Below are 57,671 nucleotides of genomic sequence, written 5' to 3' on the forward strand. Positions count from 1 at the left end.
GCCGTCCGTCTTCGCGATTCCGCACGACGCGCGGGGCGTCGAGCGCAGCGACGATCTCGACCTGATCGGCCTGCGCGCGAGCAATACGGCCGCGCTGCGCGTGAGCGATACCGTCCTCGACGAATCGTACCGCCTCGCGGCCGACGCACCGGCCTGGCTCGCGCACGTGCGCCCGGCGTTTCTCGGCTTGCAATGCGGGATGTCGATCGGGCTGGCGCGGCGCGCGTTGCTCGCCACGCTGGATGCCAGCGAGCCGTCGCGCGCGTCGATCGGCGCGGAAATTCGCGAACTCGAAACGACGCTCGCCGATCAGGCCGCGCAGTTGAAGCGAGGTGTGCTCGACGGCACCTTCTTCCACGCGCCCGCGACGATGTTCGAACTGCGCATCGCGCTCGTCGAGACCGTCTCGCAGGCGGTCTCGCTCGAAGTGCAAGCCACCGGAGGGCGCGGCTATCTGCGCGGCCAGAGCGGCAGCGCGCGGCGCGTGCGCGAAGCGTCGTTCATCCCGATCGTGACGCCGAGCCTCGTGCAGTTGAAATCGCAGCTCGCGCGGCATCGACGGGCGGCGGCAGCATGACGCAAGGCGCGCACATCGTCGCGAACGGCGTCACGTTGCGGTACGGATCGCGCAGCGTGCTGAACGGCGTCGACCTGTCGGTTGCGCCCGGCGAACTCGTTGCGCTGCTCGGGCCGAGCGGTTGCGGGAAGTCGTCGCTGCTGCGGGCCATCGCCGGCCTGACGAGAACCGCATCCGGCACGATTCGCGTCGATGGCGAGCCCGTCGACGGCCCGCGCCCGGAGGTCGCCCTCGCGTTTCAGGACCCGTGCCTGCTGCCGTGGCTCACGGTCGAGCGGAACGTGGGGTTCGGGCTGACCTTCGCGCGTCAACCGCGCCTGACACGTGCAGACCGCAAGGAACGCGTGACGAACGCATTGGCCGCCGTCGGGCTCGACCATGCACGGCACGCGCTGCCTTCGCAGTTGTCGGGCGGCATGGCACAGCGCGCGGCGCTGGCGCGCTGCCTGGCGCGGGCGCCGCGCGCGCTGCTGCTCGACGAACCGTTCGGCGCGCTCGACGAAGTGACCCGCGCCGACATGCAGCAGCTCCTGATTGCCGCGGTGCGCAACACCGGCGCGTCTGCGCTTCTCGTCACGCACGATATCGACGAAGCGCTGCTCGTCGCCGATCGGATCGTGCTGCTCGGCAAGCGCGGCACGCTGGTCGGACGCTGGACCGTCGAACTGCCGCAGCCGCGGCACACGCAAGTGCGCTCGCTCGGCGAGCTGCGCATCTCCATTCTCCAGGCGCTGCAGAACTCGATTTCAGCAGCCGCCTGAATCCGGCCGATACCCGCGGGGAATCCTCATGTGCAACGTACCGATGTCACGACGCGAATGGCTGAAGCTCGCGTCGCTCTTTACCGTCGCGGGCGCGGCGCCGCTGCTGAAAGCATCCGGCGCGCGCGCGGCAGCCGATCCGAATGCGCCCGTGCGCATCGGCTACCTGCCGATCACCGATGCGGCGCCGCTGCTCGTCGCACACAACAACGGCTACTTCGACGCGGCCGGCATCCAGGCGGAGAAGCCGACGCTGCTGCGAAGCTGGGCGCAGCTGGTCGAGGCGTTTCTGTCGGGACAGGTCAACGTCGTGCATCTGCTGTCGCCGATGACCGTGTGGGCGCGCTACGGCAGCAAGGCGCCCGCGAAGGTCGTCGCATGGAATCACGTGAACGGCTCTGCGCTGACGGTTGCGCCCGACATCAACACCGTGGCGGACCTCGGTGGCAAGACGGTTGCGGTGCCGTTCTGGTATTCGGTGCATAACGTCGTGCTGCAGGACCTGCTGCGCGCGCAGGGTCTCGCGCCCGTGCTCAAGCAGTCGGGGCAGCCGGGGCCGAAGGAAGTCAACCTGGTCGTGATGGCGCCGTCCGACATGCCGCCCGCGCTGGCGTCGAAAAAGATCGCCGGATATATCGTCGCCGAGCCGTTCAACGCGGCCGCCGAGCAGCTGAACGTCGGCAAGATTCTCCGCTTCACCGGCGACGTGTGGCGCAACCACGCGTGCTGCGTGATCTTCATGCACGAGCAGGACCTGACGCAACGCGCGGCGTGGTCGCAGAAGGTCGTCGATGCGATCGTCAATGCCCAGCTGTGGACGCGCGCCCATCCGCAAGAGGCGGCCAGGCTGCTGTCGAAGGAAGGCCCGAACCGCTACACGCCGCATCCTTCGCAACTGCTCGCACGCGTGCTCGCGCCGCAAGCAGCCGATCAGGGGCGCTATCTCGGCGATCGCGCGATCCAGCACGCGAGCTGGGGCGTGAAACGCATCGACTTCCAGCCGTATCCGTATCCGAGCTATACGGAAGAACTCGTGCGCCGGTTGAAGACGACCAAGGTGGAAGGCGCGAGCCAGTTCCTCGCGTCGCTCGATCCGAAACGGGTGGCCAGCGATCTGGTCGACGACCGGTTCGTGAAGAAGAGCATCGAAGCGCTGGGCGGCTTGTCGGCGTTCGGCCAGGATGGCGGCTATGCACGCAAGGAGACGATCGTTGTCTAGCGTGCTCGTTCGGGAAACGTCGGCGGCGGCGCGGCGTCCGGTGCCCGCATCCGCGCATTGGCGCAGCATCGTGCTGGGCGGTGCGGGACTGGCGGCCGCCCTGGCGCTGTGGTGGCTCGCCGTCACGCTGCTCGCGGGCCACAACGCGATGGCCGCGCAGTTCGCGCCGCAGCGTGCGTTCGAAGCGCTGCCGTCGCTCGTCACCGAGGATCAGCTGCTCGTGCATGCGGCGACCAGCCTCAGGCGCATCGCCGTCGGGCTGGCGTGGGCGCTCGTGGTCGGCGTGCCGTTGGGATTCGCGATCGGCCGTCTGCGCTGGCTCGAACGGACGCTGTCGCCGACGCTGCAGTTTCTTCGCATGATCTCGCCGCTTTCGTGGATGCCGCTTGCGGTGATGTCGCTCGGCGTCGGCGATCGCGCGGTGTATTTCCTGCTCGCTTTCGCCGCGGTCTGGCCGCTGGTGATGAGCACCGCATCGGGTGTCGCGCATCTCGACCGGCGCTGGGTCCAGCTTGGCGAAAGCCTTGCCGCCACGCGCGCGGAAATGCTCTGGCATGTCTACGTGCCGGGCATCGCCGCGCATGTGCTCACCGGCGTGCGCCTCGCGATCGGCATCTTGTGGATCGTGCTGGTCCCGGCGGAAATGCTCGGCGTGAGCGCGGTGCTCGGCTACCTGATTCTCGACACGCGCGACCGGCTCGCGTATTCGGAGTTGACGGCCGTGATCCTCGTGATCGGCGTGCTCGGTTTCCTGCTCGATCTGGCCGCGCGCGCGATCGCGGCCCGGCTGTCGAGCGATATGCCGGGGGGTGATCGGTAGGTTGCTGAAGCGAAGACCTAGTAACGTTCGACATCTACCGTGTCCAGCAGTGTTTGCAATGATCCTGGCAGGTGGCTGTCGACGAAAGCTTGCGCGACTTGAAACGGATCAAGCATTGTTTCAGTACGCAACTGTTTCCGTGCCGGATAGTGCCGATGGAGTATTTGCCGGAAAGACGCCCGACAACGTCGTGCCCAATGGCGCGGACCTCGACACCGCCCGCGCAGGAGATGCATCGTGGCCGGACACGGTTTATCCAGCTCCGGCGATACGATCACACGCCTTTCGCTCGATCGCATCGGCTGCTTCAGTGTCGGTCGAAGAGGTACGTGTCTTATCTTCGGTGAGCGGCATGACGATGCGGCCGTCCTGACACTTCGAACTCAATCGACCAGCAATTGGCGTTGTACTCAGTGATAGTTCCAGCAACCGGATAGCCGTCAATTTCTTCCCGGATGTGATGGTATTTCGCTGCCATGCATATCTCCCGAGTCACTCTCGATGGATCGTAGCGTGACCGAACGCCCTATCCTTTTCAGCGGCCCGATGGTGCGCGCCCTCCTCGAAGGCGGCAAGACGCAGACGCGGTGCGAATTCAAGGTGCCGCCCAAAGCATCAATTGAATTGGTCTTGCAGCATCTCCAGCAAAATCACGATCACGAGCCAAATAAGCGGCCCAAATGCGATCAGCAGCGTCAATCCGAGTCGCTTTCGCATCCGATACTTCCGGAAGCACCAGAACATGAAGACGCTAAAGACGAGCCATATTGCCGCCAATCCAAGAAGCAGATCGATCGCAAGACCCGCCGCACAGCTACCGTCACCGCACGCGTATGCAATCCTCGGGATAATCAACGCGAGACCGGGCACGAAACATAAGAGCCGGGCTGCTTTAGCTGCGGCACCCATATCGAATTTGAATGCAATGGACATGACCCGCGAGGACATTCGATTCATGTTATTCGTAGCGGCAATCAAGGCTCGCCGGAAATCGGGCCACCTGAGGGTGAGGTTTCACGATCTCCGCCATAGCGCCGCCTCAGAAATGATCAATACCGGCATCGACCTCTATACGGTCTCTGAGGTACCGGGACACGAGACGACTACGTCGACCAAGCGATACGCTCACCTGGTGACCGACCGCCTCGCAGAAGCCGTCAAGAAGATCGGACGGTCGTGATCCAGTTGCACGAATCGGGCAGAAAAACCCACCCCCTTAGCGTAAGGCCGCCCCGTTCGGAGCAGCCCAAATCGCCCGAAACCATTGTGGCGGAAGGCAGCAGACTCCAACAATCGTCCGGGGAGCCCCGTCAGGTTTGACTCCCACTCTGCCAGACCATGCCCTACCCATCATCCTACCCATACTGCAAGATCAATGGCGGCGAGAGACCAGAACCTGGCACACATGGCGCTTCCGATCCAGTCGTCGTGGCGCAACCCCAAATCCCACTTGATCGCCAATCGTGGCGACAGAGCCCATGCGAGGCGGCGGTCCGCCCAGTCGTTTCGCGCCAATACCGTAAGCAATATAAAAGTGTCCCACTTGGCCCAAATTCGTGCACGGCCGAGGCATATCGGCGCTTCGTGCTTATACCAGTTCATCTTTGAAATAGCTGCATGGCGTTAACCGGGTCGTGGCGACGATGCCCCGGAAACAGACGTGGAGATGCGTGCGTCATCCCGCGTATCACGGGCCAACTAGGACTGGTAACGCTGTTCGACGCGACGGCCAGTAGGAAATGGGTGATCGCCAGTTGATACCTCGGGCTCGCCGCCGACCTCTCGACGCGACCGGCCTGCTCAGGAAAGCAGGCCTATGATCATGAAGCGGTTAAGCTGCGTGCCACCAAAGACGGCAATGCACCAGATCGGTCAATATGTCCGCCATCTCGTCGACACCGTAAGCTGCGGCGAACAGTGGCGCGAGCGCCTCGAGCATCGCGTCGATCTGGCTACGACTCGACACGCCCATGCAATCGACGAGACAGCAGAGCGCCGCCTGCGCCGCCTCATGCCATCGTTCGACCCCGGAGTTAGCATACAGCGCGAGTACGGCAAACGCAAAATCGCGTTTGGCCGGGCTATCTTCGGCTTCTTCCAAAAGCAGGATAGCCTGCTGGGGGTTATCGGCAGCAGGCGCCCCGAGAATATCGATAAACAACCTCTTGCGGCCGCCGTCGTCTGCCCACTTGCTGCTAAGCGCGAATACGCTTTCGATACTTTGCGGAGACAGCCTGATCGCCGACGCCAATAGTCCATCGGGAACGCTGTCTCCGAGGGTCGCGCACTTGACAATTTCACGCGCGAACGCAACACCGTCCAGTTCCAATGCCAGGTAACCAAATGGCGCTCGTCGCCGCTCCGGGATATTGACAAACAGCCGTTCAGCCCCCTCGATAAGCGAATTGGTTCTCGTCATCGGCGCAGCAAACCAGCGGCTGACAAGGTCGGCCTCGATTCCCCATCTCATTCGGTCGGCGATGCGTGTGAAGACGGCCCTGTTCCACTCCGCCCGCGAATTACCGCCGCGCATGGCCCGGAGGATTATCACCGACGCCTTTGCCCGCACCGGAGCGTCCCGAATGCCCAACGTCAATATCAAACCTTCGATCATCACGTCTGTTGGAGCATGCGAACACCATTCGGCGAATGCCGAGGCCAAAGGCGAATCATTCCGGGAGATCAGATGGTCGGCCATCGACTTGAGCAGCCATTCCCACATATCCAACGAAATGCGCGACAGCCGGCTGGCGAACCTCGATTCGTCGATCTTTGCGTCCTCGCGATCCTTCTGCTCTTCGGCGACAGCGATCCGTGCCGTGATGATCAAACGAAGCATGGTCTCGGACTCGACACGCTCGACATGTTCCGTCATGCACGAGATTGAACCTAACTCATCGAGGCTAAGACGCGTTGAAGCAGCGTGCAAGGCAAGCGCCGATTGCTCGACCAGCGAGAACATCCCTAACCCGGCAAACGTTCGTGCATTGGCGTCTACCGTCTCAGTCACCGCTTTATAAAAGCCTGTCGACTCCTGGTAGACCAGTCCAATCAGTTCCTCTTCAATCGACCGGCAGCGATTGCCGGCACACGCGCGTGCTAGCGCGGCAGCGCCACGCGCCAGTGCAACTGGCACAAGATGATTCGGTATGTTCTCTAGCGTCCAGCGCAGCCATTCGCTCCGGCCTATATGGCTGTACTCGTCCAGCCCAAACGCCGGATGAACGTCGGGCTGTGATTTCACGTATCCGACATGCTCTACATCCAACCAGGACAGGATCTGGAATGTCCGTTCATCGACACACCAACGGCTCGCGCGATCCAGCACCGCCTCGAACGTTTCAGCATCCATAAAGTTAGCTATGAAACAGAGAACAGGCTCCGTCAGCACATAGCCGTCCGACTCGAGCACGTCGAGCCAGGAACGAGCGCCCTCATTGTGCCAGCGCCGAAAAAGTTCGAAAGCAGTCGCGTATTGCTCATCGACAACGTGATACTCGAGGAATCGCAGCAACGCCCACCGCGTCGAATGCGATGAAGTCGCCGCCATCCGGCGCGCGACTGTCTCGATCGATTTCGCATCCAGATGGGGCACGCGACCGATGAGCGCGACGAGACTGCTTTCGTCGATGTACCGCACAAAACGCCGCCCCACGTTCTCATCGCAAAGTTTGCCGTCGCGATCGAACAGAAGTCGAACCCAACTCTCGGACTCGTCCTCCCCGCAAACGCTGTCGACCTTCTCGAACAACTTAGTCGCGTGGGCCGCCTGCAGCAATCCGGTTTCACCCAATGCAACGAGGCATTGCATGGTCTGCCTGCTTCGTAGCAGTGAATCGGGCAGGACGCCCAGCAATGAATCCAAGGATTCCTCATCACTCTGCTCAAGCAGCAATTCCTCCACCCGTATGCTCGACACTAAAGTGGCGACGCGCGAAACGAAGCTCCGCAATCGCTTGACCGAATCCTCCAGACGCGGACACTTGCGCGGCGACAGCACAGCCGCAAGCATGCCTCGTGCAATGTGCCTTACGATGATGTCGCGGCCGCTAAAATCGAACGATTCCCCGTGCAGGAAAGGACTGGCATCGAGCAACTTCACCACGTCGTCGCGAGACGCAAGCGTTCTAGCCGCAATATCCAGTTCATCTGTCCGGATCCTCGCTCCCTGTCCGAGCCGCAGCTTGACCAGCTCCTCCGCCAGTTCCGGCCGTGCGGTACTCAAAGCATTGAGCAAAGGTGCGATCTCAACGAGCGACGCGTATCCGGACTCTCTCCTCCAGTTGACGATTTGCGATCGCGGCAGTAGCGTTATAAACGCTATCTCCATCCGGATCCGTAGTTCCACCAGCCGCTCAGGAATCAGGCCCAAAAGAAAATCGGCATCCGCGGGCTCAATCCATCGACCGAGCCATTCCCCAATGCTGACTATCTCCGTTTCGCGCAGACTACGGTTCCTGAATTGAGGCAGCAACACAGCCAACGCATCGCGCCGCATCGCATGGTCCACGTGGCAGAATACATCGCTAAAAGCTTCGGCGCGATACAGCGGATCGTTGATCGTCTGCGCGACAGCAAAACATGCTTCGGGGTTCGCTCCATGCCTGACCAGCAGCCTTAGCATATAGGCGCGCCACGGTTCGCTCCACGACGATACAACCGCGCCGACATAATCGCTTCCGCCTGCAAAAACAGACGGCTCAAGGAGCCAGTGAAACACTGTCATGAAAGGAGAGGTCCGATCGGCATTGAGTTCGTCAACTGCATCTCGCACTTGCGCGCGAACCGACACGTGCCGGAGCTGCACGGCCGCCGTCAGAACCGCCTCACTGACCTTGCCCTCACTCTCTTCCGCTACGCACGCCACGAGCCAGTGGCAAACGGTCGAACCAAGTGGATTACCCGCCAGTGTATCCAGTCCGGCGAATGCTGCCGGCAGTTGGCGCCCCCTGACCCGGACGCGGCTGATACCGATCTCGCACAGCGAATCGCACACCAGATCCGTGTTTGCGGCAACCGTCCCGACGACCAGAGCAAGAAGGGGCCGGCCGCTACCCAGCCATCCGCGACCGGCCGCGACAACCCGCTCATCCTGTGCGACCGCGGTGCCAGCAATCCGTAGCACCCGTTCACATTCCGACGGATACTCCACCGCTTCGAGTACCGAAACCCACCAATCGACCGGTGCCTCGATGGCTTGCCGCTCGAACAGGTCGAGCGCGACGCTTAGCACCGACACCGCGCGTAGCTTTTCGATACTGTTACGCAGATTCCCATGCGCAAGCTCCAGAAGCGACAACCGTGCAAGGGCGGTGCTCTTGTCACGTGCGCTCGCGGACGGCAAACCCAGGTAGCCCTCCAACTCTTTTGCGATTGCTTCGCGCTGCGCAGCACCCGCATGGGCCATCAGCGCACAGCACGCCTGTATGCGCATATCTGCGGCATCGAGCGAACGAGCTAAATCTCTTGCGAACAGCCAGTTTTGCGAGTCATCGCCCAGAAACGGCGCGATTGACACGAGAATGTCTCTACGCCGGAGCAGATCCAGACCGAGTCGCGCCTCGGCCAGTGCGCGCTTCGTCGTCCAAATGCCTTTCTCGCACAGTGCGCAGACGACACCCACGGGCAAATTGTCTGCCCGCTGCTTGAACGACGCCAACAGATACCGGCCGAACAGCTCATCGCGGGTCGGCGTGCCTCCAGTCTCGCGGCGGCGCTTTGCGAGAGAAACAACCCATTCGCCAACGTTTGCAGCAAACCCCTCCGTGTTGCCGATTGCTGCGTTTTCCGCAAACCAGACCGGCTCGGAGAGCGTGGCTTGCGCCGAAAACCAAGGCAGTTCCAGGTGATCCGCCGGATAGCTTCCCGCGAACGGTCGCTCGACCACGACACGTCGTTGCATGCGCAAAACCGTACCGACCCTTTTCGGACGGGCACTGTTCAGGATGTGACCGATCAAGTGATTGATGCCATAAAGATAGAGGCCCGCGTCGCGCAGGTTCTCGCGTGCTTGCTCATCTTGCTCGCGGCCCGCATGCGCCTCAATCGAAAACAGCGCAAGAAATAGACGCGCTATGCGCTCATTGGCTTCACGGGTTGCATTCAATAGTTCGCGTGCGATGGCGCGTTCACCCGTCGTGAGTTCGTCGTGCGGGTAACTGCCGTTGAGAAACTCGCGCAGACTTGCGTGATATAGACGGTATTTCGCCGCTTCGCCGCTGACGGAGCCGCTCGCAATGACGAACGGTGCCCAAGTAGTCTCCAGCAGGCGCGTGACCGAGTATTCGTCGGCAACAAGAGGCGCCGGCCACATGGCGAGGATTTGCGCGACCGAAACATCTTCACGCGCGCTCGCCAGCAAGCCCAGCAACGGCAACGCAAGCGTGCGCCATTCATCGAGGTTGGCGTCTCGCCATGAGGCCCAGTGCTGTCCATAGTATTGCCAGATACCGTTCGGCAGGCCGTCCAAATCGAGCGGTGTCTTGAGCCCGGCTTCGATCTCAGCGACCACGTAATACAGATAGATCCACACGCCGCGGCTGATGGACAGCATACGCTCGACAAAGGCCTCGCAGCTAACCTGAAGCGCATCCAGCGAAGCCTTGGTACTCGGGTGTGACGACGCACACCTCACGTATTCGACGATATCGGCTTGATTCCTCGGATCGGAATTGTCCAGTTGAAATACTCTACGCGGAACGTTGCAAGCCCAGAAGACTGGCACGGGACGCATTGAAGCGACGATGTAAACATTGTCGGGAAGTACGGACGGCAGGCCAAGGACATTCTGGCGGTTAGGCGTTCCCGCCTCGTCGAGCGCATCGATGACCAACACGATCGGCTCGCCATGCGATATGCGATCGCGTGCCAACGCGGCATCGAACAGCAGGCGCTGCAAAAAATCTGGACGCGTCGCAAGACCCGGCAAGACCTCGTCAAGGAGCAGTGCGGGGAGTTCGTATCTTCCGATCAGTTGTGCCGCGATATTACGTAGCGCGGCAGCAACGCCGTCTGCACCCGGTGTGAGCTCACAAAAGTGACTCAGGTAGCCACGAGCGTGAACCAGATTAGCGAGCAAGGCCGACTTCCCCATACCGGCCATCGCCTCGATGACGAACACACCCGACGGCGTTGATGCCATGAATCGATCGAGTTCGTCGGTTACCCAGCGGCGTCCGACGAACCGGTCGAGATTGACCCGCCGGAAAACCGACCGTGGATCAATGACCGCGTCGGCTGGTCGCATCACCGTCGCGGCCTGCGCAAAGAATACGTTCGTACCGACAACAAGCGTGCTGCCGGTCACATCGCCCTCAACTGCTATAGTGTGCCTCTGCGCGACCGTCGGTGACGGATTCGACTTCTCGCCGGCATGGTCACCTTGCATGGCGTCAACGGCTTCCGCCCTGAACATTGACGTCCCTGCCGATGATCAGCGTCGAGCTATCGACGTTTCCACCGACGTGGATGTGCGCCTGCTGCACGTTTTGAGCTCGGGCTGACATGGCACGCTCCAGTTCCGCGACCATCGTTCCGAGATCCTGCGCCAGAGCCGGGTCGCTCTTGACGGCTGCCCCAACGATCATCCTGAACGCCGCCAAACTGTCGCGATCCTCGGGGTTCGCAGCCAATTGATCGACGATGGCTTTCGACGTGTCGTCCTTCTGCACGCGCGGTGACAACCGCTTCCATAGGCCGACCAATCCGTCCCAAGCTTCGCCAGCCGCTTTCTTGCCGAGCTCGGATGCACCGTCTTTGGCGGCGTCAATCAACAATGGCAACACGGGCGCAATCCACGACGTCACGGTCCCGATCAACGTATTCGCATCCACAGTTCGCTCCCGCTGTAGCTTATATGCACTAGGGTATCGGATATTTCACATCAACGCACTACGACGTCGGTACTACCCCTGACTTTGCAAACCACCCTCCCGCTCTAACGCAAGTCAGCATCGTTTTCAGGTCCTCGACCCATTGAGCAGCACTTTGCTGAGCTGTTTTGCACAGCTAGTCACGGGATGCGACCGCACAAGCCAATCATCGAAGGATACTGGGGTGCCCCCTTAGGGCAAACCAGCGCATTTGGGGGGCCTCAAACCCATCCACCGGCGCCCTCAACGCTGCCAAACAGCATAGGCGCATACCACGACACCCTCCTCCAGGCCAACTTTCACAGTTCTGTGGAGGACCGTCATATTTGACGCTAACGAACGCGGGCGTTGACTACCCCTAGGTTGGGTCGTCATCGTGGATCGAGCCCGGATGCATGCAAACTGCCAAGGTCACAAAAAATCGTTGACTGGAACGCAAAACCCCCTGTGTACCGTGGAAGTTATACTCCTTATAGACAGAGGGCGGTCACTGGAATCCCCTGTGCCGAATAGTTTCCACAGGCTATCGCGAATTCGACCATAGATCGCCCGACTTCTCGGCGTTTTCAAAGAACCAGATTCCTGGCTGAGATCGCCGGGTAGACAAAGCAACCGCATGCACCCGACAACCGGATCCGAAGATTCCCTCCCGCCGTCGCCATACTACGATGGGCAACGACTTCCACTCAGCTCGCTCAGCCCTCCGCAATTCGAGAGTTTTGTCTTCGCCTGTTTTCTAAAAATTCAGCGTGAGACAGGCATAAAGATCACGGGCAAACCATCCGGTTCCGGCGATGCCGGATTCGACGTCGAGGGAGAATCCGTAGCAACCCAACGGACCGTTTGCCTTCAGTGCAAACGACTGCAAAGTCCACTGGGTACTGCCCAGGTCGCTGAAGAACTGGCCAAGGTTGCCGCAACGTCGACGCTCGATGGTTCCAACATCGGGGTTCACCAATTCCTCTGCTCGTCCAGCATAAGCCAGACCCTGCGTAGGCAAATTCGCGAACATTCCCGCCAGCAGCTCATCGACGCGGCTTCGGCAAAGCTGATGGACGACGGACTCAAGCAGCTGGCGCGCTTGCGCGGGCGTCTTGAAGCGGTAGGTCGAGATCCCCGAGAGGTAGTCGAACAGTACGTGCGACAACTCGACCAACTTGTCGTATGGGGCGCAGACGAATTCGATGCTGCGCTTTCGTCAAACTGGATCGAGCTGCAAGATGTCGTCGAGCAACATTTTAAAGTGGCGACCGTCGTTCGAGAGCATCCAAGGGCGACCTTCAACCGGTCACGGTATCTTGCGACTCATCGCAATTTCGCGGTGGTTGTAGAGCCCCGGATTCGCAATACGGCCTTGCCGGAAGGCCTCGCCACGTCCTCTGCAGCCGATCCCCGGCCATACGGCACCATGTCAACGCACACGCTGAAGTCACTGGACGACATACGCCAGATGGACGACGGCGAGTTGGCCATCATTCTCGGCGACGGCGGCATCGGAAAAACTGCTGCACTCTCCCTTCTCCGCGCCAATACGGCACGAGAGTCATCCGACTCGATGCTTGCCGTGGTGATCAGCTTGGCGAACTATCTGCCGGGAAGTATCAACGCCACCATTCATCAGGAACTCGGCGTAGTTCATGGAAACTGGCAAACGCTTCCGGACAGGATATTGCTGCTTTGTGACGGATTGAATGAATGCCCCGCCCCACACATGCAGGCCTTCCTGAATGAGCTGAAGCCCCTGCTCGATCGCAATCGCGTCGTCTGCGTCATCGCAACCCGCGATTCCAGCCGGCGCAGCCGGCTGGTGTTGCCGAAGACGCCGTCTGCCTGCGTACAGCTTGAGGACCTCACCCCGATGGGAGTTCGTCGCCTCGCCCAGGCGGAGCTCCCCAATGATGAAGCCAGCGAATTTGTTCGCGCATACAGAGCTTTGTCGGACCGGTCTGGATCCCCACATTTCTGGACGCCGTTTGCCGTCCTAGCTGCGATCGGACTATGGCGCGAGGCGGCAGAACTGCCTGCAACTCTGGGCGAGATTTTGCAGGCACTGCTCCTGGGCCGCTGCAGGCGAAACAACGAGCTAGGGGACGAACTGGCCCCCGACGTTATCCTGCAACTAGCCGGCGCGTTAGCTTTTCACGGGATCTTTCACGACGGACGACTGGAGTGCCCGGCGACTCAGGCCGGCAAATGGATCGGGCAAGCGAGACAGTTGTGCTCTGACGCACTCGGCGTTTCGGACATGAAGGATACCGAGGTCGTTAATCTGCTCATCCAGCACGAACTTCTCCGCAAAACAGAGAATGGCCACCTCCATTTCGGACATCAGTTGATCGCTGGTGCACTCTCAGCCCGGTTCCTCGCTCGTAACTGGAGACAACATGGGCAAACTCTCGGAGAATCAGTTGCCGATGATGCGTGGGTTTTCGCAGCACAGCTGGTCCCGGATGGAGAACGGATTGATTTTCTGAAAGCCATTTTCGAGGCTGACGTAGTACTCGGATCACAAGCTGCCCTAGAAATGCCGCGGGAAATTCAGGCCAGCGCAGAACAATGGCTCCTCTACTCCGTTGCTCCGCAACATCCTGAGGTCGCGCGAGCCCGTGCGCTGCATGGGCTCGCGAATCTCAAATCAGAGAATGCGATCGGAAAGCTTCGCCAGCTTGCCATCGATAAACGCGATCCCGTCCACTATGCTGCGCGCAGGGCACTTTCAGCGAGTGGCGATGTTGCTTTCCTTCGCGCCTTGCTGGTTGAAATGGACCGTATCAAGTCAACGCCGATCACAATGACCGGAGGTAACGTAGCAGTATGGGAATGCGCCCCGCTTCCGGTCCGCCTGGACCTGGCAAGACAACGGCTGATCGAATCGTCACCCGGTGACCTGGTGGCGGAATCCCTGTTCCACGTCGCCTACGAACGCGATGCCGATGACGAAGAAATCGTGGTACGCCATCTCGATGCGGCATCCGATCTGGGGACGTGGCAGGTTGCCCTGTTCGCGCTCCAGCAAATCGCCCCACAGCGCGCAACCGAGAAGGCCAACGCGGCAATATCAGCCGAATTATCGATCACCGGAAAAGCCAACCTGATCCGGTCGGCGACATCGGCTGGAATTGAGATCGACGTATCTCTGGCATTTGCGTGTGCGACCGCAGACCTTTCCGATGTGGAAGCTTCCACGGAGTCCAATTTTCATCTCAGCCAGTTGATCGACGACGTACTTCGAAAAAAGATGCTCCCACCGGAGCTCGTCGAACAGGTGGAGAAAAAACTCCCCCCGAGCCTCGGCGAGCGCCGACTACGTTTATGGCAATTAGCTGCGCAATGCCCCAGTCTCATGCTCGCGAAATACTCGCTTGAATGTATCAGACAGTGGGGCGACGACGCAGGCTCGGCATGTGCGTTCTTCCTCGAACAACACAAGCTGCGCAATGAGTATGCCGACGAACTGTTGACCGCGTGCGAAACCGGTTTACGCTCGGAGCTTGACTGGCATTGCTGGCGAACAGAACGGGCACTTAAGTTGGTTGCAGAACTTGGATTCAGCGCAGATGTGGTCGAGCTGCTTTCTGCCGCAATCAGGCGTCTCTCTCGAGTGAGAGAAGTCGTCGAACGTGAGAGCGTTCACGAGCTTGACTTGGTTGAGCAAAATATCGCCAGCAAGATTTCGGCTAGCACTCCCCGGCATGGTTTCGAGTATCTTGTGTCGTCGCTCATACCCGCCGCCGCACTCGCGCGAAAGCTTCTCCCAAAGGAGCTCCTGCTCTCGTTTCTGTACTACGACACGCATTCGATCGCATACGTGCGGGATGATTTCCGGGCGATATTTTCCGACCTAGATGACCAAGAAATTGACACTATCCTAGTAGCGGTCACGGATGAGTGGACATTGTTGTCGGGCCTGCTCGCATTGAGTATCCGCCCGGCAACCCCTGTTCGCATCAATCTCTTGCGGCGTTGTTTGGAATCGGGCTACATGCACCCCGCTAAACTCCATCTTATCGAGCAAGCAATAGACGCATGTTGGAATGACGGGATCCTAGTCATGGTGACCGACGTCATTGCTCGAATCGAGGACTGGCCCGAAGCAGCGGCAAATCTGTTCTGGTCATTTGTACGGATGGTAGCCCGCCACTTGGGCGCCGGTGACGTCGCGGTGCTTGAGCAGGCGCTCGCCCGAGCTGTTACGCCCTTTGCGCGTCGGATCCTGACCATCTGGCGCGATGGTGTTTCCAGAGGCGAATTTAAGCTACCCTGACCCTGAACCAGAATTAGTCCCGGTCGGAAGTGGAGATTTCCGGCTTGGTTGAGTTGTCAGGCGAGGCGGATTCCCTTGCCTGACGGGCGAATTCGGCGGGCGTCATCCACTGCAATGCGGAGTGGGGACGAACCTCGTTATAGTACGTGCGCCAGTCGTCGATTTTGCTCTGCGCGTCGGCCAATGACAAGAACCAATGCGCGTTCAGACATTCTTGCCGGAAGCGCCCGTTGAAGCTTTCGACCTTGGCGTTGTCAGTAGGCGTGCCCGGCCGGCTGAAATCCAGTTCAACGCCATGTTCATACGCCCAGCGATCCATTGCCTTCGAGATGAACTCGCTGCCGTTGTCGACCTTGATCGTGGCAGGGTGCCCGCGCATGGCGGTGATACGCGTCAGCGCTTCAACCACATGCTCTCCCTTCAGGCTTTGTCCAACCTCGATGGCCAGGCATTCCCGTGTGTAGTTGTCGACGATGGTCAGAGTCCGAAGGCGTCGCCCATCGAACAGGGCATCTGCAACGAAATCCATGCTCCAGATTTCGTTGATCGCGGTCACGATATGCTTGGGCTGTCGCAGCCGAGCCGATTTGTTACGTCGTGGCCGCTTATGCCGCAGTGAAAGGCCCTCCGCCCGATACAGCCTGTAGACGCGCTTGCAGTTATCTCGCCAGCCTTCCCGTCGCAGGACCACGTGAACGCGCCGATACCCATAGTGCACGCGCGTGGCGGTGATTTCCTTGATACGCATGAGCAGCGCCGACGAATCACGCGCAACCGACTGATACCGATACAGCGAACGAGACATGCCAAACAACGCGCAAGTCTTCGTCAGGCTGGTTCGATAGCGATCACGCAATTCATCGATCAACATGCGCCGACGGGCAGGCTTCAGAGCTTTTTTGCGAGTACGTCCTGCAGCATGGCCTTGTCCAGGCTCAGGTCCGCCACAAGCCGCTTCAGCTTCGCGTTTTCTTCTTCGAGCTGGCGCAAGCGGCGCAGCTCAGAAGGCCCCAACCCTCCGAATTTCTTCTTCCAGTTGTAGAAAGTCGCCTCGCTTATTCCGAGTTTGCGGCAGATCTCCTCGACCTTCGTACCCAGCTCGGCTTGCTTCAGGGCGAATGCGATCTGCTCTTCCGTAAACTTGCTCGTCTTCATGGCATGGCCTTCGTGTCCGCTTGGACACATCATGCCGAATTTCTCAACTTTTGCACCGGACTATTTCTTGGGTCAGGGTCAACCCATGTCGCTACCCATCCTTCGTGTAGAAATTGTGCGGGACCTGGGGGAAGCGGCAATCATCCTGTTACCCACAAATCGCTTTGGAATCAGAGGCCTATGGGGCACCCAAAGAAGTCGACGGAACGACCGGGACGCCTTGACTGGCGGAAGGCAGCAGGAGTCGAACCTACCCGGGAGTGTCTGACACCCCCAACTGGATTTGAAGTCCAGCCGTACCACCGGATACGAATGCCTTCCGTCGTGGGAAAAAACAAAGAACAACGAGCGCCTACGCCTGAATACCCGCCCAACCGCTGTCAGGCCGCAGGAAGTGGAGATCGCGGTGGAAGCGAGTATACCCAACCCGATCGAAGAACTCGAGAATCTGGATCGCACGCTTGCGGCCGAGCCCCGTCGCGTCGCGGAACGTCGCGGCATCGAGCCCGCCGTCGCGCGACGGCGCGAGATGCGCAACCAGTTCCGCGAGTTCGCGCACGACGTCCGCGTGATAGAACAGGTCGCGCACGACCTGGTGCACGTCGCCGCGCCGTGCGAGCTTGCGCAGCAAGGTGCGCACCGCGTCCTCGGCCGCCCCCGTGTCGCGGGCCAGGTCGCGCACCCACGGCGGATCGAAGCGCCCCGCATGAATCAGCGGCAGCAGTTGCTGCGCCAGCGCTTCCTCGCGCGGCTCGAGGCTCACCGAATGCGACGGCAGGTGCAGCCACGGCCCGCTTCGGGCCACTTCGCCGCCGGTCACCAGCGCATCGACGAGCGCGCGCCACAGCGCATCGCCGGCGAGCGGCGCCGCCATCCGACGCAGCCGCGCGGCGTCGAGCCCCTGCTCGTCAGGCATGCGCTCGTGATACGCGCGCAGCGTATCGATCGCCCGCGTCTGCAGCGCACGCCAGTGCGCATGCGCAATCACCGCGCCGTCATTCGACGCGGCATCGCGCTGCCCGATCGCCAGCGCGTCATCCGGCAACACCAGCGCGTTCGGCGCAAAACCCGTCAGATGCGTGAGCATCGCGCGCGGGACGCCGAGCGGCGCCTGCGCGAGCAGCGCATCGAGACGTCCTGCGTCGAGCCATTCGGCCAGCGCGTCGAGCCACGCGCGGCGCTGGGGCGTACGACGCTTGCGCGCCGGCCCGAACGGGTCGAGCACGCGGCCGCCGCCGACCGTGCGCGTCGCCTGCGGATTGCGGACGATGAACCGGTCACCCGGCAACGCAAACACCGGCTCGTCGAATACCAGTTGCACGCGCATCCGCTGGCCGGCCGCAAGCGTATCGCCGTCGAGCAACGCGACATGCGCGACGCGATGCAGCGTGCCGAGATGCACGTGCAGCGGTGCCCAGTGCGTGAGCGTCAGCCCCGCATCTGCGAGCAGCGTCAATTCGACGTCGAGACGCGGCGACGTCGCGACGAGCCGCGCATCGGCCACGGTATCGCCGCGCTCGACATCGGCCTTGTCGACCCCGGCCAGATTCAGTGCGCAACGCTCACCCGCGCGGCCGGCCTCGACCGGCCGGTTCTGCGCATGGATGCTGCGCACGCGCGCCGCGCCGCCCGTGCGCACGATCGCGAGCGTATCGCCGGTCGCGACGCGGCCCGCGAACGCGGTGCCCGTCACGACGGTGCCCTGCCCCGTGAGCGTAAACACACGATCGACCGCGAGCCGGAACAGCCCGTCGTCGCGGCGTGCACGCCACGCGATCGCCGCATCGGCCAGGTGACGTTTCAACGCGGCGACACCCGGATCGTCCACGGCCGTCGCCCGCGTTTCGAAGATCGGCACGCCGGCCAGCGTCGAATCGTTCAGCCACGCGGCGATCTCGTCGCGCACCTCGGCCACGCGCGCGGCGTCGACGCGATCGCACTTCGTCAGCGCGACGGCGCCATGCGTGACGCCGAGCAGTTGCAGGATCGCGAGATGCTCGCGCGTCTGCGGCATCACGCCGTCGTCGGCGGCAATCACGAGCAGCGCGAAGTCGATCCCGCACGCGCCGGCCGCCATCGTGTGAATCAGCTTCTCGTGGCCCGGCACGTCGATCAGGCCGAGCACGTCGCCGTTGTCGAGCGGCGTATACGCATAACCGAGTTCGATCGAGATGCCGCGCGCCTTCTCTTCCTTCAGGCGATCGGTATCGACGCCCGTCAGCGCGCGCACCAGCGTCGTCTTGCCGTGGTCGATGTGTCCGGCGGTACCGACGATCATGCAGCGGGCCCCGCGAGCGGCACGCATTGCGCGATGAACGCCGCCTCGTCGGCCGCTTCGAGGCAGCGCAGGTCGAGCCGCAGCGCGTTGTCGGCCACGCGGCCGATCACCGGGCGCGGCCATTCGCGCAGCCGCTTCTCGAGCTGCGCGAGCGCGCGGCCGCCGCGCTTGCCGTCCGCCGTGCGCACGACGAGCCCGGCGCTCGGCAGCTGGTCGACCGGCAGCGCACCGCTGCCGATCTGGCTGAACATCGGCTCGACCGCTACGTCGAAACCGCCGCCGAGCGCGGCCTGCAGCGCCGGACGCACGCGTTCGGCGGCCTCGGCGATCTCGCCGTGCGGGCGCGTCAGCAGGCGCAGTGTCGTGAGCCGGTCGCGCAGGAACTCGGGGGACTGGTAGAGGCGCAGCACGGGTTCGAGCGCCGCGAGCGTCAGCTTGCCGACGCGCAGCGCGCGCTTGAGCGGATGTTTCTTGATCTTCGCGATCAGCGCGCGATCGCCGACGATCAGGCCGGCCTGCGGCCCGCCAAGCAGCTTGTCGCCGCTGAACGTGACAACGTTTGCGCCGGCGGCCACGGTTTCCTGCACGGTCGTCTCGTGCGGCAGGCCCCATTGCGTCAGGTCGGCGAGCGTGCCGCTGCCGAGATCGACGGCGACCGGCAGCCCATGCTCGCGCGCGAGCGGCGCGAGTTCGGCGAGCGACGTCTCCTTCGTGAAGCCGCTGATCGCGTAGTTGCTGCAATGCACCTTCATCAGCAGCGCGGTGCGCGGGCCGATCGCCTCCGCGTAGTCGCGCAGATGGGTGCGGTTGGTCGTGCCGACTTCGCGCAGCCTGGCGCCGGCGCGGCTCATGATGTCGGGGATGCGGAATGCGCCGCCGATCTCGACCAGCTCGCCGCGCGACACGACGACTTCCCGCTTCGTCGCCAGCGCCGACAGCGCCAGCAGCACGGCCGCCGCGTTGTTGTTGACGACGGTCGCGGCTTCCGCGCCCGTCAGTTCGCACAGCAGATCGTCGATCAGGTCGTCGCGATCGCCGCGGCGGCCCGTGGCGAGGTCGAATTCGAGGTTGACGGGGCGCGTGAGCGCGTCGACCACCGCGCGCACCGCGTCGTCGGGCAACAGCGCGCGCCCGAGGTTCGTGTGCAGCACGGTGCCGGTCAGGTTGAACACGGTGCGCACCGCGCCCGCGCTCTGCGCGGCCAGCGCGCGCGCGACGGCCGCGGCGATGCGCGGTTCGTCGAGCGGTTCGGCCCCCGCCGGATCGTGCTGCGCGGCGGTACGCCAGCGTTCGAGCTCCGCGCGCACCGCGTTCAGCACGCGCGTGCGGCCGTAGTCGGCGAGCAGCGGTTGCAGCGGCGCCGACGACAGCACGCGCTCGACCGACGGCACACGCGCCAGCACGGCATTCAGTTCATTCAAACCGGGTTCGGTCACGTCGTGGTGGCTCCAGTCTCATGCTTCGCAGTCGGCCGGCGCCGGCGCTCGCGCGCCGCCCCGGCCGATGTCGTCAATCCGCTTCCCGCGCGACGTCCGGCCACAGCAGCGGGTTCGGCGAACTGCGCTGGTAACCGGCCTCGTTCATCAGCAGGTCGAGCGTAAGGCTCGCGAGATCGTCCGCCAGCGGCTCGAACTCATAGTCCTTGTCCTGATAACCGATCTTGCGATAGGTCTTGCACTCGTCGCACGATTCGGCCTTGACGGCTTCGCTGCCGCCCTCGATCCCGTGATACGCGATGCCTTTCGTCGAATCGCAGTGCGAGCACTTCGTGCGCACCATGTGCCACTCGGTCGTGCACAGCCCGCACTGCAGGAAACGGTAGCCCTGGTACTGCCCGCCGACCCGCACGACGCTCGCGACCGGGTGCGTGCCGCACACGGGGCACAGCCCCGGCTGGTCGAGATACGGGACGTCGGCTGGCGCAACGCAGCTTGCGAGATCCGTCCAGACGACCTGCAGCGCGGCCATCAGGAACGGCGCGGTGGCCGGATCGACTTCGGCGAAGCGCAGTGCGAGGATCGCGTCGGCCTGCGCGTCGAGTTCGGCGGGCGCCATCAGGCGCAGCCGGTCGAGCAGCTTCGCGAGCTGCGGGTTGACGAGCCCGGCGCCTTCGACGCGGTCGAGCAGTTCGTACAGCACGGCACGCCATTGCGGGTTGCGCTCGCCGTCAAGCGCCGGTATGAGCGGCATCGAATGCTGCTGCGCGAGCGCGAGCGCTTCCTTCGACGGCAGCGGCAGTTCCAGCGTCTGCAGCGTCGCGTGCTGCGCATCGGCGACGGTGGCCATCAGCCGCAGATAGCCGCTGATCGGGTTCAGGTCGGCCAGCTTGCGCAGCCGCGCGGCGCGCGCCGAGAACGCGGTGGCGCGCTCCGGCAGGCGAAAGCGCGGGATGGCCGAATGATCGAGTGTCGAGATCTCGGTCGGTTCGAGGATGCGTTGTGTCACAAAAATGTCTTCCAAATAAACAAGCGCCGACGCATCGGCGCTTTCGGGCGATTCCGGCGGTTGGCGGAACGGCCCGCCGCAACTGGCGAGCCGCCCCGCTCCGGTGCGTTATTTCACGCTTTCACGGAACCACTTCGGGTGATGCTTGCGAGCCCAGCCCAGCGTGACGGTGCCGCGCACCATCGCGCCGATCGAGCCCTTCACCCACAACGCCGCGTAAATGTGCACGATGATGCTCGCGATCAGCACGAAGGCCGCCACGGCATGCACGACAGCGGCCGCGCGGATCACCCCGATCGGGAAGTAGAACGAGAAGTAACGCCGCCAGATCACGACTCCCGACAGCAGGAGCAGCAACAGGCACGCCACCAGCGTGAAGAATAGCAGCTTCTGCCCGGCGTTATAGCGCCCGACGGGCGGCAGCTTGTCTTCCTGGTTGGTCAGCACGTCGCCGATTTGCTTCAGCCATTGGCGATCGTCCGCATCGAGCGCATTGTGGTGCCAGAAGCGCACGACCAGGATCGCGAACGACACGAACATCACGAGGCCGACGAACGGGTGCAGGATCCGCGTCCACTGGCCGCCGCCGAACAGCGCGGTCAGCCAGAACATCGACGGATGAAACAGCGCGAGCCCGGACAACGCGAGCAGCACGAACGTGATCGCGGTGATCCAGTGGTTCGTGCGCTCGTTCGGCGTGTAGCGGACGATCAGGTTGGGGTCGTCGTGGTTCATTTCGCGTCCTCCTTGATGCGTCGCGCCTCGTCGCGCGCGGCCGATTCTTCCTCGTCGCTCACCTCGTTCGGACCGACCCGGACGTAGTGGAAGAACCCGGCGAGCGCGGTCAGCGCGATGCCGGCCACCGCGAGCGGTTTCGCAATGCCCTTCCACAGCTTCACCATCGGGCTGATCGACGGGTTGTCGGGCAGCCCGTGGTACAGCGACGGTTTATCGGCATGGTGCAGCACGTACATCACGTGCGTGCCGCCCACGCCCTGCGGGTCGTACAGCCCCGCATGCTCGAAGCCGCGCTCCTTCAGGTCCTCGATCCGCTCGGCCGCGTGCTGCTTCATGTCCTCCTTGGTGCCGAACACGATCGCGCCCGTCGGGCAGGTCTTCACGCAGGCCGGTTCCTGGCCGACCGCGACGCGGTCGGAACAGAGCGTGCACTTGTACGCGCGATGATCCTTCTTCGAGATCCGCGGAACGTTGAACGGGCAGCCGGTCACGCAATAGCCGCAACCGATGCAGTTCTCCTCGTGGAAATCGACGATCCCGTTGTTGTACTGCACGATCGCGCCCGGCGACGGGCACGCCTTCAGGCAGCCCGGATCCTCGCAGTGCATGCAGCCGTCCTTGCGGATCAGCCACTCGAGGTCGCCCGCCGGGTTCTCGTATTCGGCGAACCGCATCACCGTCCACGAGTGCTCGGAGAGATCGGCCGGGTTGTCGTACACGCCGACGTTGGTGCCGACTTCGTCGCGCAGGTCGTTCCACTCCATGCACGCCGTCTGGCATGCCTTGCAGCCGATGCACTTCGATACGTCGATCAGCTTCGCGACGCTCCCGGTCACCGGTTCGCGCACCGTGGGCGGTGGCGTCGTGGTGGCCGAGACGCGCTTGATATCCAGCGATTGCAATGCCATCTCTTTCCCCTTACGCCTTTTCGACCTTCACCAGGAACGACTTGAATTCCGGTGTATAGGAGTTGCCGTCACCCACGGACGGAGTCAGGGTATTCGCGAGATAGCCGGGCTTCGTCAGACCCTTGAAGCCCCAGTGCAACGGGACACCGACCGTCTGGACCTTCTTGCCGTCGACCATCAGCGGCTTGATCCGCTTCGTGACGAGGGCGACCGCGATGATGTAGCCGCGCTTGGACGACACCTTCACGCGTTCGCCATGCGCGACGCCGACTTCCTTCGCGAGGTCTTCGCCGATCTCGACGAATTGCTCGGGCTGGATGATCGCGTTCAGCCGCGCATGCTTGGTCCAGTAGTGGAAATGCTCGGTCAGCCGGTACGTGGTCGCCGCGTGCGGGAACTCCGGTGCCTGGCCGAACGACGCCCGATCGTCCGGGAACACGCGGGCGGCCGGGTTGTTCAGCGCCAGCGGGTTGTTCGGGTGCAGCGGGTTCGTGCCGATCGGCGTTTCGAACGGCTCGTAGTGCTCGGGGAACGGGCCTTCGTTCATCCCCGCACGCGCGAAGAAGCGCGCGACACCTTCCGGATTCATGATGAACGGCCCCATCCCGTTTTCGGGTGGCTCGTCCGCCTTGAAATCGGGGATGTCGGCGCCCTTCCACGCGCTGCCGTTCCAGCCGATCAGCTTGCGGGTCGGGTCGAACGGCTTGCCGCTCACGTCGCACGATGCGCGGTTGTACAGGATCCGCCGGTTCGCCGGCCAGGCCCACGCCCAGTTCAGCGTCTGGCCGATGCCGGTCGGATCGGAGTTGTCGCGCCGGCCCATCTGGTTGCCGGCCTGCGTCCAGGCTCCGCAGAAGATCCAGCAGCCGCTCGCGGTCGTCCCGTCGTCCTTCAGTTGCGCGAACGCGGCCAGCTGCTCGCCCTTCTTCACGAGCGTCTTGGCCGGATCCTTCGGATCGGGCAGATCGGCGAGCGCACGGCCGTTGAACTCCATCGCGAGCTCTTCGGGCGTCGGGCTTTCCGGGTTCGCGTACGGCCAGGTCAGGTTGACGATCGGGTCCGGATACTTGCCGCCGTCCGTCTGGTACATCTTGCGCATGCGCAGGAACAGCCCCGACATGATCTCGAGGTCGCTACGCGCTTCGCCCGGCGGCTCCGCGCCCTTCCAGTGCCATTGCAGCACGCGGCTCGAACTCACGAGCGAACCGTTTTCCTCCGCAAAACACGTGGTGGGCAGGCGGAACACCTCGGTCTGGATCTTCGACGCGTCGACGTCGTTGTAGTCGCCGTGATGCTTCCAGAACTCGGACGTCTCGGTCGCGAGCGGATCCATGATCACGAGCCACTTCAGCTTCGCGAGCCCTGCCGCCGTCTTCACCTTCGACGGCGCCGCCGCGAGCGGGTTGAAGCCCTGGCAGATGTAGCCGTTCATCTTGCCGGCATTCATCAGCTCGATCGCCTGCAGCAGGTCGTACTGCTTGTCCAGCTTCGGCAGGTAGTCGTAAGCCCAGTTGTTCTCGGCGGTCGCCGCGTCGCCCCACCAGGACTTCATGAAGCTGACGTGGAAGGCCTTGTAGTTCTTCCAGTAGCTCAACTGGTTCGGCCGCAGCGGCTGCTGCACGCGCTTCTTGATGTAGCCGTCGAAATCCTGCTCGGCCTGCATCGGCAGCGTCATGTAGCCCGGCAGCAGGTTCGACATCAGCCCGAGGTCGGTCAACCCCTGGATGTTCGAGTGGCCGCGCAGCGCGTTCATCCCGCCGCCGGCGATGCCGATGTTGCCGAGCAGCAGCTGCACCATCGCGCCGGTGCGGATGATCTGCGCGCCGATCGAGTGGTGCGTCCAGCCGAGCGCGTACAGCACCGTGCCGGCGCGGCCGGGAACGGCGGTGGTCGCGAGCATCTCGCACACCTTCAGGAACTTCTCCTTCGGCGTGCCGCAGACCTGCTGGACCATGTCCTGCGTATAGCGCGCGTAGTGCTGCTTCAGCAGGTTGTACACGCAACGCGGGTGCTGCAGCGTCGGGTCGACCTTCACGAAGCCGTCGTCGCCGCGCTCGTAGTCCCAGCTCGATTTGTCCGGGTATGCGTGTTTCTCGGCGTCGTAGCCGGAATAGATGCCGTCGTTGAACGCGAAATCCTCGCGCACGATGAACGAGAAGTCCGTGTAGTTCTTCACGTACTCATGCTGGATCTTGTCGTTCGTCAGCAGATAGTTGATCACACCGCCCAGGAAGACGATGTCGGTGCCGGTGCGGATCGGCGCGTAGTAGTCGGCCACCGAGGCCGTACGCGTAAAGCGCGGGTCGACGACGATCAGCCGCGCCTTGCGGTGCGCCTTCGCCTCCGTTACCCACTTGAAACCGCACGGATGGGCCTCGGCTGCATTGCCGCCCATCACGAGAATCACGTCCGCGTTCTTGATGTCGACCCAATGGTTCGTCATCGCTCCACGGCCAAACGTCGGGGCAAGACCTGCCACCGTCGGGCCATGTCAGACACGCGCCTGATTGTCGAATGCGAGCATCCCGAGACTGCGGACCGTCTTGTGCGTCAGGTAGCCGACCTCGTTGCTGCCCGCCGACGCGGCCAGCATGCCGGTCGTCAGCCAGCGGTTGACCTTCGCACCGTCCTCCGTCGTCTCGACGAAGTTCGCGTCGCGGTCGGCCTTCATCAGCTTCGCGATCCGGTCGAGCGCGTCGTTCCACGAGATCGGTTCCCACTTGTCCGAGCCGGGCGCGCGATACTCGGGGTGCGTCAGGCGGTTCGGGCTGTGGATGAAGTCGATCAGGCTCGCGCCCTTCGGGCACAGCGTGCCGCGATTGACGGGATGGTCGGGATCGCCTTCGATGTGGATGATGCTCGGCTGCGCGTTCTTCGCGCCGTCTCCGAGGCTGTACATCAGGATGCCGCAACCCACTGAACAGTATGGACAGGTGTTGCGCGTTTCGACGGTGCGCGCCAGCTTGTACTGTCGGACTTCGGCGAGCGCTTCGGACGGAGAGAAGCCCATCAGGGCTAGACTCGATCCGGCAAGCGACGTAGCCGTCACCTTCAGGAACTGGCGCCGGGACATTTGGAGCATGGCTGGTCTCGGCGTTATTGTGGGGGTGAGGAAACTGAAAGGAATTATAGACAGTTCGCGCAACTATGTTCGAATCTTCGGATCAATACTGAATTGTCTGATTACCAACGATGACCCGCGTTCCGCGCGCCACCGAACCGTCATGAAACGACAGATCACCTCCGAAGCCACCCGTCTCGCGCAACAACAGGCCAACTGGGCCCTCACGGCGTTCAAGCGCTTCTCGGCCGACCGTTGCTCCGCGATGGCCGCGGGCATTGCATTCTTCTCCGCGTTCTCGCTCGCGCCGATGCTCGTGATGGTGATTGCCGTGGCCGGCTGGTTCTACGGCGACGACGCCGCGCGCGGCCAGGTCTTCGAACAGGCGCACCAGCTGATCGGCGACGACGCGGCGGCCAGCATCCAGACGATCGTGCAGAACGCGCACCGCGCGGGCGAGCGCGGCGGCCTCGCGACCCTGATCTCGTTCGCCGCGCTGGCCATCGGCGCGTCGGCCACCTTCGCGTCGCTCAGCGCCGCGCTCAGCGTGATCTGGCCGGCCACCGAGAACCGCTGGTCGAGCATGCTCGGGCTCGTGCGCGTGCGGCTGATCTCGTTCGGGCTCGTGCTCGGCGTCGCGTTCCTGCTGATCGTGTCGCTCGTGCTCGACACCGCGATCACGTTCGTCGGCACCTGGCTGCTGGGCAATTCGCCGTACGTGGTCGTCACGAACCTCGTGCAGTTCTTCGTCGGCATCGCCGTGCTCGCGGCCGCGTTCGCATCGCTGATGAAGTTCCTGCCCGATGCGCGCGTCGCGTGGCGCGACGCCGCGATCGGCGGCATCGTGTCCGCGATCCTGTTCTCGGGCGGCAAGAAACTGTTCGCGCTGTACCTCGCACACGCGGGCACCGCCAGTGCATTCGGCGCGGCCGGATCGTTCGCGGTCCTGCTGATGTGGCTGTACTTCTCCGCGATCGTGCTGCTGCTCGGCGCGGAATTCGCGGCGGCCCGCGGCAACGCGCATCGTCTCGCCGATACCGCACCAGCCGCGTCCGCTCAAGCCGACCGGCCCGTCGATCGCATGCGCGACGACTGATTCACGCTGTTAGCAACGTCGCGGCGCGCCCCAGCACACCCGTCTGCCTTCCTGCAACCACCCCAGTCCGCCGCGCATTCGCGCGACGTTGATAAGTCCTTTGCATGCCCCGGCTTCGTTGCCGCAACCGCAAACGTTTGCAAGCATCCATTTCTGCCCGCCAACGGGCCAAAACAGGCTGCCGACCGCAATGTGCGTCGACTTTTGAAACAATCGCGCCGCAGCAAATGTCAACTATTTCAAAAATGGGAACAGTCGTTGATGTGCTTGATATATATGGACTTTTTCGCGCTGTTACCTTTTCGAGACACTTTATTTTTTAGGCTTTCTTGCGTCTATGGCACTGAGCTATTCTCCAATCCGCAACAAATAACGATGAATCACTTGCGTGGAGAAACTCAACGATGAAGAAACTTGCTCTCTCGACCCTCTCGCTCGCGCTGCTGGGCGCCGCCGGCGCTGCTCAGGCACAGTCGAGCGTGACGCTGTACGGCGTGATCGACACGTCGATCACCTATGTTCACGGTAACGCAGGTCAAGGCAACAATTCGTGGTCGATGGGTAGCGGCAACCTGCAAGGCAGCCGTTTCGGCCTGAAGGGTTCCGAAGACCTCGGTGGCGGCCTGAAGGCGATCTTCCAGTTGGAAAACGGCTTCAACTCGGCATCGGGTGCACTGGGCCAGGGTGGCCGCATGTTCGGCCGCCAGGCATTCGTCGGCCTGCAGAGCGACCAGTACGGTACGGTCACGCTGGGCCGCCAATATGACCCGCTCGTCGACCTGGTCCAGGCAGTCACGGCAGACAACTACTTCGGCAGCGTGTTCGCCACGCCGGGCGACGTCGACAACAACGACAACAGCCTGCGCGTCAGCAACGCAGTGAAGTACACGTCGCCGGTCTGGGCAGGCCTGCAAGTCGAAGCGATGTACGCATTCGGCGGTGTTGCAGGTTCGACCGGCAAGGGCCAGACGTGGGCAGCAGCAGCAGCGTACAACAACGGCCCGCTCGGCCTGGCTGCCGGCTACTTCCACGCAAACAACGCATCGGCACTCAGCGCCAGCGGCACGCGTAGCGGCTGGGCCGGCTCGTCGGACGCGATCTTCGACGGCGATTCGGGCACGACCTTCATCAACAACGCGTTCACGTCGTCGACGTCGATCGGCATCGCGCAAGTGGCCGGCCAGTACGCATTCGGCCCGGTGACGGTCGGCGCCGGTTACAGCAACGCGCAATACAAGGCGGACGGCAACTCGGCGTTCGGCACGAACCAGAAGTACAACACGGGTCGCGCGTTCGTCACGTATCAGGCATCGGCACCGCTGCTGCTCGGCCTCGGCTACATCTACACGAAGGGCAACGGCGACAACAACGGCAAGTACCATCAGGTTTCGCTGGGCGCCGATTACTCGCTGTCGAAGCGCACGGACATCTACCTGGTTGGTGCGTATCAACACGCAAGCGGCAAGAACGCGGACGGCACCGATGCGCAAGCGTCGATCGGCTCGTACGGTATCGCCGGCAAGAGCTCGCAAGAGCTGGTCGCACTCGGCCTGCGCCACAAGTTCTAAAAACGACGTACCCGGCGTGCACGGCGTCTCCGACGCCCTGCCGCCGAACTGGAAAGCCAGCCCCGGTTTCAGCCGTGGCTGGCTTTTTTTTCGTCCGTCGCCGGCTGGCCCGCACGGCCTGCACGGGCCGATGGCCGATGTCCGGGTACCCGACATTCGTCACCCGGCCGGCAGCGGCGCCTGACGGCCGCAATGCGTCGGAAACGCGGTTTCCTGATGCCAGGCTCGCTCGCCACAGGTGCGCCGGACGACTACCATCCGCACTGTCGGTGCCACGGCCCCGGAGCGACGGCCGTTCGCCCCGGCGTGTCGATTTCGACGGCCTTCATCCGTCGTACAGAGGCCGGCACGCGATTTGCGCCCCGGCCAATCCATACAGACAGGAGATTCGTCATGACGATTCAGAAGATCACGCCTTTCCTCTGGTACTCGACGGAAGCCGAAGAAGCAGCGGCCTTCTACGCAGGCATCTTTCCGGATTCGCGCATCGTGCGCGTCACGGCGGTGCCCGGCACCGACGGCACGCGAATGGTCGAGTTCGAGCTGTTCGGGCAACCGTTCTTCGCGATGAGCCACCCGCGCACCGACACGTTCAACCACGCGATCTCGCTGCTGGTCAGCTGCGCCGACCAGGCGGAACTCGACCGCTACTGGAACGCCCTGCTCGACAACGGCGGCACGGCCGACGCCTGCGGCTGGCTGCGAGACCGCTACGGCGTCTCGTGGCAAATCGTTCCGGAAGCGCTGATCCCGATGATGTCCGACCGCGACACCGTCAAGGCCACGCGCGTGGCCGCCGCGATGATGCAGATGGTCAAGCTCGACGACGCCGTGCTGAAGGCCGCCTTTGCCGGTACGGCCGGCTGACGATGCACATCGCATAAGCGCGTGCGAATGATGCGCCGGGTCGCCGGGCAGGCGTCCGGCTCGACTGCAAACGCGTGCGACAGCGTCGCAAACACCCGTGATCCTCGTCGGTCCCGCCCGCAAGCCGGCTACGTTCGCGGCATCGGCGGCGACGTCGACAGCATCGATTCGACCGTTCGCCGCGCGTAGCCGATGAATGCGGCGAGGGGTTCGCCCGACAGGATCGCCGTGGCTTCCTCGTCGCCGAGATAGGCGGCGCGCGCCGCCGCTACAACCGGACGGTACGTTTCCGGCAGACGCTCCAGCGCCCATGTCGCGGCGACGTCCTTGGGCGCGATCCTGCCGGTCGCGGCGCTGTACCAGATGCGCGCGAGCGCGAGCACCACGTTGCACTCATCGCCGCGCCAACTCGGTTCGGCATGCCACTGCGCGACGGTCGCCAGCAGCGCGGCGACAAAATCCCCCTCAGGCACCGGCTCGAGCAACGCAGCAGCCGGCGGGCCGGCCAGCGCGACACTGTGCTGTCGCACCTTCGTCAACAGGATCGCCAGATCGTGATCGACGAGCGCCGGCTCGACGATGCCGGCTTCGAGATCGTGACGCAGCCACTCGCCGAACTGCAGTTCGCGCCGCGCCGGATGACGCCACGGCACGATTTCGTCGTGCGCGACGACGGTCACTTCCAGTGCGCGCATGCCGCCTGCGCGGCCGGGCGGCGCCGACACGGCGAGCAGGCCGAGCATCAGCGCACGCCGCGTCGGCTCGTCGGGCCGGGCCGACACCGTCGCCAGCAGGTCGATGTCGCTGCGCGGTTTCAGTCCGCCGTCGAGCGCCGAGCCGAACAGGTGGATCGCGTTCAGCGCCGCGCCGAGATGCCGCTCGATCGTGTCGCATGCGGCGGCGACCTGCGCCGCGATTTCGTCGGGAATGGTTTCAGTCACGATGCGCGTGTCTCGCGATGCGTGCGCAACAGGCGCATCCGGCGCGGCGAGCGCGAGCCCCCGTGAGTGGATCGCCGTTCGTCATGGCGCATACGCGACACGTCGTCCGGCGTGCATCACGCGTCGAACCGGACTTTCGGCCATTTCGCTTCTGCACTTCTGCACTTCTTCGCGGCCGCGCGCTTTGCGCAGCGCAATAAAAATCCCCGCACGCTTTCGCGTACGGGGATCGTCGGACTTCGCAACGGCTGCCGAATGCATTCGGCAGCCGCCGCGCGGCATTACGCTGCCGCGTCCTTCAGCTTCTTCAGCGCACGTGCCTTCACGCGCACGCTGGCCGGCTTCGCCGGGAACCAACGCTCTTCGCCCGTGAACGGATCCTTGCCGAAGCGCTTCTTCTTCGCCGGCACGACTTGTGCCGTGATCTTCAGCAGACCCGGCAGCGTGAACTCGCCCGCGCCCTTCTTGTGGACCGAGCCGAGCACGACGTTCTCGAGTGCGACGAGCACTGCCTTGACCGCCTTCACTTCGACAGCTGCGCGCTCAGCGATGTGCGTTGCGAGCGATGCCTTCGTGAACTTGTCCTTCAGCGGCGTCGGAGCGGCCGGTGCCGCCTTCGCGACGACCTTCTTTGCCACTACTTTCTTCGCGGGCGCAGCCTTTTTGGCAGCCACTTTCTTGGTGGCGGGTGCGGCAGCCTTCTTGGCCACCTTTTTTGCGGAAGTCGCCATGTTTCTCCTACCAGGTGTGGTCGTTGGATACACGAAGCGTGCAACGCGCGCGCTTCAACGCCGGATTCTACAAGCGCCGTGACGCTTCGTGGAGTACTTTTGTGCGTTTTCGCGGGGTTTCCCGCAGGTTTTTTTGCATGCGGGCGATTTCGTCGACGCTCCAGCATCAGAAAACGCCTTCACGTATGCATCCGAACGCGAATTACGTTCGATATTTGCGCACCTATACTGGGCGCGCTCAATGCCCGGATGCCTCCATGCGCGAAGCCCGATACGTCAAAGGACTCGACGGCCTGCGAGCCCTCGCCGTCATCCTCGTTTTCCTGTCCCACAAAGGCCACGTCCTTGCCGTCGACGTCGGCAAGCTTGGCGTGTGGACGTTTTTCCTCATCAGCGGATTCCTGATCGTCGGCGAGCTGCACCGCAATCGCCAGGCGGTCGAATGCGGCACCATGACGCGCCGCCATGCGCTCGCGCTGTTCCTCGCGAAGCGCGCGCTGCGGATCTTTCCCGTCTATTACCTGCTGCTCGCCGCGCTCGCGATCGCGCACGCGCTGTTCTACCAGCGCGGCGTCAATCTCGGGCTCGCGTGGCACGCGGTGTTCCTGTCGAATTACTGGATCGGCGTCGTGAAGGACGGCTGGCCGGGCTCCACGTCGCACTTCTGGAGCCTCGCGGTTGAACAGCAGTTCTATCTGATCGCGCCGCTCGCGCTGCTCGCGGTGCCGGCCGCGCGACACGTCGCGCTCGGCATCGCGGCCGTCGCGCTGTGCGCGCTCGCGCATCTCGCGCTCTACCTGTGCGACGCGTCGCCGGTGCTGATCTACGCATTTTCCCCGTGGAATTTCGCGCTGATCGCACTCGGCGGCGTCGGCGCGATGGCGCTCGCCGGACGCGGCGCGGCCGCCGTGCGCCGCGTGCCGCCCGGCTGGCTCGGCGCGGCAGGCGTCGTGTTCTTCCTCGTGCTGCCCGCATGCACGGCACTCCCCGACGCGATCGCGGGGCTCGCGGATCTCGGCCTGTCCGCGTCGCTCGGCGCGCTGCTGCTGTGGATCGTCAGCGAACCCGAGCATCCGGTCGTGGCGCTGCTCGACTGGGCGCCGCTCGTCTATCTCGGCACGATCAGCTACGGCTTCTACCTGTTCCACAACCTGATTCCGACGCGCTTCGGCGTGCTGCCCGCGCACTTCGCGCACGGGGCAATACCGGAAATCGTCCGCGAAACGCTGCCCGAGATGCTGCAGTTCGCGCTCGCCGTGCTGCTCGCGCACCTGTCCTGGCGCTACCTCGAAAAGCGGCTGCTCGACTTCAAGAAGCCGGTCGCCGCGATGCTGGCCCGGCGGTTCGTCGCACAGCCGGGCACGTCGGCACGTTGAACGCCGCACCGATGCGGATACGATCGAACGGGAAAACCGCGATTCGGGCCACACCCGGAAGCTGACACCCGGCCAGCGTGGCGTGGCGCCCCGTCAGCGACCGGCACCGGCAGCACCGCTGCGGCACCGAACATCGACGTGCAGCGCGCAATCGAATCGCGACAGAGGCCGCCCGGTCACCCGTCGCGGCACCGGTTTCAGGCGTGACGCCCATGCTTGCCGGGGCGCCCGGCTCCGCACGCGGCAACGCTCGCACGGCAAACCCGCCACCGCACTCACCTCGACGGTGCGCACCAGAATCACGCATCCGCTCGCCCGTATACGCAAAAAAGCCCCGGCGCGCGAGCGGCCGGGGCCAACGGAACAACCACCACCTGAAACAACGGAGCGCGAGGCTGCTTAAGCGACAGCAGCCAGCGCGGGCAAGCAGGTACGCAGGTAGGCCTCGAATTCGCGGCTCACTTCCGGATGCTGGAGCGCGAGCTCGACGGTGGCCTTGAGATAGCCGATCTTGCTGCCGCAGTCGAAGCGCGTACCGTAGTAGCGATACGCGAGCACCTGCTCGTTCGCGAGCAGCGACTGGACCGCGTCGGTCAGCTGCAGCTCGCCGCCGGCGCCCGGCTTGAGCTTGCGCAGGTGATCGAAAATCGTCGGCATGAACACGTAGCGGCCGACCACGCCGAGATTCGACGGCGCATCCTCGGGCGCGGGCTTCTCGATGATGCCCGACAGCTTGATGATGTCCTCTTCCCATTCGCGGCCTTCGACGACGCCGTACGAACGGCTGTCGTCGCGCGCGATCGTCTCGACTCCGATCACCGAGCTGTGATAGTGGTCGAACACGTCGACGAGCTGCTTCAGCACCGGCTGTTCGCCGTGCAGCAGGTCGTCGGCGAGAATCACCGCGAACGGCTCGCCGTGCACCAGCTTCTCCGCGCACAGCACCGCGTGGCCGAGGCCGAGCGCTTCCGGCTGGCGCACGTAGAAGCAGTTGACGTGGCTCGGCTTGATGCCGCGCACGAGTTCGAGCAGCTTTTCCTTGCCGCGCGCCTCGAGCTCGGCCTCGATCTCGTACGACTTGTCGAAGTGATCCTCGATCGCGCGCTTGCTGCGCCCGGTGACGAAGATCATCTCGGTGATACCGGCGTTGATCGCTTCCTCGACCGCGTACTGGATCAGCGGCTTGTCGACGACGGGCAGCATTTCCTTCGGGCTCGCCTTCGTTGCCGGGAGGAACCGCGTGCCGAGACCGGCAACGGGGAACACGGCCTTGGTGACTTTCAACATGTTCGCATCCTGATTGCGTTGACTGCGCCGCGTCGACCAGCGACCCGGCGCGATTGTGTTCCGAACGGCATATCGAGAATCGACGGTACTGCCAATTCGACTCCGCTCATTATCGATATGGACTGATTGCCCAATGATTCCGGAAAAAATATAATCCTTTCAACCCGGTCGATATTGCCGAACCGAGTGCCGAGGCAGAAACAAATTACCGATTTTCCAGATACAAATTCTTACGATTCGAATTCCTCGATATAGGGCACGCCGCCCCGTTCGAGCCCCGGGCGAATCGGTTCGTTCTTCAGCGCCTCGCGGTACGCCGACAGCACGGCCATGACCAGCAGTACTGCAGCGCTCGCGATCCAATGCATGTCCATCTTGCCGCTCCTTGCATCAATCAACTGGAGCTTCAAACTATCAGAAAAAAATCGGTAAATAATTGACCCACCTCGCGGAACCGCTTTCTGAACGCGATAAAACCATGATGTGGAATACCGATATTTCCCGGTGAGATTTTTTTATTCATTGATCGAATTCTTGCGCATTACGATTGGATGAAACTTCCCGTCAATCCGTCGCAAGGAATCGAATCGCATGCAAGCTTTCAGCGGATCGTCTCTGACCGCGCCGCCCGTCGCCGACCACAAGGAACACGTGATCGACGCGATGCGCGGTTTCGCGGCGCTGCTCGTCGCCTATTTCCACTGCCGGCAGGTCGTCTGGGTCGGCATGCAGAGCTTCCATCACGCTTACGGCCATGCGCTCACCCCGGGCGCGATCGCCGGCTACCTGACCTTTCCGTTCGCGTGGGGCTCCGCCGGCGTGCCGATCTTCTTCGTGATCAGCGGCTACTGCATCCACCGCAACGCGGCGCTCAAGCTCGCGGCCGATCCCGCGTACCGGCTCGATGCGCCGAACTTCTGGATGCGCCGGTTCGCGCGCATCTATCCGGTGCTGCTCGCCGCGCTGCTGTTCACGCTCGCGCTCGACTCGGTCAGCCTGCAGATCGAGCCCGTCAGCCACAAGATCCGCGACGTCGGCCTCGTCGCGTTCCTCGTGAACCTGTTCTCGCTGCAGGGCGTCGCCGGCTACACGTACGGGTCGAACGGCGCGCTGTGGACGCTGTCGCTCGAAGTGCAGTTCTACGCGATCTACCCGCTGCTGTTCGCGGTACGCCGGCGCATCGGCATGCCGGCGGTCGTGGCCGCGGTCGCGCTCGTCAACGTCGCGTCGGCGTGGCTGCTCGAACGGCACGACCTGCAGTTCTTCACGTCGTACTGGCTGTCCTGGACGATCGGCGCGTGGATCGCCGACGTGCGCGCACAGTCGCCGCGCGACGCGGCCGCCGTGCCGTCGCGCGCGTGGTACGGCGCGGCCGCCGTGCTGCTGGCCGCCGGCTGCGGCGCGTTCCATTTCGGCCAGTACGGCGCGTTCCAGCTCTGGTCGGCCGGCTTCGCGTGCTTCCTGTACCGCGCGCTCGCCCGCCCGCCGCGCACGACGCCGCCGTTGCGCGTGCTGAGCTGGTTCGGCGACTTCAGCTATTCGCTGTACCTGATTCACCTGCCGCTGTTCGTCTGCCTCGGCTCGGTGCTGTTCCATTCCGAACTGCAGTTGTCGATCTGGCCGTCGTTCGCGTTCATGGCCGCCGCGATCCCGGTCGCGTACCTGTTCTACCGGATGTTCGAACGGCCCGCGATGACGTGGTCGGCCAGCTTCAAGCCGTCCCGCCCCGCCCGCGTCGTCGCGCCGGCGCCCGAACGGGCCGCCTGATCCGGCCGGCCCGGGTTCCCGAGCCCCCGCGCGGCACCCCGCCGCGCGGGGGCTTTATCGTGGGCTGAGCGCGTCGGCACGCTGGGTTGACCGGATGGGCAGGCCTCCGACGGCGGACCGCGCCACGACCCGCCTGGGCCGTCCTCGGCCGGCTTTTGCTGCGCGGGGTGCCCTGGGCACCGTCTTTCTCGCGTTGCCTTCTCGCGTCGCCTTCTCGCGCCGTCCTCTCACATCGCCCTATCCCGCTGCCGTCTCGCATCGCCCGCCGTCCCCCCAACGGCGATCGTGCAAGCACGCGCCCGCCACGCTACACAACGACCTGCCCGCCACTCGCCCGACCAGGCCCCGCGCTGAAAAGCAAAGCCCCCACGCAGCGCATTGCCGCGTGAGGGCTCGTTCCCGGGGCGGCTCGCGCCGGTTACTGCCTTTTCGCCTTCGCGGCCTTCGCCGTATCCGCGAGAATCTTCTCGACCCGCTCCACGTAGGTTTCGGTGCCGAACCGGCGCACCGCCGTCGCACGCCCGCTCGCGACGAGCCGCTCGCGCAGCGCACCGTCGCGCTTCAGCGTATCCAGCGCCTCGGCCAGCGCGGCCGCATCGCCCGGCTCGCAGAGCAGCCCGTTGTCGCCGTCCTCGATGATCTCGACGACGCCGCCCGCCCGCGCCGCGACGACCGGCCGGCGCGCGAGCATCCCCTCGACGATCACGCGCCCGAACGGCTCCGGCGTGATCGACGTGTGCGCGACGACGTCGACCGCCGTCATGCACGCGGCCACGTCGCGCTGGAACCCGAGGAAATGCACGCGCTCGTCCATCCCGTGCCGGGCGACGAATTCGTGCAGCTGCGCCGCGTAATCGTCCTCGCCGAACAGCGGCGCGCCGACCAGCACCACGTGCATGTCGGGATGCCGCGCGGCGGCCTCCAGCAGCACGTGCTGCCCCTTCCAGTGCGCGAGGCGGCTGAACGAGCCGACGAGCCATGCGTGCTCGGGCAACCCCAGCCGCGCGCGCAGCGCGGCCTGGCTGACACCTTCCAGCGCATCGAACGGCTCGGCCGAAATGCCGTTGAACACGACGTCGACATGCTGCGGCGTGAAGCCCGTCAGCGCGCGGAACGCCTGCGCGGACGCGTCCGAGTTCGCGATCACGCGCGTGACGCCGAACCGCGCGCAGTACTTGATCGCCAGCAACTGCTTGCTGCCGAAATGGTCGGTGCTGACGATATCGCGCAGGTGCCACACCACCGGCTTGCGCGCGAGCCGCCCGGCCAGCGCGGCGACCACCATCGCGCGCTGCGTGTTCGCGTAGATCACCTCGGCGCGGCGCGCGCGCCGCGCCACATCGCGCACGAGCCGCACGAGTTGCTTCACCGCGCCGACCGACACGCCGCCCTGCTTGCGCACGCCCGCGAGCGCGCCCTGGTCGACCACGTCGACACGCGCGCCGATCTCGTCGAGCGCCGCACGGAACGGGCCGTCGTCGAACAGCAGCACGTCGGCGTTCGCGCGCATGTGCTTCATGATCTCGAGCAGCGACAGCTCGGCGCCGCCAAGCACGCCGCTCTGGTCGAGCACGAGCGTCGCCGGGCCGCGCGCGGCCGGCAGCGGCGCGACGGCCGTACCGCGCTGCGCGGTCGAGCCGGGCAGCGCGGCTTCCACGTAGTCGAGAAAGCGCCGCCGGAACGTATCGGCGGAAAACCGCTCCGCGTTCGCGCGGCATGCGTCCGGCGTGAAGCGCTGCGGCGCGCGCTCGAAATCGTCGACGGCCGCGACGATCGCGTGCGGCGTCTGTTCGTCGAAGAAGAGCCCGGTCGGATTCCGGTTCGATTGCGGGTCGAGCACGGTTTCGAGCGCGCCGCCCTTGCCGTACGCGATCACGGGCGTGCCGCACGCCTGCGCCTCGACGACCGAGATCCCGAAATCCTCCTCGGCCGCGAACACGAACGCCTTCGCGCGCCGCATCCGGTCGTGCAGCACCGCGAACGGCTGGTAGCCCATGATCTCGACGTTCGGGCCGGCTTTCGCGCGGATCTTCTGCATCTCGGGGCCGTCGCCGATCACGACGAGCTTGCGCTCGGGCGTCTTCGAGAACGCCTCGACGATCAGGTCGATCTTCTTGTAAGGCACCATCCGCGACGCGGTCAGGTAGAAATCGTCCTTCTCCGCGTTCAGCGAAAACGCGTCGACGTCGACCGGCGGGAAGATCACCGCCGCGTCGCGGTGGTAGACCTTCCTGATGCGCCGCGCGATGAACGCGGAGTTCGCGACGAAACCGTCCACCGCGTTCGCGGTGCGCGTATCCCAGTTGCGGATGTAGTGCAGGATCATCCGCGCGAGCAGCGATTTCGGCCCGCGCGTGAGGTTCGACTGTTCCAGGTACTGGTGCTGCAGGTCCCACGCATAGCGGATCGGCGAATGCACGTAGCTGATGTGCATCTGGTCCGGCCCCGTCAGCACGCCCTTCGCGACCGCGTGGCTGCTCGATATCACCAGGTCGTACTCCGACACGTCGAGCTGCTCGATCGCGAGCGGCATCAGCGGCAGGTAGCTGCGGTACTTGGTGCGCGCGAACGGCAGCTTCTGGATGAACGACGTCGTCACCGGCTTGCCGCGCACGAACGCGCGGTCGTCGAGGAAGTCGACGAGGCTGAACAGGTCGGCGTCGGGAAAACACGCGACGATCTGTTCGAGCACGCGCTCGGCGCCCGCATAGGTGACGAGCCAGTCGTGGACGATCGCCACGCGCAGCGCGCGCGACGGTTGCCGCGCGCTGGCGCGCTCGGCCGGCATGGGCCGGCGCAGTGCGGCGACATCGCCGGCTTCGGCCGCGGCGGCATCGGCCGTGGCGAGATTCAACAAGGCGTGTTCCGCCAGATCGCGATTCATCAGTCGCTCCAAGAAGCCCTGCCATTGTTGGCGGGGAAGAAAGGAGCGCCGTCGACAAACGGCATTCCTAGGTTAGAGTGACCGGCATGATTCTTGTCTATCGCTACCGGGTGAAATCGCTCAGCGGTCTGCTTAACAAGCAGAGCCGAGCGGTGAACTACGTCTGGAACTTCTGCAACGACACGCAGAAGCATGCGCTCAAGTGGAGCAAGAGGTGGCCGACCGGCTTCGACCTGAACGTACTGACAACCGGCAGCAGCAAGGAGCTCGGCATTCACTCCGGCACGGTCAACGCAACGTGTGAGCAATACGCGAAGTCGCGCGACCACCACCGACGCCCGTACCTGCGCTATCGCGGCAGGAAATCGCTCGGCTGGGTGCCGCTGAAGGGGCGTGACCTGAAGCGTGAAGGAGATGCATTTCGCTTCGCCGGCAACACGTTCCGTGTGTTCAACAGTCGCCCGCTTCCCGAAGGCAAGATCAAGGATGGAACCAATTTCGCGCAGGATGCGCGCGGCAACTGGTTCCTGAACGTCGCGATCGAAGTACCCGAAGTTCCCGCGCGCCCGATCCGTTCCGGTGTCGGCATCGATCTCGGTCTGAAAGAATTCGCCACACTTTCGACCGGTGAGAAGCTTCCCAACGACCGGTTCGGTCGACGCGCGGCGGAAAAGCTGGCGAAAGCGCAACGAGCACGCAAGCACAAGCGCCATATCGCGAAGCTGCACGGCAAGGTGGCAAATGCCCGCGCCGATTTCCAGTACAAGCTCGCGCTCGATCTGGTGCGGCGCTTCGACTACATCGCGGTCGGCAACGTGTCCGCCGCCAAACTCGCCAGGACCAGAATGGCAAAGAGCGTCTACGACGCATCCTGGTCGTCCTTCCGCAACAAGCTCCGTTACAAGGCGATGGCGCACGGGGTCACGTTCGAGGAAGTCGACGAAAGCGGTTCTACCCAGTCCTGTTCGTCGTGCGGATCGAAAGACAGCACGACGCGGCCGAAAGGTATCGCGGGACTGCGAGTAAGAGAGTGGGCCTGCAGTGGTTGCGGTGTCGTGCATGATCGGGATACCAACGCTGCTCTGAACATTCTCCGATGCGGACGTGCATCGCCAGTTGTGGGAATCCGCTGCTTTCAAGCAACGGAAGACGTCAAGCGGTTCTCCTCGCATTGAGACGGACAAACAGGTCGCGCACGAGCGCGCGCAGCCCCGGCGTCATCGTGAGCGACCACGCGACGTTCAGCAGCAGCACGACCGCGCACATGCCGATCGACTCGACGAGCCCCGGCCATGCCTGCGCCAGAAACAAGCTCGCCAGCAGGAACGCGAGGTGCGCGAGCATGTCGAGCACGATCGCGCGCATCCGGATCGCCGACAGGTACAGCAGCACGCCGTAGTCGACGAACGCGCGCGCCGCGACGACCACCGCCGCGCCGATCAGCCCGAAGTGATGGATACCGAACCACAGGCCGCCGACGAAGAACGGCATCTGGACGAGCCCGGCAAAGGCCGCGCGGGACGGATTGACCTGCGACTGGATCAGGATGCGCGTGACGCTCGCCTGGCCGACGAGCCACACGCTGATCACCAGCACGCGGCCGACCGGCGCCGAATGCGCGGCGAGATCCGCGCCGACCCACAGCGTGAGGAACGGCGCGAGCGCGAAGATCGCGACGATGCCGACCGGCGTGAACACGCCGTTCAGGAATTCGAGCGACTGGCGCGCGAGCGTGTCCGCGTGATCGCGGCCGACCGCCGACAGGCGCGGGAACAGCGTGCGCACGAGCGCGTTCGGCAGCATGTTCAGGCGCGTGACGAGGTTCTGCGGCACCGTGTAGTAAGTGACGAACTTCGCGCCCATGCCGGCGCCGAGCATCACGCGGTCGAGCGTGTCGGCGATCATGCTCGTCGTGCTCGCGATCAGCATCCAGCCGCCGAAATTGAACAGCCCTTTCGCGGTGCCCCATTGCGGCGGATCGATGCGCCGGATCCCGAGCACCTTGATGCTGGCGTGACCGAGCATCACCGCCGCGATCAGGCGCGCGACGACCGCCGCGGCGAGCACCGTCTGCAGGTTCGGCGCGATCCACCACGCGGCGCCGAGCGGCAGCAGCTGGAACAGGAACGTGCCGATCGTCTGGTTCGTGTTGAACACGCCGAAACGTTCGGCGCCGTTGATCGCGCCGGCGAACACCCACGACACGTTCGCCAGCGGAATCGCGAGCGCGAGCCACGGCAGCGCCAGATACACCTCGTGCTGCATCGCCGCCGACACCTTCGTGAAGTAGGCGGTGTAGATGAACGCGCCGAAATAGATCAGCAGCCCGCCCACGATGCCGGTGCCGAGGTTCAGCCAGAACGCGCTCCAGAACACGCGCGCGCTTTCGTCGTCGTTGCCGCTCGCGAGCGCTTTCGAGATGTGGTTCTGCGCGGCCATGCTCATCCCGAGATCGAGGATCCCGAAATAGCCGATCAGCGTCCACACGAGGCTGACGACACCGTAACGTTCGACGCCGAGCGCGTGGATGTACGCGGGCACCGTCACCAGCGACACGAAGGTCGGCAGGATCAGCCCGATGAAGTTGATCGAAACGTTCTTGAGTATGCCTTTGTCCATGCTTCTGCCTTGTGTGACGTCGTCCGTCACGGTTTCCAGCGATACATCAGCACCTTGCCGCGCGCGTCTTCCTCGACGAACACGAGGTACTCGCCGTTCTCGCGCCGGAACGCGCTGATGCCGAACGGCACGTCGACCCAGCCGGATGCCTTGCCGACCTCGGCGCCCGGGCTCATCACGCCCACTTCCTTGCCGGTTTCCTTGTCGTACACGTGGATCTTGCCGACCGGCTCCACCCCGAACAGGTAGCGGCCCTCGGCCGTGATCCCGATCAGGTCGAAGATCGGCTTCGCGTCGAGCTGCCACGGCAGCGCGACCTGGTAGCGCACGACCGGCGAGCCCGTCGACCACTTGTCGAAGCGGACCAGCACACGGCCCACTTCCTTGTTGATGCCCGGCTGCGGCGGGGCATCGGCCGTGTAACCGGTCACGTACAGCGTGTCCGTCTGCGCGTCGTAGATCGAGCGGCGCAGCTGCGTGAACGGCTGCGGCATCGGATAGGTCGTGACCTTGTCGTACGAGTAGATCGGGTTGCCGGCCTTGTCGACGCCGCCGTACTGGAAGCGGTGGATGCCGCGCACGTCGCTCGTGCGCCAGATGTCGCCCTTCGTGTCGACCCACCAGCCCCAGCCGCCCGCCTTCGCCTTGCCGGTGGTATTGATCTCGAACTCGTCGGCATCGAGCCGGCCGTTGCCGTTCGCGTCGCGCCACAGCCAGTCGCCGCCCGGCGGCTTGTTCGGCACGTTGTCGACCGGCCGCGCGCGGCCCGCGATCAGACCCGACGGAATCGCGACTTCGCCGTCGCGCTTCGCGTCGAAGCGGTAGATCTTCAGGTGATCGGCGTACATGTCCGTCAGGTACAGGAACGTGCGGCCGTCGAGGCGACGCGCGATCGGCATGCCGGGCCACTGGTCCGTATGGAACACGGGGTCGTCCGGATACTTGAAGCGGTTCGACAGGAAACCGACGTATTTCCAGTCCTGGCCCGGCGGCTTCGACAGGTCGAGCTCGAAGCGCTTGTTGCCCGTGTACACGCTGTTCGGCCGCGCCGGGTCGAGCCATGCGCCGTCGACGAACAGCAACCCCTGCACCTGCCAGCGCAGCTTGCCGTCCGGCGTGTAGCTTTCGAGCACGGCGCCGAGCCCCGCACCGATCGTGTCGTGACGCGGCCCGATGCCGTTCATCGACACGTAAATGTTGCCCGCCCGGTCGACACCGACCCCCGTCAGCCCGTTGAAACGCTGCGGCCCGGGCCGGCCCGGCACCGGGCCCGCGAAGATGCCGCCGCGCTCGCCGAGCGTGCCCGACTGCGCATAACCCTTGCCGCCTTTCGAGAAGATCAGGATCTGCTGGCGCGGCCCGTTGTCCGCGACGAGCACGCGCCCTTTCGCGTCGACTGCCACGTCCACCGCGTCGGTGCCTTCCGGCAGCGCGGGGGCGTCGTCGAGCTTGCGGCCGTCGGCGCGCACGTGCGCGAGGTGCGCGGGCCCCTTGATCGTGTCCGTGAGCAGCCACAACGTGCCGTCGCCCGCGAGCGCGATGCGGCCCGGCTCGTGCGCGCTCCACGTGCCCTTCTGCTGCATCGTCTCCGCGTCGTACACGTCCACCGCGTCGCGCGACGGATTCGTCGCGAACAGCGTCTTGTCGTCGGCCGCGAGGCCGCCGACTTCCGCCTTCTGCTCGCCCGTTTCCGAGCGCGCGGGCGCCGCCACCTCGTTCATCACCATGAAGCTCGCGGCCATCCGCGCGCGGCCGGCATCGGCACGCCCGCCCGGAGCCACCTGCGGCGCCGCGCGGAACGGCGCCGGCTGCTTCATGTCGCCGATCGTGCGGCGCGAGATGCCGAACCACTGCTTGCCCTTGTCCGGCCAGATGCCGGGCGACTGCAGGTGGCCGCGCTCGTTGCCGACACCGATCGCGACGTACGCATATTTGCTGTTCACGGCGATCGCGCTGCCGCCGAGGTTGCCCCAGCCGTGCGTGCCGCCGGCGAAGCCGAGCATCTTTCCGTCCTGGTAGACGCTCGCTTCGGCGCCGCTCTCGTCCCATGGTGCATTCGTATACACCTTGCCTTCAGGCGTCACCGCGATCGCGCGGATGTCGATCTGCGTCCAGCTGCCGTCGCCATAGCCGAACGTATTGCCGATCCACGACGTCGTCGCGGGCAACACCGTTTCGGCCGGTACGGCGCTCGTCAGCAGCGTCGCGCATACCGTCATGCCTACCAGAATCAGACGCCGCAATGCGCTTCTCCAGACTTGATGCAAGAGCGACCGGCACCGCTGCCGGCGCACCCTGTCGCTAAATGGGTTTCAAACGTCGCGATGCAGGTTACAAGCAAAAATAATCACAAGAAATTTGGAAATATTTGGGGATGTTTCCGCCTGAAATATCGAACCGGAACAGACGCGCAAAGACACCCGAAAACGGCAATTACGACCGTCCTTCGCTTTCCAGTCTGTAGAAAATGCCGCTTTTCACCGCCTGGCGGGGCCTCCCGGGCGGCGACCGTTCATCGCGCGACCGAAATAACCGGCATTTGAATGTTTGTCGTCGGATAAATGACGCGCGTTTTTTTGCCGATTTCTTTTCCCTAGAATCGATTTCGATTCGATATTTCATTTAATGGCATGCATTACGTTCACGTTTACGCATCGGATGTGCGACTCGCCCCGGCTCAGGCCGCGCGTCGCGAAGGAGCGGCGCGATGACGGGCCTCTCGCGACCCGCGGCCCCCACCCCGCCGCAACACGGCCGCATCGTGCAGCTCGACGGGCTGCGCGCGATCGCGGTGGGCGCCGTATTCCTGCAGCACGCACTGAAGGCGCCGCTGTGGATGGGCGTCGACCTGTTCTTCGTGCTGAGCGGCCTGCTGATCACCGGCATCCTGCTCGATCGCAAGGCGCGCGGGCAGTCGTACTTCAGCCACTTCTACGCACGCCGCGTGCGTCGCATCCTGCCGCCGTACGTGTTGCTGCTGGTGGTGTCGACGATCCTGTTCGGTGCGGGCTGGCTGCCGCACTGGCCATGGTTCGCGTTCTTCTCGACCAACATCGGGCTGTCGCTCGGCAGCATCGGCCACGACAGCCTGAACGTGCTGTGGTCGCTCGCGGTCGAGGAGCAGTTCTACATCTTCTGGCCGTTCGTCGTGCTGTGGTGCTCGGAGCGCGCGCTGCTGTGGGTCGCCGCCGCGCTGATCGTCGCGGCCCCCGTGCTGCGCGCGATCGCGACGCCGTGGTTCGACTCGTTCTGGCCGATCTACTACCTGACGCCGTTCCGGATGGACCTGCTCGCCGCCGGCGCGCTGCTCGCGATCGTGCTGCGCCGCGACCGGCGCGCGCTGGAACCGTTCTATCCGCTCGCGATCGTCGGCGCCCTCGTGTCGCTCGCGATCCTCGGCTGGCTGCACCTGTCGTTCCCGCGTTTTCGCGCCGCGAACACGCCGCTGTCGAACGCCGCGCTCTACAGCATCTCGCTGCTGCTGTGCACGTCGATCGTCGTGATCGCGCTGCGCGGCCGCGGCCTCGTGCAGCGCGTGCTGACGAACCCGATGCTCGTCTACGTGGGCACCGTCAGCTACACCGTGTACCTGATCCACCTCAGCGTGCTGTACGCGCTGTGGCCGCTGCACCTGAACCGCTTCGTCACGGCCGCGATGGCGCTCGCGATCACGCTCGCGTACGCGACCCTGAGCTGGTACGGCTTCGAACGGCGCCTGACGCGCGGCCCCGCACGCGGCGCGCTGCCGGCCGCCGCCGGCACGACCGCCTGACTTTCACCCTCCATCGTTTCTACCAGGACAACGTCATGAGCCAAACTCGCAAGAAGGCCATCATCACCGGGATCTCGGGGCAAGACGGCGCCTACCTGACCAAGCTGCTGCTCGACAAGGGCTACGAGGTCACGGGCACCTACCGCCGCACCAGCTCGGTGAATTTCTGGCGCATCGCCGAGCTCGGCGTCGACACGCACCCGAACCTCACGCTCGTCGAACACGACCTGACCGACGCCGGCTCGAGCCTGCGCCTGCTCGAACGCACGCAGCCCGACGAGCTGTACAACCTCGCCGCGCAGAGCTTCGTCGGCGTGTCGTTCGACCAGCCGGCGACGACCGCCGAAGTGACCGGCCTGGGTCCGTTGAACCTGCTCGAGGCGATTCGCGTCGTGAGCCCGAAGACGCGCTTCTACCAGGCGTCGACGTCGGAGATGTTCGGCAAGGTGCAGTCGATCCCGCAGACGGAAGCGACTTCGTTCTATCCGCGCAGCCCGTACGGCGTCGCGAAGCTGTACGCGCACTGGATGACGGTGAACTATCGCGAGTCGTACGGCCTGTTCGGCAGCAGCGGCATCCTGTTCAACCACGAATCGCCGCTGCGCGGCCGCGAGTTCGTCACGCGCAAGATCACCGACACCATCGCGAAGATCAAGCTCGGCAAGGCGACCCGCCTCGAGCTCGGCAACCTCGACGCGAAACGCGACTGGGGTTTTGCACTTGAATATGTCGAAGGCATGTGGCGCATGCTGCAGGCCGACGAACCCGACACCTACGTGCTCGCGACCAACCGCACCGAGACCGTGCGCGATTTCGTGCGGATGGCGTTCGCGGCGGCCGGCTACCAGATCGAATGGACCGGCAAGGGCGAACAGGAACGCGGCCTCGACGCGTCGAACGGCAACGTGCTCGTGGAAGTGAACCCGAAGTTCTATCGCCCTGCCGAGGTCGACCTGCTGATCGGCTGCGCCGACAAGGCCCGGTCCAAGCTCGGCTGGGAACCGAAGACGACGCTCGAACAACTTTGCCAGATGATGGTCGAAGCCGATTTGACGCGGAATCAACACCATGACACGTTCTGAAGCCGGACGCCCGTCGCGCCGTGCATTTGTCACCGGCCTGACGGGCTTCACGGGCCGCTACATGGCCGAGCGCCTGCAGGCGGCCGGCTATGAGGTCTGGGGCACGGTCGCGCCCGGCGCGGCGCGCCCCGACGATCCGGCCTTCGCGCACTGCACGCTGCTGCCCGTCGACCTGCTCGACGCACAGGCGCTGCGCGCGGCGGCCGCCGATGCCCGGCCCGATGCGGTCGTGCATCTCGCCGCGCGCGCGCATGTCGCGCAGGACGAGCCGTCGGAAACCTACGCGGTCAACATCGTCGGCACCCGCAACCTGCTGGCCGCGCTTGCGGGCCTCGACCGCCGCCCGTCGGCCGTGCTGCTCGCCAGCAGCGCGAACATCTACGGCAATTCGACCGCCGGCGTGCTCGACGAAACCGTCGCCCCCGCCCCGGCGAACGACTATGCGGTCAGCAAGCTTGCGATGGAATACGCGGCGAAACTGTGGGCCGACCGTCTGCCGATCGTGATCGCGCGGCCGTTCAACTACACGGGTGTCGGCCAGAGCGATGCGTACCTGCTGCCCAAGCTCGTCGCGCACTACGCGCGCAACGCCCCGCGGATCTCGCTCGGCAACCTCGACGTGAGCCGCGATTTCTCCGACGTGCGCGACGTGACGGCCGCGTACCTGAAGCTGGTCGAAGCCGCGCCGGCCGGCGAGACGTTCAACGTGTGCTCGGAGCGCGCGTATTCGCTGAAGGAAGTGCTGGCGATGCTGTCGCGTATCGCCGGATACGTGATCGACGTGACGATCGATCCGCGTTTCGTGCGGCACAACGAGGTGAAGAGCCTGTCCGGGTCGCGCGACAAGCTGCGGCGCGCGGTGGGCGAGCTGCCCGTCACGCCGCTCGACGACACGCTGCGGTGGATGGTGGAGGCGATGCGCAACGACACGCACGCCAACGCAGATCGCACCGGGTAAGCCGCGCGATTTCATCGGCACAAAAACGAAGGGCCGCTCGCTTGCGCGAACGGCCCTTCGTCCATCGTCACGTCGGATCACGTCACGACATGCGTGACGTGCCGCGCTCAGCCTTCCAGCCCGCGCGCGAGATCCTTGCGCAGGTCGCCCGCATCCTCGAGGCCCACCGACAGGCGGATCAGCCCTTCGCTGATCCCCGCTGCCGCGCGCGCCTCCGGCGTGATGCGGCCATGCGTGGTGGTCGCCGGATGCGTGATGGTCGTACGCGTGTCGCCGAGGTTGCCGGTGATCGAGATCAGCTTCGTGTTGTCGATCACGCGCCATGCGTTCGCGCGCTGCTGTTCGGGCGTGTCGCCCTTCAGCTCGAACGACAGGATCGCCCCGCCCGCCTTCTGCTGACGCTTCGCGAGTTCGTGCTGCGGGTGCGATTCGAGGCCCGGATGAAACACGCGCGCGACGGCCGGATGCGAATCGAGCCAGCGCGCGATCTCCAGCGCGTTCGCCGATTGCTTCTCGACGCGCAGCGACAGCGTCTCCATCCCCTTCAGCAGCACCCACGCGTTGAACGCCGACAGCGTCGGGCCCGCGCTGCGCACGAACGGGAACACCTTGCCCATGATGAATTCCTTCGAGCCGACCAGCGCGCCGCCGAGCACGCGGCCCTGGCCGTCGAGGAATTTCGTCGCCGAGTGCATCACGACATCCGCACCGAGCTTCAGCGGCTGCTGCAGCACCGGGCTGCAGAAACAGTTGTCGACGACGAACAGCGCGTTCGATGCCTTCGCGATCTTGCCGATCGCCTCGATGTCGGCGAGTTCGGTCAGCGGGTTCGACGGCGTCTCGAGGAAGAACATCTTCGTTTCCGGACGCACGGCTTCCTTCCACGCGTTCAGGTCGGTCGGGTCGACGAAGGTCGTCGTGATCCCGAACTTGCTGAAGATCTGCGAGAACATCCCGAGCGTCGAGCCGAACAGGCTGCGCGAGCTGACCAGGTGGTCGCCCGCCTGCAGCGCGGACATCACGACCGACATGATCGCGGCCATCCCGGAGGCGGTCGCGATGCACGCCTCGCCGCCCTCGAGCGCCGCGAGGCGCTCCTGGAACATGGTGACGGTCGGGTTCGTGAAACGCGAATAGGTGAAATAGTCTTCCGAATTCGCGAAGCGCTCGGCCGCGTCGGCCGCGCTCTGGAAGCAGAAGCTCGACGTGAGGAACAGCGCTTCCGAGTGCTCGTTGAAGTCGCTGCGCAGCGTGCCCGCGCGCACGGCAAGCGTGTCGAAGTTGAGGGAGTCGTCCATGTTCCGTTTTCCGTATCCGATGGCCACGCGCATCGCGCAGGCCAGATCAAAACCAGGCCAAAAAACAAAAAGCCCGCTATGCGTCGGCATCAGCGGGCTTCGGTGCGGTACGACAGCGATCGACTCGGGCCGGTTGCCACCGGCCTTCGCTTTAGCTGTTTTGGGAAGTCGCCCCGCGTCCGCAAGCTGATATCAAATCGACGCAAGGCCACATCCTATCACGCCTCGATAAAAGCGTGCGCCGGTGTCACTCGACCGACAGTTGCAGGTTCATCTGCGAACGTTCGGTGTCGCCGGCCGTATCGCGATCGGCCTGCGACGCCGGCGTGAGGCGTGCGCGCTCGATCGCATCGAGATACTCGGGCGTCACGTCGCCGGTGATGTAGTTGCCGTCGAAGCACGACGCCTCGAAGCGTTCGAGCTTCGGGTTGATGTCGCGCACCGCGCGGCGCAGGTCGTCGACGTCCTGGTAGATCAGGTGGTCGGCGCCGATGATCTTCGCGACGTCTTCGTCGGTGCGGCCGTGTGCGACGAGCTCGCCGCGCGTCGGCATGTCGATGCCGTACACGTTCGGGAACTTCACGGGCGGCGCGGCCGACGCGAAGATCACCGACTTCGCGCCCGCATCGCGCGCCATCTGCACGATTTCATGCGAGGTCGTGCCGCGCACGATCGAATCGTCGACGATCAGCACGTTCTTGTCCTTGAACTCGATGCTCATCGCATTGAGCTTCTGGCGCACCGACTTCTTGCGCACGGCCTGGCCCGGCATGATGAAGGTGCGGCCGACGTAGCGGTTCTTGAAGAAGCCTTCGCGGTACTCGACGCCGAGCTTCGCGGCGACCTGCATCGCGGCCGGGCGCGACGAATCGGGAATCGGCATCACGACGTCGATCGGCACGTTCGGCAGTTCACGCTTGATCTTCTCGGCGAGATAGTCGCCCATGCGCAGGCGCACGTTGTAGACCGGCACGCCGTCGAGGCACGAATCCGGACGCGCGAGGTACACGTATTCGAACATGCACGGGTTCAGCGTCGGGTTCTCCGCGCACTGCTGGCTGTGGAAGTTGCCGGCCTTGTCGATGAAGACCGCTTCGCCCGGCTCCAGGTCGCGCACGAATTCGAAACCGATGCCTTCGACCGCGACCGACTCCGACGCGACCATCCATTCGGTGCCGTGCTCGGTCTCGAGCTTGCCGATGCAGAGCGGGCGGATGCCGAACGGGTCGCGGAACGCGAGCAGGCCGTAGCCGGCGATCAGCGACACGATCGCATACGAACCCTGCAGGCGGCGATGCACGCCCGAGACGGCCTTGAACACCGAAGCCGGATCGAGCTCGAGGCCCGTGGTCGACAGTTGCAGCTCGTGCGCGAACACGTTGAGCAGCACTTCGCTGTCGGAATTGGTGTTGATGTGCCGGCGGTCGATCCGGAACATCTCGTCCTTCAGTTGCTGCCAGTTCGTCAGGTTGCCGTTGTGCGCGAGGATGATCCCGAACGGCGCGTTCACGTAGAACGGCTGCGCCTCGGCTTCGCTCGACGCCGAGCCGGCGGTCGGGTAGCGCACCTGGCCGATGCCGTAGGTGCCGGGCAGGCTGCGCATGTTGCGCGTGCGGAACACGTCGCGCACCATGCCGTTCGCCTTGTACATGTGGAAATTGCTGCCGTCCGCCGTCGCGATGCCCGCCGCGTCCTGACCGCGATGCTGCAGCAGCAGCAGGCTGTCATAGATCAGCTGGTTGACAGGGGATTGGGAGATAACGCCTACGATGCCGCACATGGCATGTCCTTCAGAATGACAAAATCGGTTCCGTCCTGCCCAGCCGCGTCGTCACACGCGTACGTACTGGGCCATGCCGTCGGGCAGGAGCTGCTTCAGCTCGTGCACGCCCTGTTCGGCGAAAGGACGCAATAGCGCATTGCGCCAGAAATCCTGTTTGGGCAGTTCGGTCAGCCCGGCCGCCGCGACCAGCAGCACCACCAGCACGCAGCCGCGGACGAGCCCGAACATCATGCCCAGCGAGCGGTCGACGCCGCCCAGGCCACTGGCCTGCGCGATCCGCGACAGCAGCGCGTTCGCGACGCCGGCGACCAGCACCACGCCGATCACGACCAACGCAAAAGCGATCACCCACTGCGTCAGCGCACCGCCCGGCCAGTTCGCCGGAATATACGGTACGACCAATCCGACGTAGCGGCCCGCGATCACGATCGCCGCGATCCAGCCGATCAGCCCGAAAATCTCGGACACGAAGCCGCGCCACGCACCGCGTAGCGCCGACAACACGATCACCGCCAATACAGCGTAGTCGAAAGCCGTCAGCATCGTGCGTTACTGCGTCAGACCGGCTTCGCGCACCTTCGCGATCGCGGCGGAAGCCGCCGCGCGATCCGCGAACGGGCCTGCACGCAACAGTGTAGCCGTGCTGCCATCCGACTGCTTGCGATGCTCGACATATGCGGGCACGCCCGCCGATTTCAACTTGGTGGCCCACGAACGGGCCGTCGCGTCATCCTTGAACGACCCGAGCTGCACCGCGAAGCGCGCACCGGCCGGCGACGACGGCGACGACGCGTCGCCGCTGTCCGGGCTCGCGGCGTCGGCATTCGCGACGGCCGCGGGTGCGGGCTTCGGCGCAGCCGGCTTCGCCGCGGGCGCAGCCGGTTTCGGCGCAGGCTTCGGCGGCGTCACGCTCGCCGTGGTCGTGGTATCGGGTTTCGCGGCCGGCCTGGCGGCATCCTTCGGCGCGGGCGCCGGTGCGGCCGCAACGGCCGTGTCGGATGCCGGCGGTTCGTCATGCGCGACGCCGGCCTGCACGTCGGACACATCGTCGTCGCGCGGCGCGACCGCCTGGTGCGCGGGCCGGTTCGGGATGTCGATCGCGATGTCGTCGGTGACCGGCTTCGGATGCGAATCGAGCACCATCGGCAGCACGATCACCGCGGCGACGACGAGCGCGATCGCGCCGACGAGGCGACGGCGCGCGCGTTGCTTTTCTGGAAGGGTCGGATCGAGGAGCAGTGCGTCCGATTCCGGACGCTCGGTGCGGCGCGAGCGTCGCTCGACGCGTTCAGTGCGCTCCGTGCGCACGTTCCGGGAGGCCCCGGTGCGACCGCCGCGCCGCGGGGGCGCGTCGTCGTCTTTCTTGCCGAACGAGAAAATTCCCATGAATGGCTGAGTCCGAAACTGCCCGTCAGTCAGTGTTGCTGCGATTTACGGTAGGCCAGCACGCCGGCAACCGTATGGAAACTGCCGAAAACCACGATTCTATCATTCTCGGATGCTCTTTTTAGTGCATCGCGAAACGCTTCGGCGGGCGACGTGTAACGCGTGACGCTCGAATCGGGCCCCTCCTCCACGCCGGCCTTGCGCAGCGCGGCTTCGAGCTGCTCGGCGGTGGCCGCACGCGGCAGCGGCAGGTCGGTCACGCACCAGTGGTCGATCTCGCCCTTCAGGTGCTGCAGCACGCCGTCGATGTCCTTGTCGTGCATCGCGCCGAACACCGCGTACGTGTACGGGAAGAAACCCATGTTGCCGAGGTTCTGCTCGAGCACGGCCGATGCATGCGGGTTGTGCGCGACGTCGAGCACGATCGCCGGCTTGCCGGGCAGCACCTGGAAGCGCCCGGGAAGCTCGACGTTTGCGAGGCCGAGCCGGATGTCCTGCGCCGACACCGGCAGCACCGGGCGCAGCGCCTCGAGCGCGGCGAGCGCGGCCGATGCATTGATCAGCTGATTCGCGCCGCGCAGCGCCGGGTACGCCAGCGCCGGATAGCGCTTCTCGCGACCGAGGTAGCTCCACTGCTGGCGCTCCGCGCCCGCCTGCGCCTCGTAGCGGAAATCGCGGCCGACGAGCCACAGGTCGGCGCCGATCGCTTCCGCGTGGTCGATCAGCGTTTGCGGCGCGGCCGGATCGCCGCAGATCGCCGGCTTGCCGGCACGGAAGATCCCGGCCTTCTCGAACGCGATCTTCTCGCGCGTGTCGCCGAGGTATTCGGTGTGGTCGATGTCGATGCTCGTGACGATCGCGCAATCGGTATCGATGATGTTGACCGCGTCGAGCCGGCCGCCGAGGCCGACTTCGAGGATCACCGCGTCCAGCCCGCGCGACGCGAACAGGTGCAGGATCGCGAGCGTCGTGAATTCGAAGTACGTGAGCGACACGGGCTCGGGCAACGACGTGCGTGCGGCTTCGACGGCCTCGAAGTGCGGCAGCAGTTCGTCATCGGTGACGTTCTGCCCGTTCACGCGCGCGCGCTCGTTGAATTCGAGCAGGTGCGGCGACGTGTGGCAGCCGACCTTGTAGCCCGCGCGCACGAGGATCGTCTCGAGGAACGCGCAGGTCGAACCCTTGCCGTTCGTGCCGCCGACGGTAATGACGGGGCACGTGAATTCGAGCTGCAGCGCCGCCTTGACCTGCCCGATGCGGGTCAGGCCCATGTCGATGCCGACCGGGTGCGCGCGTTCGAGATGCGAAAGCCACGCGTCGAGAGTGGGAAAAGTGCTCATCGGTTCAAATCTGGATCGGTACCGCCACTACGCCAAAAAACGAAGCGCGTCGCCTGACGCGGAAGCCAGGCGACGCGCAGAGTTCACAACCTTGCGCCGGTCAAGCCAGCGCGTCGGCCGGCTGTCGCTGCAGTAGCGCGAGCAGTTGCGCGATCTCGTCGCGCATCTTGCGACGGTCGACGATCATGTCGATCGCGCCCGTCTTGATCAGGAATTCGGCGCGCTGGAAGCCTTCCGGCAGCTTCTCGCGGACCGTCTGCTCGATCACGCGCGGGCCGGCGAAGCCGATCAGCGCCTTCGGTTCGGCGATCACGACGTCGCCGAGGAATGCAAAGCTCGCCGACACGCCACCCATCGTCGGGTCGGTCAGCACCGAAATGAACGGCAGCTTCGCTTCGGCCAGCTTGGTCAGCATCGCGGTGGTTTTCGCCATCTGCATCAGCGACAGCAGGCTTTCCTGCATCCGTGCACCGCCCGAAGCGGTGAAGCAGATGAACGGCACCTGCTGTTCGAGCGCGTTCTGCGCGCCGCGTGCGAAGCGCTCGCCGACCACCGAGCCCATCGAGCCGCCCATGAACGAGAACTCGAAGCAGGCCGCGACCACCGGCAGCGTGTGGATCGCACCGCCCATCACGACCATCGCGTCGGTCTCGCCCGTGTCGTCCATCGCTTCCTTCAAACGATCGGGGTACTTGCGGCTGTCCTTGAACTTCAGCGTGTCGACCGGCACGACTTCCTGACCGATTTCATAACGGCCTTCCGGATCGAGCAGCCCGTCGAGGCGCTCACGCGCACCGATGCGCATGTGGTGATCGCACTTCGGGCACACGTGCAGGTTCGCGTCCACGTCGTTGCGGTACAGCACGGCCTCGCAGGACGGGCACTTGACCCACAGGCCTTCCGGAATGCCCTTGCGGCTTTTCGGGTCGGTCTGCTTGATCTTCGGCGGCAACAGTTTGTCGAGCCAGCTCATCGTATGGTTTCCTGTTCCGTGGCGGGCCGGGCCGCATGGCCCGTTCCCGCTTCCTGTGTTGTGTTTATCGCGCCGTCTTGCCCGCGCCGTCCAGGGCGGCGCGCAGCTCGGCAATGAAAGTCTTCAGCGCGGCGGCGGCACCCTCCGGCGCAGCGCTTTCGAGCAGCTGCACGAGGCGGCTGCCGATCACGACCGCGTCCGACACCTCGGCCACCGCGCGCGCCGTTTCGGCGTCGCGGATACCGAAGCCGACGCCGACCGGAACCGGCACGCGCGACTTGATGGCCGGGATTTTACCCGCAATGCTCGAAACATCCAGATTTCCTGCGCCGGTCACGCCCTTGAGCGACACGTAATACACGTAGCCGCTCGCGATCTTGCCGACGTCGGCGATACGTTCGTCGGTCGACGTGGGCGCGAGCAGGAAGATCGGATCGATCTGCGCGGCGCGCATTTTCTCGGCGAACACGCCCGCCTCTTCCGGCGGATAGTCGACGACGAGCACGCCGTCGACACCGGCCGCCTGCGCTTCGGCCGCGAACGCATCGACGCCCATCCGCTCGATCGGGTTCGCATAACCCATCAGCACGACGGGCGTTTTGGGGTCGGTTTCGCGAAAGCGCTTCACGTCGGCAAGCACGCTTTTCAGCGTGACGCCGCGCGCGAGCGCGCGTTCCGACGAGCGCTGGATCACGGGGCCGTCGGCCATCGGGTCCGAGAACGGCACACCGAGTTCGATCACGTCCGCGCCGCCTTCGGCGAGCGCGTGCATGAATTCGACGGTTTTCGCGGGATCGGGATCGCCGGCCGTGATGAACGGGATCAGGCCCTTACGGCCTTGTTCGGCGAGCGCGGCGAAGGTTTGCTGAATACGGGACATGGCAATTTTCCTCAATGCTTCGGCGAGGCGGCGGCGCGATTCACGCGCACGCCGGCGCAGCGAGCGCACTCACGCGCTCGTGCGCGATCGCACAATAGCTTTCGTTGATCTCGTAGCCGACGAAGTCGCGCCCCTGCCGTGCGCAGGCCACCGCGGTCGTGCCGCTGCCCATGAACGGATCGAGCACGCGGCCGCCCGGCGGGCAGCTTGCGAGCACCATCCGCTCGATGATTTCCAGCGGCTTCTGGGTCGGATGGTCGACGCGCTCCGCGTGCTGCCGGTGCAGGCGCGAGACCGACCAGACGTCCTTCGGGTTGTAGCCCATCTCCAGCCACTTGCTGCCTTCGAACAGCTTGCGCGAGCGGGCCTTCTTCGTGTCGGCGTCGTACGGGATGCGGACCGGATCGAGATCGAAGTAATACGCCCTGGAAACCGCGAAAAAGCCGATGTTGTCGTGCACCGACGTGAAACGGCGCGTCGTGCCGCCCATGCTCGGCACGCGCCGGTCCCAGATGATCTCGTTGACCATCGTGAGCTGCGTCTTCAGGAAACTGAAGATTTCCGGCGCGTACTGCCACGTGCAGAAGATGTACATCGACCCGCTCGGCTTCAGCTTCGGAATCGCGAGCTCGAGCCACTCGCGCGTCCACGCGAGAAAGTCGTCGCCCGAACGCTTGTCCGAGTCGTTGCCGTAGTCCTTGCCGAGCCCGTACGGCGGATCGGCGACGATCAGGTCGATCGACGCGTCCGGCAGGTGCGCGGCATCGGTCAGGAAATCGCGGTTGTGCAGTTCGATCCCGGACGGCAGCGCGCGCGGCACGGCGGCGGCGGGCTGAACCGCCCCCGCCTCGCTCGCGGCACCGCCGCCCGGTTCTTCGATCAGGTCACGCATCGGTCGGGGTCAGAGCTCGATGCCCGATCGCTCGGCGACCGTGTGCATATCCTTGTCGCCGCGGCCCGACAGGTTGACGAGCAGGATCTTGTCCTTCGGCAACGTCGGCGCGAGCTTCACGCCATATGCGATCGCGTGGCTCGACTCGAGCGCGGGAATGATCCCCTCGATCCGGCAGCAGTCGTGGAACGCCTTCAGCGCTTCCTCGTCGGTAATACCGACGTACTGTGCGCGGCCGCTGTCCTTCAGCCATGCGTGCTCGGGGCCGACGCCCGGATAGTCGAGGCCCGCCGACACCGAATGCGTCTCGATGATCTGGCCGTTGTCGTCCTGCAGCAGGTAGGTACGGTTGCCGTGCAGCACGCCCGGGCTGCCGGCGATCAGCGACGCCGCGTGATGCCCCGTGTCGAGGCCGTCGCCGGCCGCTTCGACGCCGATCAGCTGCACCGACGTGTCGTCGATGTACGGATAGAAGATGCCCATCGCGTTCGAGCCGCCGCCGACGCAGGCGATCACCGCGTCCGGCTGCCGGCCCGCGAGCTCGGGCATCTGCACCTTGCACTCGTCGCCGATCACGCGCTGGAAGTCGCGCACCATCATCGGATACGGGTGCGGGCCCGCGACCGTGCCGATGATGTAGAACGTGCTTTCGATGTTCGTGACCCAGTCGCGCATCGCTTCGTTCAGCGCGTCCTTCAGCGTGCGCGAACCCGATTCGACCGGCACGACCGTAGCTCCAAGCAGCTTCATCCGGTAGACGTTCGCGGCCTGGCGGCGCACGTCTTCCGAGCCCATGTAGACGACACACTCCATCCCGAAGCGGGCGCAGATCGTCGCGGTCGCGACGCCGTGCTGGCCGGCGCCCGTCTCGGCGATCACGCGCTTCTTGCCCATGCGCTTCGCGAGCAGCGCCTGACCGATCACGTTGTTGATCTTGTGCGCGCCCGTGTGGTTCAGGTCTTCGCGCTTCAGGTAGATCTGCGCGCCGCCGAGCGTCTCGCTCCAGCGCTGCGCGTGATAGATCGGCGACGGGCGGCCGACGAAATGCTTCAGCTCGCGCTCGAATTCGGCGACGAAGTCGGGATCGTTCTGGAATTTTTCATACGCCGCGCGCAGTTCGTCCAGCGCGTGAATCAGCGTCTCGGCGACGAACACGCCGCCATACGGGCCGAAGTGGCCGCGGTCATCAGGAAGGTTGTACATGGTGTCTCTCTCGATCGGTCGGGGCGCCCCGCTTTCGGGGCCGCGCCGGCTTGCATCACCCGGCGTCCGCTTCGCGCACCGCGCGTACGAACGCCGCCATCCGGGCGTGATCCTTCACGCCCTTCGCGCCCTCCACTTCGATGCCACTCGAGACATCGACAGCAAACGGGCGCAACTGGCGAATCGCATCACCGACGTTTTGCGCGCTCAAGCCACCACTCAAAACGGCCCGATGCGCGAGCTCTGCGGGAATAAGAGACCAATCGAAGACCTTGCCGCTACCGCCGTAATCCGGCACCAGGGTGTCGAACAGGAGGCCGCGCGCTTTCGAATAATGAAGTGCCGATTCTACCAAATCGGCCGGCTGCGTCGAGGGGCCGACGCGCACCGCGCGCAACCACGGCAGGCGTGCCGCGCGGCCGAGGGCGTCGCACTGCCCGGGTGTCTCGTCGCCATGGAACTGCAACAGCGTGAGCGGCACGTCGCGCACGACGGCCTCGATCTCGGCTTCGGTCGCATTCACGAACAGCCCGACCACCGACACGAACGGCGGCGCGAGGCGCGCCAGCTCGGCCGCCTGCGCGATCGTCACCGCGCGCGGGCTCTTCGGGTAGAACACGAGACCGATCGCGTCGGCGCCGAGCGCCGCCGCGTGCAGCACGTCCTCGGGGCGCGACAGGCCGCACAGCTTGATGCGCGTGCGCGGCGGCAGGCCGGCCGCGGCGGGAGTCGAAGGAGACACGGCGTGATCCGTCATGGTTGAGGGTCCAGGTCGGCCCAGACGCTGCTCCACGGCACGCTGCCGAGCTGCGCGGGCGGGACGGCGAATTCCGCCGGGTAGCCGACGTGGGCGAGGTACAGCCCGTCGGCC

The 57,671-nt window shown here is 64.6% G+C and carries 44 protein-coding genes and 1 tRNA gene (2 of these 45 running past the window's edge); 17 read left to right on the forward strand and 28 right to left on the reverse strand.

Annotated elements, in window-relative coordinates; translation table 11 throughout:
• From ACTJLD_RS06115 to ACTJLD_RS06145, 7 genes are all read left to right on the forward strand, one after another.
• Positions 1-577, forward strand: partial view of an acyl-CoA dehydrogenase family protein gene (locus ACTJLD_RS06115; protein WP_440658309.1) — the 3' portion only. 503 nt of this gene lie to the left of the window's left edge; only the last 577 of its 1,080 coding nucleotides appear in the window; its start codon lies beyond the left edge, outside the window; the stop codon is at positions 575-577.
• Positions 574-1,338, forward strand: coding sequence for an ABC transporter ATP-binding protein (locus ACTJLD_RS06120; protein WP_119338571.1), 765 nt, complete (start codon positions 574-576; stop codon positions 1,336-1,338). The genes ACTJLD_RS06115 and ACTJLD_RS06120 overlap by 4 nt, the downstream gene beginning before the upstream one ends.
• 28 nt (positions 1,339-1,366) lie before the next feature.
• Positions 1,367-2,557: an ABC transporter substrate-binding protein gene (locus tag ACTJLD_RS06125; protein ID WP_440658311.1), complete on the forward strand. Its 1,191-nt coding sequence runs from the start codon at positions 1,367-1,369 to the stop codon at positions 2,555-2,557.
• On the forward strand, positions 2,529-3,377 hold the full coding sequence (locus tag ACTJLD_RS06130; RefSeq protein ID WP_440658313.1) for an ABC transporter permease: 849 nt from the start codon (positions 2,529-2,531) through the stop codon (positions 3,375-3,377). Before ACTJLD_RS06125 ends, ACTJLD_RS06130 begins: the two co-directional genes overlap by 29 nt.
• Before the next feature lie 58 nt (positions 3,378-3,435).
• The gene (locus ACTJLD_RS06135) at positions 3,436-3,750 is read left to right on the forward strand and encodes a hypothetical protein (protein ID WP_440658315.1); all 315 of its coding nucleotides are present in this window, start codon (positions 3,436-3,438) and stop codon (positions 3,748-3,750) included.
• Between the two features lie 140 nt (positions 3,751-3,890).
• Positions 3,891-4,256, forward strand: coding sequence for a hypothetical protein (locus ACTJLD_RS06140; protein WP_440658317.1), 366 nt, complete (start codon positions 3,891-3,893; stop codon positions 4,254-4,256).
• Positions 4,257-4,302: 46 nt separating this feature from the next.
• Positions 4,303-4,557 carry a tyrosine-type recombinase/integrase gene (locus ACTJLD_RS06145; protein WP_060173174.1) on the forward strand — a complete coding sequence of 85 codons (255 nt, stop codon included), beginning with the start codon at positions 4,303-4,305 and terminating at the stop codon, positions 4,555-4,557.
• 651 nt (positions 4,558-5,208) lie between these two features.
• On the opposite strand, the gene ACTJLD_RS06150 is transcribed toward ACTJLD_RS06145, so the two are convergent.
• Positions 5,209-10,764: an ATP-binding protein gene (locus tag ACTJLD_RS06150; RefSeq protein ID WP_440658320.1), complete on the reverse strand. Its 5,556-nt coding sequence runs from the start codon at positions 10,762-10,764 to the stop codon at positions 5,209-5,211.
• A gap of 4 nt (positions 10,765-10,768) precedes the next feature.
• Positions 10,769-11,209, reverse strand: a complete 441-nt coding sequence (locus ACTJLD_RS06155) for a hypothetical protein (protein ID WP_440658322.1) — start codon at positions 11,207-11,209, stop codon at positions 10,769-10,771.
• A 655-nt stretch (positions 11,210-11,864) separates the two neighbouring features.
• Here ACTJLD_RS06155 and ACTJLD_RS06160 point away from each other — a divergent pair.
• Entirely contained in the window at positions 11,865-15,512 is a 3,648-nt protein-coding gene (locus ACTJLD_RS06160; RefSeq protein WP_440658324.1) for a hypothetical protein, read from the forward strand.
• A 13-nt stretch (positions 15,513-15,525) separates the two neighbouring features.
• Here the strand turns inward: ACTJLD_RS06160 and ACTJLD_RS06165 are convergent.
• The 8 genes from ACTJLD_RS06165 to fdnG form a co-directional block, all read right to left on the reverse strand.
• A protein-coding gene (locus ACTJLD_RS06165; RefSeq protein ID WP_126365725.1) for an IS3 family transposase occupies positions 15,526-16,667 on the reverse strand; the annotation gives its coding sequence in 2 pieces (ribosomal slippage) (positions 15,526-16,415 and positions 16,415-16,667; 1,143 coding nt in all).
• A gap of 225 nt (positions 16,668-16,892) precedes the next feature.
• Positions 16,893-16,988, reverse strand: a tRNA-Sec gene (locus ACTJLD_RS06170).
• A gap of 31 nt (positions 16,989-17,019) precedes the next feature.
• Positions 17,020-18,945 carry a selenocysteine-specific translation elongation factor gene (gene selB / locus ACTJLD_RS06175; RefSeq protein ID WP_060083454.1) on the reverse strand — a complete coding sequence of 642 codons (1,926 nt, stop codon included), beginning with the start codon at positions 18,943-18,945 and terminating at the stop codon, positions 17,020-17,022.
• A complete protein-coding gene (gene selA, locus ACTJLD_RS06180) occupies positions 18,942-20,381 on the reverse strand; it encodes an L-seryl-tRNA(Sec) selenium transferase (protein ID WP_027791168.1) in 1,440 nt (479 codons plus the stop codon). The genes selB and selA overlap by 4 nt, the downstream gene beginning before the upstream one ends.
• A gap of 73 nt (positions 20,382-20,454) precedes the next feature.
• Positions 20,455-21,390 carry a formate dehydrogenase accessory protein FdhE gene (gene fdhE / locus ACTJLD_RS06185; protein ID WP_440658327.1) on the reverse strand — a complete coding sequence of 312 codons (936 nt, stop codon included), beginning with the start codon at positions 21,388-21,390 and terminating at the stop codon, positions 20,455-20,457.
• 108 nt (positions 21,391-21,498) lie between these two features.
• Entirely contained in the window at positions 21,499-22,125 is a 627-nt protein-coding gene (locus ACTJLD_RS06190; protein ID WP_021162866.1) for a formate dehydrogenase subunit gamma, read from the reverse strand.
• Positions 22,122-23,036: a formate dehydrogenase subunit beta gene (gene fdxH / locus ACTJLD_RS06195; protein ID WP_060286045.1), complete on the reverse strand. Its 915-nt coding sequence runs from the start codon at positions 23,034-23,036 to the stop codon at positions 22,122-22,124. Before fdxH ends, ACTJLD_RS06190 begins: the two co-directional genes overlap by 4 nt.
• 10 nt (positions 23,037-23,046) lie before the next feature.
• Positions 23,047-26,118: a formate dehydrogenase-N subunit alpha gene (gene fdnG / locus ACTJLD_RS06200; protein ID WP_146252636.1), complete on the reverse strand. Its 3,072-nt coding sequence runs from the start codon at positions 26,116-26,118 to the stop codon at positions 23,047-23,049.
• Between the two features lie 142 nt (positions 26,119-26,260).
• Here fdnG and ACTJLD_RS06205 point away from each other — a divergent pair, with 142 nt between their 5' ends.
• From ACTJLD_RS06205 to ACTJLD_RS06215, 3 genes are all read left to right on the forward strand, one after another.
• A complete protein-coding gene (locus ACTJLD_RS06205; RefSeq protein WP_060208051.1) occupies positions 26,261-27,193 on the forward strand; it encodes a YihY/virulence factor BrkB family protein in 933 nt (310 codons plus the stop codon).
• 404 nt (positions 27,194-27,597) lie between these two features.
• Positions 27,598-28,761: a porin gene (locus ACTJLD_RS06210; RefSeq protein WP_027791162.1), complete on the forward strand. Its 1,164-nt coding sequence runs from the start codon at positions 27,598-27,600 to the stop codon at positions 28,759-28,761.
• 393 nt (positions 28,762-29,154) lie between these two features.
• Positions 29,155-29,628, forward strand: coding sequence for a VOC family protein (locus ACTJLD_RS06215; RefSeq protein ID WP_027791161.1), 474 nt, complete (start codon positions 29,155-29,157; stop codon positions 29,626-29,628).
• 128 nt (positions 29,629-29,756) lie between these two features.
• Here ACTJLD_RS06215 and ACTJLD_RS06220 read toward each other — a convergent pair whose 3' ends face one another.
• The gene (locus ACTJLD_RS06220; RefSeq protein WP_440658330.1) at positions 29,757-30,569 is read right to left on the reverse strand and encodes an AadA family aminoglycoside 3''-O-nucleotidyltransferase; all 813 of its coding nucleotides are present in this window, start codon (positions 30,567-30,569) and stop codon (positions 29,757-29,759) included.
• Between the two features lie 281 nt (positions 30,570-30,850).
• Positions 30,851-31,300, reverse strand: coding sequence for an HU family DNA-binding protein (locus tag ACTJLD_RS06225; RefSeq protein ID WP_011355701.1), 450 nt, complete (start codon positions 31,298-31,300; stop codon positions 30,851-30,853).
• Between the two features lie 257 nt (positions 31,301-31,557).
• Here ACTJLD_RS06225 and ACTJLD_RS06230 point away from each other — a divergent pair, with 257 nt between their 5' ends.
• Positions 31,558-32,676, forward strand: a complete 1,119-nt coding sequence (locus ACTJLD_RS06230; RefSeq protein ID WP_060373012.1) for an acyltransferase family protein — start codon at positions 31,558-31,560, stop codon at positions 32,674-32,676.
• Positions 32,677-33,075: 399 nt separating this feature from the next.
• Here ACTJLD_RS06230 and galU read toward each other — a convergent pair whose 3' ends face one another.
• Positions 33,076-33,963 (reverse strand): UTP--glucose-1-phosphate uridylyltransferase GalU, encoded by an 888-nt coding sequence (galU, locus tag ACTJLD_RS06235; protein WP_021162860.1) that lies wholly within the window; start codon positions 33,961-33,963, stop codon positions 33,076-33,078.
• Positions 33,964-34,193: 230 nt separating this feature from the next.
• Positions 34,194-34,337, reverse strand: coding sequence for a hypothetical protein (locus ACTJLD_RS06240; protein ID WP_006479318.1), 144 nt, complete (start codon positions 34,335-34,337; stop codon positions 34,194-34,196).
• Positions 34,338-34,554: 217 nt separating this feature from the next.
• Here ACTJLD_RS06240 and ACTJLD_RS06245 point away from each other — a divergent pair, with 217 nt between their 5' ends.
• The gene (locus tag ACTJLD_RS06245) at positions 34,555-35,730 is read left to right on the forward strand and encodes an acyltransferase family protein (RefSeq protein ID WP_059694032.1); all 1,176 of its coding nucleotides are present in this window, start codon (positions 34,555-34,557) and stop codon (positions 35,728-35,730) included.
• A gap of 418 nt (positions 35,731-36,148) precedes the next feature.
• Here the strand turns inward: ACTJLD_RS06245 and ACTJLD_RS06250 are convergent, their stop codons facing one another.
• Complete coding sequence (locus ACTJLD_RS06250; protein ID WP_440658333.1) at positions 36,149-38,614, reverse strand: glycosyltransferase family 4 protein; 2,466 nt, start codon at positions 38,612-38,614, stop codon at positions 36,149-36,151.
• 86 nt (positions 38,615-38,700) lie between these two features.
• Between ACTJLD_RS06250 and ACTJLD_RS06255 the strand changes: the two genes are divergently transcribed.
• Entirely contained in the window at positions 38,701-39,789 is a 1,089-nt protein-coding gene (locus tag ACTJLD_RS06255; RefSeq protein ID WP_440658335.1) for an RNA-guided endonuclease InsQ/TnpB family protein, read from the forward strand.
• Here the strand turns inward: ACTJLD_RS06255 and ACTJLD_RS06260 are convergent.
• Together ACTJLD_RS06260 and ACTJLD_RS06265 are read right to left on the reverse strand one after the other, a co-directional pair.
• Positions 39,767-41,233: a flippase gene (locus tag ACTJLD_RS06260; protein ID WP_048022060.1), complete on the reverse strand. Its 1,467-nt coding sequence runs from the start codon at positions 41,231-41,233 to the stop codon at positions 39,767-39,769. The genes ACTJLD_RS06255 and ACTJLD_RS06260 overlap by 23 nt on opposite strands.
• A gap of 26 nt (positions 41,234-41,259) precedes the next feature.
• Positions 41,260-43,452 carry a hypothetical protein gene (locus ACTJLD_RS06265; protein ID WP_416359724.1) on the reverse strand — a complete coding sequence of 731 codons (2,193 nt, stop codon included), beginning with the start codon at positions 43,450-43,452 and terminating at the stop codon, positions 41,260-41,262.
• A gap of 488 nt (positions 43,453-43,940) precedes the next feature.
• On the opposite strand from ACTJLD_RS06265, the gene ACTJLD_RS06270 reads away from it, so the two are divergent.
• From ACTJLD_RS06270 to ACTJLD_RS06280, 3 genes are read left to right on the forward strand one after another with little or no spacing between them, the layout of a single operon-like run.
• A complete protein-coding gene (locus ACTJLD_RS06270; protein ID WP_440658337.1) occupies positions 43,941-45,005 on the forward strand; it encodes an acyltransferase family protein in 1,065 nt (354 codons plus the stop codon).
• Between the two features lie 35 nt (positions 45,006-45,040).
• Positions 45,041-46,087 (forward strand): GDP-mannose 4,6-dehydratase, encoded by a 1,047-nt coding sequence (gene gmd / locus ACTJLD_RS06275; RefSeq protein WP_027791153.1) that lies wholly within the window; start codon positions 45,041-45,043, stop codon positions 46,085-46,087.
• A complete protein-coding gene (locus tag ACTJLD_RS06280; protein ID WP_059694019.1) occupies positions 46,074-47,045 on the forward strand; it encodes an NAD-dependent epimerase/dehydratase family protein in 972 nt (323 codons plus the stop codon). The genes gmd and ACTJLD_RS06280 overlap by 14 nt, the downstream gene beginning before the upstream one ends.
• A 107-nt stretch (positions 47,046-47,152) precedes the next feature.
• Here the strand turns inward: ACTJLD_RS06280 and ACTJLD_RS06285 are convergent, their stop codons facing one another.
• The 11 genes from ACTJLD_RS06285 to truA all read right to left on the reverse strand — a co-directional run.
• Positions 47,153-48,343, reverse strand: coding sequence for an O-succinylhomoserine sulfhydrylase (locus ACTJLD_RS06285; RefSeq protein WP_027791151.1), 1,191 nt, complete (start codon positions 48,341-48,343; stop codon positions 47,153-47,155).
• A 247-nt stretch (positions 48,344-48,590) separates the two neighbouring features.
• Positions 48,591-50,123 carry an amidophosphoribosyltransferase gene (gene purF, locus ACTJLD_RS06290; protein WP_027791150.1) on the reverse strand — a complete coding sequence of 511 codons (1,533 nt, stop codon included), beginning with the start codon at positions 50,121-50,123 and terminating at the stop codon, positions 48,591-48,593.
• A 51-nt stretch (positions 50,124-50,174) separates the two neighbouring features.
• Positions 50,175-50,669, reverse strand: a complete 495-nt coding sequence (locus ACTJLD_RS06295; protein ID WP_006491262.1) for a CvpA family protein — start codon at positions 50,667-50,669, stop codon at positions 50,175-50,177.
• A 6-nt stretch (positions 50,670-50,675) separates the two neighbouring features.
• Positions 50,676-51,512 carry an SPOR domain-containing protein gene (locus tag ACTJLD_RS06300; RefSeq protein WP_175854931.1) on the reverse strand — a complete coding sequence of 279 codons (837 nt, stop codon included), beginning with the start codon at positions 51,510-51,512 and terminating at the stop codon, positions 50,676-50,678.
• 29 nt (positions 51,513-51,541) lie between these two features.
• The gene (folC, locus tag ACTJLD_RS06305) at positions 51,542-52,852 is read right to left on the reverse strand and encodes a bifunctional tetrahydrofolate synthase/dihydrofolate synthase (protein WP_301826704.1); all 1,311 of its coding nucleotides are present in this window, start codon (positions 52,850-52,852) and stop codon (positions 51,542-51,544) included.
• Between the two features lie 100 nt (positions 52,853-52,952).
• Positions 52,953-53,825 (reverse strand): acetyl-CoA carboxylase, carboxyltransferase subunit beta, encoded by an 873-nt coding sequence (gene accD, locus ACTJLD_RS06310; RefSeq protein WP_021158729.1) that lies wholly within the window; start codon positions 53,823-53,825, stop codon positions 52,953-52,955.
• A 64-nt stretch (positions 53,826-53,889) separates the two neighbouring features.
• Positions 53,890-54,705, reverse strand: a complete 816-nt coding sequence (gene trpA, locus ACTJLD_RS06315; protein WP_027791147.1) for a tryptophan synthase subunit alpha — start codon at positions 54,703-54,705, stop codon at positions 53,890-53,892.
• 40 nt (positions 54,706-54,745) lie between these two features.
• Positions 54,746-55,597, reverse strand: coding sequence for a DNA-methyltransferase (locus ACTJLD_RS06320; RefSeq protein ID WP_027791146.1), 852 nt, complete (start codon positions 55,595-55,597; stop codon positions 54,746-54,748).
• A gap of 9 nt (positions 55,598-55,606) precedes the next feature.
• Positions 55,607-56,800, reverse strand: a complete 1,194-nt coding sequence (gene trpB / locus ACTJLD_RS06325; protein WP_027791145.1) for a tryptophan synthase subunit beta — start codon at positions 56,798-56,800, stop codon at positions 55,607-55,609.
• Positions 56,801-56,855: 55 nt separating this feature from the next.
• Entirely contained in the window at positions 56,856-57,557 is a 702-nt protein-coding gene (locus tag ACTJLD_RS06330; RefSeq protein WP_027791144.1) for a phosphoribosylanthranilate isomerase, read from the reverse strand.
• A protein-coding gene (gene truA / locus ACTJLD_RS06335; protein WP_027791143.1) for a tRNA pseudouridine(38-40) synthase TruA crosses the window boundary here: on the reverse strand, positions 57,554-57,671 show its 3' end. 695 nt of this gene lie beyond the right edge of the window; only the last 118 of its 813 coding nucleotides appear in the window; its start codon lies off the right edge, out of view; it ends in the stop codon at positions 57,554-57,556. Before truA ends, ACTJLD_RS06330 begins: the two co-directional genes overlap by 4 nt.

Origin of the sequence: Burkholderia sp. 22088 (assembly GCF_052045915.1) — a bacterium.
Taxonomy (GTDB): Bacteria; Pseudomonadota; Gammaproteobacteria; order Burkholderiales; family Burkholderiaceae; genus Burkholderia; species Burkholderia cepacia.

Bases quoted from the DNA above. Each gene is read 5' to 3' on its own strand.
- ACTJLD_RS06120 (WP_119338571.1), top strand. From the start codon at position 574: ATGACGCAAGGCGCGCACATCGTCGCGAACGGCGTCACGTTGCGGTAC.
- ACTJLD_RS06125 (WP_440658311.1), top strand. From the start codon at position 1,367: ATGTGCAACGTACCGATGTCACGACGCGAATGGCTGAAGCTCGCGTCG.
- ACTJLD_RS06130 (WP_440658313.1), top strand. From the start codon at position 2,529: ATGCACGCAAGGAGACGATCGTTGTCTAGCGTGCTCGTTCGGGAAACG.
- ACTJLD_RS06135 (WP_440658315.1), top strand. From the start codon at position 3,436: ATGATCCTGGCAGGTGGCTGTCGACGAAAGCTTGCGCGACTTGAAACG.
- ACTJLD_RS06145 (WP_060173174.1), top strand. From the start codon at position 4,303: ATGGACATGACCCGCGAGGACATTCGATTCATGTTATTCGTAGCGGCA.
- ACTJLD_RS06150 (WP_440658320.1), bottom strand. From the start codon at position 10,764: ATGCAAGGTGACCATGCCGGCGAGAAGTCGAATCCGTCACCGACGGTC.
- ACTJLD_RS06160 (WP_440658324.1), top strand. From the start codon at position 11,865: ATGCACCCGACAACCGGATCCGAAGATTCCCTCCCGCCGTCGCCATAC.
- selB (WP_060083454.1), bottom strand. From the start codon at position 18,945: ATGATCGTCGGTACCGCCGGACACATCGACCACGGCAAGACGACGCTG.
- ACTJLD_RS06190 (WP_021162866.1), bottom strand. From the start codon at position 22,125: ATGAACCACGACGACCCCAACCTGATCGTCCGCTACACGCCGAACGAG.
- fdxH (WP_060286045.1), bottom strand. From the start codon at position 23,036: ATGGCATTGCAATCGCTGGATATCAAGCGCGTCTCGGCCACCACGACG.
- ACTJLD_RS06205 (WP_060208051.1), top strand. From the start codon at position 26,261: ATGAAACGACAGATCACCTCCGAAGCCACCCGTCTCGCGCAACAACAG.
- ACTJLD_RS06210 (WP_027791162.1), top strand. From the start codon at position 27,598: ATGAAGAAACTTGCTCTCTCGACCCTCTCGCTCGCGCTGCTGGGCGCC.
- ACTJLD_RS06215 (WP_027791161.1), top strand. From the start codon at position 29,155: ATGACGATTCAGAAGATCACGCCTTTCCTCTGGTACTCGACGGAAGCC.
- ACTJLD_RS06225 (WP_011355701.1), bottom strand. From the start codon at position 31,300: ATGGCGACTTCCGCAAAAAAGGTGGCCAAGAAGGCTGCCGCACCCGCC.
- ACTJLD_RS06230 (WP_060373012.1), top strand. From the start codon at position 31,558: ATGCGCGAAGCCCGATACGTCAAAGGACTCGACGGCCTGCGAGCCCTC.
- galU (WP_021162860.1), bottom strand. From the start codon at position 33,963: ATGTTGAAAGTCACCAAGGCCGTGTTCCCCGTTGCCGGTCTCGGCACG.
- ACTJLD_RS06240 (WP_006479318.1), bottom strand. From the start codon at position 34,337: ATGGACATGCATTGGATCGCGAGCGCTGCAGTACTGCTGGTCATGGCC.
- ACTJLD_RS06245 (WP_059694032.1), top strand. From the start codon at position 34,555: ATGCAAGCTTTCAGCGGATCGTCTCTGACCGCGCCGCCCGTCGCCGAC.
- ACTJLD_RS06250 (WP_440658333.1), bottom strand. From the start codon at position 38,614: ATGAATCGCGATCTGGCGGAACACGCCTTGTTGAATCTCGCCACGGCC.
- ACTJLD_RS06255 (WP_440658335.1), top strand. From the start codon at position 38,701: ATGATTCTTGTCTATCGCTACCGGGTGAAATCGCTCAGCGGTCTGCTT.
- ACTJLD_RS06260 (WP_048022060.1), bottom strand. From the start codon at position 41,233: ATGGACAAAGGCATACTCAAGAACGTTTCGATCAACTTCATCGGGCTG.
- ACTJLD_RS06265 (WP_416359724.1), bottom strand. From the start codon at position 43,452: ATGACGGTATGCGCGACGCTGCTGACGAGCGCCGTACCGGCCGAAACG.
- ACTJLD_RS06270 (WP_440658337.1), top strand. From the start codon at position 43,941: ATGACGGGCCTCTCGCGACCCGCGGCCCCCACCCCGCCGCAACACGGC.
- gmd (WP_027791153.1), top strand. From the start codon at position 45,041: ATGAGCCAAACTCGCAAGAAGGCCATCATCACCGGGATCTCGGGGCAA.
- ACTJLD_RS06280 (WP_059694019.1), top strand. From the start codon at position 46,074: ATGACACGTTCTGAAGCCGGACGCCCGTCGCGCCGTGCATTTGTCACC.
- ACTJLD_RS06285 (WP_027791151.1), bottom strand. From the start codon at position 48,343: ATGGACGACTCCCTCAACTTCGACACGCTTGCCGTGCGCGCGGGCACG.
- purF (WP_027791150.1), bottom strand. From the start codon at position 50,123: ATGTGCGGCATCGTAGGCGTTATCTCCCAATCCCCTGTCAACCAGCTG.
- ACTJLD_RS06295 (WP_006491262.1), bottom strand. From the start codon at position 50,669: ATGCTGACGGCTTTCGACTACGCTGTATTGGCGGTGATCGTGTTGTCG.
- ACTJLD_RS06300 (WP_175854931.1), bottom strand. From the start codon at position 51,512: ATGGGAATTTTCTCGTTCGGCAAGAAAGACGACGACGCGCCCCCGCGG.
- folC (WP_301826704.1), bottom strand. From the start codon at position 52,852: ATGAGCACTTTTCCCACTCTCGACGCGTGGCTTTCGCATCTCGAACGC.
- accD (WP_021158729.1), bottom strand. From the start codon at position 53,825: ATGAGCTGGCTCGACAAACTGTTGCCGCCGAAGATCAAGCAGACCGAC.
- trpA (WP_027791147.1), bottom strand. From the start codon at position 54,705: ATGTCCCGTATTCAGCAAACCTTCGCCGCGCTCGCCGAACAAGGCCGT.
- ACTJLD_RS06320 (WP_027791146.1), bottom strand. From the start codon at position 55,597: ATGCGTGACCTGATCGAAGAACCGGGCGGCGGTGCCGCGAGCGAGGCG.
- trpB (WP_027791145.1), bottom strand. From the start codon at position 56,800: ATGTACAACCTTCCTGATGACCGCGGCCACTTCGGCCCGTATGGCGGC.
- ACTJLD_RS06330 (WP_027791144.1), bottom strand. From the start codon at position 57,557: ATGACGGATCACGCCGTGTCTCCTTCGACTCCCGCCGCGGCCGGCCTG.